General features: G+C 55.2%; 40 protein-coding genes, 1 pseudogene and 2 riboswitches (1 of these 43 cut by a window edge). Of the genes and pseudogenes, 11 read left to right on the forward strand and 30 right to left on the reverse strand.

Translation table 11 applies throughout. The features are described 5' to 3' along the window. From SACSAC_RS08040 to SACSAC_RS08065, 6 genes are all read right to left on the reverse strand, one after another. Positions 1 to 4,510: RHS repeat domain-containing protein (locus SACSAC_RS08040; RefSeq protein WP_245608605.1), on the reverse strand; the 4,510-nt coding region annotated here is incomplete at its 3' end. Positions 4,511 to 5,050: 540 nt separating this feature from the next. After that, positions 5,051 to 5,581: a hypothetical protein gene (locus SACSAC_RS08045; RefSeq protein ID WP_037285185.1), complete on the reverse strand. Its 531-nt coding sequence runs from the start codon at positions 5,579 to 5,581 to the stop codon at positions 5,051 to 5,053. Further along, positions 5,578 to 6,414 carry a hypothetical protein gene (locus SACSAC_RS08050; protein ID WP_169833759.1) on the reverse strand — a complete coding sequence of 279 codons (837 nt, stop codon included), beginning with the start codon at positions 6,412 to 6,414 and terminating at the stop codon, positions 5,578 to 5,580. Before SACSAC_RS08050 ends, SACSAC_RS08045 begins: the two co-directional genes overlap by 4 nt. A gap of 355 nt (positions 6,415 to 6,769) precedes the next feature. Next, positions 6,770 to 7,582, reverse strand: a complete 813-nt coding sequence (locus SACSAC_RS08055) for an undecaprenyl-diphosphate phosphatase (protein ID WP_037285189.1) — start codon at positions 7,580 to 7,582, stop codon at positions 6,770 to 6,772. A 235-nt stretch (positions 7,583 to 7,817) separates the two neighbouring features. Beyond that, positions 7,818 to 8,864, reverse strand: a complete 1,047-nt coding sequence (locus SACSAC_RS08060; protein WP_037285191.1) for an EAL domain-containing protein — start codon at positions 8,862 to 8,864, stop codon at positions 7,818 to 7,820. A gap of 256 nt (positions 8,865 to 9,120) precedes the next feature. Then, positions 9,121 to 9,537: a pyridoxamine 5'-phosphate oxidase family protein gene (locus SACSAC_RS08065; RefSeq protein WP_037285194.1), complete on the reverse strand. Its 417-nt coding sequence runs from the start codon at positions 9,535 to 9,537 to the stop codon at positions 9,121 to 9,123. Positions 9,538 to 9,696: 159 nt separating this feature from the next. Beyond that, positions 9,697 to 9,809, forward strand: a riboswitch (TPP riboswitch). A 162-nt stretch (positions 9,810 to 9,971) separates the two neighbouring features. Between SACSAC_RS08065 and SACSAC_RS08070 the strand changes: the two genes are divergently transcribed. From SACSAC_RS08070 to SACSAC_RS08090, 5 genes are all read left to right on the forward strand, one after another. After that, positions 9,972 to 11,012: an ABC transporter substrate-binding protein gene (locus SACSAC_RS08070; RefSeq protein WP_245608606.1), complete on the forward strand. Its 1,041-nt coding sequence runs from the start codon at positions 9,972 to 9,974 to the stop codon at positions 11,010 to 11,012. Between the two features lie 76 nt (positions 11,013 to 11,088). Next, positions 11,089 to 11,388: a thiamine-binding protein gene (locus SACSAC_RS08075; protein ID WP_037285198.1), complete on the forward strand. Its 300-nt coding sequence runs from the start codon at positions 11,089 to 11,091 to the stop codon at positions 11,386 to 11,388. Then, a complete protein-coding gene (locus SACSAC_RS08080; RefSeq protein WP_037285200.1) occupies positions 11,385 to 12,182 on the forward strand; it encodes an ABC transporter permease in 798 nt (265 codons plus the stop codon). The genes SACSAC_RS08075 and SACSAC_RS08080 overlap by 4 nt, the downstream gene beginning before the upstream one ends. Further along, positions 12,179 to 12,985 (forward strand): ABC transporter ATP-binding protein, encoded by an 807-nt coding sequence (locus SACSAC_RS08085; RefSeq protein WP_037285202.1) that lies wholly within the window; start codon positions 12,179 to 12,181, stop codon positions 12,983 to 12,985. The genes SACSAC_RS08080 and SACSAC_RS08085 overlap by 4 nt, the downstream gene beginning before the upstream one ends. A gap of 29 nt (positions 12,986 to 13,014) precedes the next feature. After that, entirely contained in the window at positions 13,015 to 13,887 is an 873-nt protein-coding gene (locus tag SACSAC_RS08090; RefSeq protein ID WP_037285204.1) for a TatD family hydrolase, read from the forward strand. Between the two features lie 567 nt (positions 13,888 to 14,454). Here SACSAC_RS08090 and SACSAC_RS08095 read toward each other — a convergent pair. The 8 genes from SACSAC_RS08095 to SACSAC_RS08135 all read right to left on the reverse strand — a co-directional run bounded on the left by SACSAC_RS08095 (position 14,455) and on the right by SACSAC_RS08135 (position 23,477). Next, positions 14,455 to 15,273, reverse strand: a complete 819-nt coding sequence (locus SACSAC_RS08095; protein ID WP_037285206.1) for a purine-nucleoside phosphorylase — start codon at positions 15,271 to 15,273, stop codon at positions 14,455 to 14,457. A gap of 709 nt (positions 15,274 to 15,982) precedes the next feature. Continuing rightward, on the reverse strand, positions 15,983 to 16,909 hold the full coding sequence (locus SACSAC_RS08105) for a serine/threonine protein kinase (protein WP_051506965.1): 927 nt from the start codon (positions 16,907 to 16,909) through the stop codon (positions 15,983 to 15,985). A gap of 65 nt (positions 16,910 to 16,974) precedes the next feature. Then, complete coding sequence (gene nfsA / locus SACSAC_RS08110; protein ID WP_037285210.1) at positions 16,975 to 17,724, reverse strand: oxygen-insensitive NADPH nitroreductase; 750 nt, start codon at positions 17,722 to 17,724, stop codon at positions 16,975 to 16,977. Positions 17,725 to 17,951: 227 nt separating this feature from the next. Continuing rightward, positions 17,952 to 18,206 carry a hypothetical protein gene (locus tag SACSAC_RS08115; protein ID WP_037285212.1) on the reverse strand — a complete coding sequence of 85 codons (255 nt, stop codon included), beginning with the start codon at positions 18,204 to 18,206 and terminating at the stop codon, positions 17,952 to 17,954. 187 nt (positions 18,207 to 18,393) lie between these two features. Then, positions 18,394 to 19,290: a hypothetical protein gene (locus tag SACSAC_RS08120; RefSeq protein WP_037285214.1), complete on the reverse strand. Its 897-nt coding sequence runs from the start codon at positions 19,288 to 19,290 to the stop codon at positions 18,394 to 18,396. Positions 19,291 to 19,629: 339 nt separating this feature from the next. Further along, positions 19,630 to 22,134 carry a heavy metal translocating P-type ATPase gene (locus SACSAC_RS08125; RefSeq protein WP_051506966.1) on the reverse strand — a complete coding sequence of 835 codons (2,505 nt, stop codon included), beginning with the start codon at positions 22,132 to 22,134 and terminating at the stop codon, positions 19,630 to 19,632. Between the two features lie 486 nt (positions 22,135 to 22,620). Further along, positions 22,621 to 22,821: a copper ion binding protein gene (locus SACSAC_RS08130; RefSeq protein WP_037285216.1), complete on the reverse strand. Its 201-nt coding sequence runs from the start codon at positions 22,819 to 22,821 to the stop codon at positions 22,621 to 22,623. A gap of 302 nt (positions 22,822 to 23,123) precedes the next feature. Beyond that, positions 23,124 to 23,477 (reverse strand): metal-sensitive transcriptional regulator, encoded by a 354-nt coding sequence (locus SACSAC_RS08135; protein WP_037285218.1) that lies wholly within the window; start codon positions 23,475 to 23,477, stop codon positions 23,124 to 23,126. Positions 23,478 to 23,894: 417 nt separating this feature from the next. Here SACSAC_RS08135 and SACSAC_RS08140 point away from each other — a divergent pair, with 417 nt between their 5' ends. Beyond that, positions 23,895 to 24,470, forward strand: a complete 576-nt coding sequence (locus tag SACSAC_RS08140; protein WP_037285220.1) for a thymidine kinase — start codon at positions 23,895 to 23,897, stop codon at positions 24,468 to 24,470. Positions 24,471 to 24,650: 180 nt separating this feature from the next. Here SACSAC_RS08140 and SACSAC_RS08145 read toward each other — a convergent pair whose 3' ends face one another. After that, positions 24,651 to 25,901 carry a hypothetical protein gene (locus SACSAC_RS08145; RefSeq protein WP_156950972.1) on the reverse strand — a complete coding sequence of 417 codons (1,251 nt, stop codon included), beginning with the start codon at positions 25,899 to 25,901 and terminating at the stop codon, positions 24,651 to 24,653. Positions 25,902 to 26,146: 245 nt separating this feature from the next. Between SACSAC_RS08145 and SACSAC_RS08150 the strand changes: the two genes are divergently transcribed. After that, positions 26,147 to 26,989 (forward strand): MBL fold metallo-hydrolase, encoded by an 843-nt coding sequence (locus SACSAC_RS08150; RefSeq protein WP_037285221.1) that lies wholly within the window; start codon positions 26,147 to 26,149, stop codon positions 26,987 to 26,989. A gap of 359 nt (positions 26,990 to 27,348) precedes the next feature. After that, entirely contained in the window at positions 27,349 to 29,052 is a 1,704-nt protein-coding gene (locus SACSAC_RS08155) for a methyl-accepting chemotaxis protein (RefSeq protein WP_037285223.1), read from the forward strand. A gap of 449 nt (positions 29,053 to 29,501) precedes the next feature. On the opposite strand, the gene SACSAC_RS08160 is transcribed toward SACSAC_RS08155, so the two are convergent. The 4 genes from SACSAC_RS08160 to SACSAC_RS08175 all read right to left on the reverse strand — a co-directional run bounded on the left by SACSAC_RS08160 (position 29,502) and on the right by SACSAC_RS08175 (position 35,137). Beyond that, entirely contained in the window at positions 29,502 to 30,029 is a 528-nt protein-coding gene (locus SACSAC_RS08160) for a GNAT family N-acetyltransferase (RefSeq protein ID WP_051506968.1), read from the reverse strand. Positions 30,030 to 30,191: 162 nt separating this feature from the next. Then, positions 30,192 to 32,054, reverse strand: coding sequence for an ABC transporter substrate-binding protein (locus SACSAC_RS08165; RefSeq protein WP_037285225.1), 1,863 nt, complete (start codon positions 32,052 to 32,054; stop codon positions 30,192 to 30,194). A 74-nt stretch (positions 32,055 to 32,128) separates the two neighbouring features. Beyond that, positions 32,129 to 33,673: an ABC transporter permease gene (locus SACSAC_RS08170; RefSeq protein WP_084777969.1), complete on the reverse strand. Its 1,545-nt coding sequence runs from the start codon at positions 33,671 to 33,673 to the stop codon at positions 32,129 to 32,131. A gap of 21 nt (positions 33,674 to 33,694) precedes the next feature. Further along, positions 33,695 to 35,137: an ABC transporter permease gene (locus SACSAC_RS08175; protein ID WP_037285227.1), complete on the reverse strand. Its 1,443-nt coding sequence runs from the start codon at positions 35,135 to 35,137 to the stop codon at positions 33,695 to 33,697. Positions 35,138 to 35,316: 179 nt separating this feature from the next. Here SACSAC_RS08175 and SACSAC_RS08180 point away from each other — a divergent pair, with 179 nt between their 5' ends. Both SACSAC_RS08180 and SACSAC_RS27950 read left to right on the forward strand, forming a co-directional pair. Then, positions 35,317 to 37,101 carry an ABC transporter ATP-binding protein gene (locus SACSAC_RS08180; protein WP_037285229.1) on the forward strand — a complete coding sequence of 595 codons (1,785 nt, stop codon included), beginning with the start codon at positions 35,317 to 35,319 and terminating at the stop codon, positions 37,099 to 37,101. 99 nt (positions 37,102 to 37,200) lie between these two features. Continuing rightward, positions 37,201 to 37,374: a hypothetical protein gene (locus SACSAC_RS27950; RefSeq protein ID WP_156950973.1), complete on the forward strand. Its 174-nt coding sequence runs from the start codon at positions 37,201 to 37,203 to the stop codon at positions 37,372 to 37,374. A gap of 114 nt (positions 37,375 to 37,488) precedes the next feature. Here the strand turns inward: SACSAC_RS27950 and SACSAC_RS08185 are convergent, their stop codons facing one another. The 3 genes from SACSAC_RS08185 to SACSAC_RS08195 form a co-directional block, all read right to left on the reverse strand. Then, the gene (locus tag SACSAC_RS08185; protein WP_051506969.1) at positions 37,489 to 39,003 is read right to left on the reverse strand and encodes an NAD(P)/FAD-dependent oxidoreductase; all 1,515 of its coding nucleotides are present in this window, start codon (positions 39,001 to 39,003) and stop codon (positions 37,489 to 37,491) included. 89 nt (positions 39,004 to 39,092) lie between these two features. Then, a riboswitch (purine riboswitch) is annotated at positions 39,093 to 39,193 on the reverse strand. 192 nt (positions 39,194 to 39,385) lie between these two features. Beyond that, entirely contained in the window at positions 39,386 to 40,345 is a 960-nt protein-coding gene (locus tag SACSAC_RS08190; protein WP_037285230.1) for a hypothetical protein, read from the reverse strand. After that, positions 40,332 to 40,964 carry an RNA polymerase sigma factor gene (locus SACSAC_RS08195; RefSeq protein WP_051506970.1) on the reverse strand — a complete coding sequence of 211 codons (633 nt, stop codon included), beginning with the start codon at positions 40,962 to 40,964 and terminating at the stop codon, positions 40,332 to 40,334. Before SACSAC_RS08195 ends, SACSAC_RS08190 begins: the two co-directional genes overlap by 14 nt. 133 nt (positions 40,965 to 41,097) lie before the next feature. Between SACSAC_RS08195 and SACSAC_RS08200 the strand changes: the two genes are divergently transcribed. After that, positions 41,098 to 41,622, forward strand: a complete 525-nt coding sequence (locus tag SACSAC_RS08200) for a GrpB family protein (RefSeq protein WP_037285232.1) — start codon at positions 41,098 to 41,100, stop codon at positions 41,620 to 41,622. A gap of 94 nt (positions 41,623 to 41,716) precedes the next feature. On the opposite strand, the gene SACSAC_RS08205 is transcribed toward SACSAC_RS08200, so the two are convergent. The 8 genes and pseudogenes from SACSAC_RS08205 to SACSAC_RS08240 all read right to left on the reverse strand — a co-directional run. After that, positions 41,717 to 42,334, reverse strand: coding sequence for a DUF3221 domain-containing protein (locus SACSAC_RS08205; RefSeq protein WP_037285233.1), 618 nt, complete (start codon positions 42,332 to 42,334; stop codon positions 41,717 to 41,719). 19 nt (positions 42,335 to 42,353) lie between these two features. Then, a complete protein-coding gene (locus SACSAC_RS08210; protein WP_037285235.1) occupies positions 42,354 to 43,082 on the reverse strand; it encodes a DUF3221 domain-containing protein in 729 nt (242 codons plus the stop codon). Between the two features lie 171 nt (positions 43,083 to 43,253). Next, positions 43,254 to 45,446 (reverse strand): DEAD/DEAH box helicase, encoded by a 2,193-nt coding sequence (locus SACSAC_RS08215; protein ID WP_037285237.1) that lies wholly within the window; start codon positions 45,444 to 45,446, stop codon positions 43,254 to 43,256. 812 nt (positions 45,447 to 46,258) lie between these two features. Then, positions 46,259 to 47,506 (reverse strand): annotated as a pseudogene (locus tag SACSAC_RS28390) (ATP-binding protein); the annotation flags it as partial. Positions 47,507 to 47,618: 112 nt separating this feature from the next. Then, the gene (locus SACSAC_RS08225) at positions 47,619 to 51,521 is read right to left on the reverse strand and encodes a TerB N-terminal domain-containing protein (protein ID WP_037285239.1); all 3,903 of its coding nucleotides are present in this window, start codon (positions 51,519 to 51,521) and stop codon (positions 47,619 to 47,621) included. 217 nt (positions 51,522 to 51,738) lie between these two features. Then, on the reverse strand, positions 51,739 to 53,787 hold the full coding sequence (locus tag SACSAC_RS08230; protein WP_245608607.1) for a methyl-accepting chemotaxis protein: 2,049 nt from the start codon (positions 53,785 to 53,787) through the stop codon (positions 51,739 to 51,741). Between the two features lie 296 nt (positions 53,788 to 54,083). Next, positions 54,084 to 56,135, reverse strand: coding sequence for a methyl-accepting chemotaxis protein (locus SACSAC_RS08235; protein WP_245608608.1), 2,052 nt, complete (start codon positions 56,133 to 56,135; stop codon positions 54,084 to 54,086). A 308-nt stretch (positions 56,136 to 56,443) separates the two neighbouring features. Then, positions 56,444 to 57,671, reverse strand: the 3' end of a protein-coding gene (locus SACSAC_RS08240) for an immunoglobulin-like domain-containing protein (RefSeq protein WP_084777972.1). 2,006 nt of this gene lie beyond the right edge of the window; 1,228 of the gene's 3,234 nt are visible here — the last part of the coding sequence; its start codon lies off the right edge, out of view; its stop codon occupies positions 56,444 to 56,446.

Consider the following 57,671-nt stretch of genomic DNA (forward strand, 5'->3'; position numbering starts at 1 on the left):
CGCGAGCATCGTAGGTCATGGTGATCGATTCGCCAGACGGATCGGTCGCTTTCGTCACATTGCCTTTGGCATCGTGCTCGAATGTGGTCGTTTGGCCCAGCGCGTTGGTGATGCGAGTCCGGTTGCCTTTTTCGTCATACGTGTACGTCGTTTGGCCTGCCAACGCATCCTGGACTTCGACCAACTGGTGGTTGGCGTCATGGATGCGTTTTTGCACATGGCCGTTGCGGTCGGTAATCGTCGTCGTGAACAGACCTGCGACTTCGCTGTAAGCAAAGGCTGTGGAGTTGCCCGCCAAACCGTCGGTTTGCTTCGTCACTCGACCTTCGGCGTCATAGGTGTTGGCGAAACGTTCTTTGCCAGCCAACGCACCTGTGACGATCCGGTCGTCCTCGTTGTACGTGTATTCCGTTTGTTGCCCCGCAGGGTCGGTGAGCGTGATCAAGCGTCCGGCTGCATCGTAGGCGAAGCTCGCCGTGCGATCCGCCTGATCGCTGACGGAAGCTACCAGACCCGCAGCGTTGTACGCAAACAGCAGTTTCGCACCCGTTGTCGGTTCGGTCACGGAAGACAGTTTGCCGTCCGTGCCGTATTGCAGGGTCAGCTCGATGCCGCCTGAAGTGTTCATCGCTTGCAAGGCGCCTGCGGCGGTGAATTGATACGTCGTGCCTTCTTCCCGGCTGAGCGTATAGCTGCCGTCGGCATTTTTTTGCAGTCGGTCGTCGCGCGCCGCTTTATCGGTCGACGTGTACGTGCCGTCCGCATTGCGATTGAACGTATTGTAACGGAATGCGCTCCAGTGAACGCGAACCGCATTCTCTTCTGCAAGTTCCTTCAGGCTGATCTCGTAGTTATGGCTCCAGCCTTTGCCTAAGTCCCCGTCGCCTTGCAGCAAGGAATAATACTGGGCTTGGAAAGGAATCTCGACGCTGCCGTATGCGGCAAGCATCGTGTTCGTGATGATCTGCGCGCCCGTCGACGTGTCGATCGGATCGGCGTAGAAGGTCTGCTCGTCGTAATCCGACGGGCTGAGCGAAGCGACTGGTGTTCCCGAAGTCGGCGGAACGGTCGGCTTGGTCGTTTCTTCCCAGCGGAACAATCCGTAAGGGCTGTATACTTCCACGGTTCTGCCGCTTTGGTTTTGAATGATCGCCGTGTTGCCGCCCCCGATCGACAACGGACCGTTGCCGATCTGTTCAGCCTGCTTTTCGATCCAATAGGTGAAAGCGCCGCTGACGTTCAACGTATGGCTCTTATCCGTCACGTTGAACGATTTCAGCAATTTGTCTTTCGCCAGACTATAGATCGACAACGCGTCGCGTTCATGGTCGGCAAAAGTAAAGTTGTCTTTGTTGGCATTTACGATCGTGTTCGCGGTCTGGCGTCCGGTCAGGATCGCATGTCCGCCAGCCGGAACGGCTACGGATGCGCCGGTGCCCAGTCGCTCGTAGTTCGCGGTCGGCTGACCGGAAGCGTCGTAGACAGCCACGTCATACTTGCCGTTAATGCTCAAACGCGCCGCACCGCCCGAGGTGTTGACGGCTTTCATGCTTTCGCCATTCGCCAGCGACTTGACCAGCAGGTCGTCGCCTTGCGTGACGCGGAACGCTTCTGTCGGTGCGAGTACCGTGATCGGAATCGAGTTCGAATTCGTGATCACGAGGCGTTCGGAAGGATTGAAGCCCCGATTTTGATTCACTATACCGCCACTGGAAGAACCAATCAGCGTACCCGATGCGTCATATCGTTCGTAGGAGTGTTTATCGCTGATTTTGACCGAGAAATAACCCGGCGAAATATTGCGCAACGAGTAGCTTTCGCCGACTGCAAGTACTTTAGCGGTAACCGCTTTGCCTTTTGCCGCATCCGCGATATACGCGTCGTAAGAACCGGAAATCGTAACCGGACCGGTCGATGTCGCGGTAAAGACGATACGATCTCCTTTATAGGTCATACGGGTCGAATCCATGTTTACGTTGTATTCTTTGACTTTGCCTTCGTCATCGAACAATGCGTAATCATAGATGCCTTCCGCCTGCAAACGCATATTCGAACGGCCGTCTTGAATGTAAGCCGCTGCCTCGCCCGGATTTAACACTTTCTTAAAGGTTACAGGCGCAGCACGATTCGTGATCTTGAACGCCTCGTACGGACCGTATACCATGTACGGTTGCGTATCGGTGTTCTGTACAGCTATTTTTCCGCCTGTAGGAATGCTCTGGCTCGATGTGAAACCTCTTGAATAATGATCAAAGCTTCCGTCCGCTTCGAACTTGACCATATCGTATGTTCCGCCCATGCGAAGCGAAGACGTAACCGATTCCTGATTGACCGCTTCTACCGTATCGCCAACTTGCAGCGTGCGCTTAATCAACGCCGGATTGGTTCTTGCCGTAATACGGAACGCATCGAACGAACCTTCAATGACCGTAGGCGTAGACGATACGCCGGTTATGGCGATCTTCTCATTCGCTTGCTGCACCTTCGTAGACGGATTCGCATCCAGTCCAATCTGGTCAACCAGACCGGTTGCTAATCGACCGACGTAATCGAAGTTCCCTCCGACAGAATACAGGCTATACGCTTTGCCCTGCGTATTGAGCATATCGACGCTTTGATCCTGATTCAGCGTCTGGCGGAATGTGACCGGATTTGCTCTTGAAGCCACGTTGAACACATCGTAGGCTCCGTAAGCCATTGCCAGATCATTGCTGCGGTTCATGACGGCAAGACGTTCCGTCGAATCGATGGATTGTTTGCTCGCCGCACTGAAATCCCGGCCATATTGAGCCAGCGCTTGATCCGAGAAACGGGCGTAATCGTATGCGGCGGTCATGCTCACATAACCCGAACCGCTGCCGGTATAGGTTACCTCAGCACTTTGGCGCGGAGCCAAGGCATGCTTGAACAAAGCCGGATTGCTTCGAGCTTTCGGCTGGAATACGTCGTAAGGCCCTTCGATGACCAGCGATGTTGCCGCCGTATTGGTGATCGCCATTCGGTTTTGTGCAGGAACCGATTTGGTACTTACCGTAGTGTCCCTCTGCACTTCTACAGGCTGATTGCCTTTGTATTCGGCTAAGTCGTACTGACCTTGAGGCGAAATCGAGAACAGTTTGGTTGCCGTATTCGTAAAGTCGAAACTTTGTCCTTGAGTCAACGTTTGGGTAAACGTGACGGGATTCGAGCGATGCTCAGCCGTATACAACTCGTAAGCTCCGTATACTTCGATCGGCGCTTCATCCGTATTCATGACCGCTACTTTTTGCGCCGCAGTCACGCTGCGGTAGCCGGTAATCGTTTTTCTCGCATAGCTGTCCGGTTTGCCTGCGGAATCGTAGTCCATAAGGTCATGACGACCCGTGAAGTAGATCGATTCCGTAGTGGCAGCTTTGCTGGTGAACTCCGTACTCTGATTGATCGCAAGCTGCTTGATCAGAAGTGCCGGATTCGGACTCGGCTGCACGGTTGTCACGTCGTACGGCGTCAGCAGCACGAACTGCGACGCTCCAGCGTTCGTGATCGTCGTACGTTCGCCGCTGTACAGGATCAACGAACTTAGTCCGCGATCGTGATCCAGCGAACGAAGCGAGCTGTCCGCTTTGTAACTTGCATGATCATAGACGCCGTCCGTATACATATTGAAATTCGACGGACTGGTATTAAATAAATTACTGCTTTGACCCGGATTCAAATAACCCTTGTAAAGGGCTGGTTCCGAACGGTCGGTTATGCTGAACGCATCGATCGGACCCGAGACGGTCATTGCGCTCGTACCACTGTTGGTAACGATCAGCTTTTCGTCTTTGGTCACCGAGTGGGTATCGGCTTTGACCGGATTGTTGAAGCTGTCGACCTTGTTGTCCGCTTGATTGTAAAGGACGTAATGGTGCGCGTTGTCCGCCGCGATGCCGAACGAATAACGCGAAGTGTTAACCGCTCGGAGTGTTTGTCCCGGTCCGAGCGTACGCTTGAACGTGATTGGCTGGGTGCGGTTGGAGAAACGGAAAGCTTCGTAAGGAGCGTAGATCTCGTCGGTAGTGTCGCCAACATTTGTGAAAGCGATCCTTTCTCCGACGCTCAAACGGAAGCTCGTATTCGATTGATAGGTATTGTATTTGGAAATTCCGGTGCCGTCATAAAAAGCATAATCATAACGGCCGTTTGTTCTGAAAGTGGCATAACTATTGGTTAGGTTGTTCGCTTCCAGAGATCCGCCCGGTGCCAAATTATAACGATACAAAGCCGGATTGGCCGAATCGGAGTACTGAGCGAGTTCTTTAGGAACTCTAATCGTAATCGAAGTTGCATTCCGATTGGTGAAAACAGCCAAATGACCGGCGGGTAGGTAATAAGTAGATGCCGAACTATAATCATCATAAGCGTCAACCTCGCCTGTCGTATCGTACTCTGCAAATTCGTACGATCCACCCATTAACAGTTTGATTTGATCACTCGATACATTTTTTGCTTTGAAGCTGGCTCCGGGAGCCAAGATCTTGGTGATCATCGGGGGCTCGACTTGTGTGGTCGCCTCAAAAGCATGATTAGCACCCGATACGGTGATAGGTGTGGACGAGACGTTCGTCATGATGAGTCTCTGCCCAGGTTTCACAAGTTTGCTTGTCAGTTTGCTCGATCCGGAAGAAGCAAGCGAACCGTCTTCGTCATATATAGAGAAATCGTACGTAACTCCGCCATCCATATATACGGAGTAGTTTTTGTCCGATTTATTGGTCGCTTGTAGAGATCCGTTATTGGAAACGGTATATCGAAAATCAACGGGTCCGTAATAATGTTGAAAATAGAAATGTCTAGCAGGTCCAATCACATCAAATGTATAGGTATCCCGATTCGTCATGTAAAACCAGGCATCTTTATCTACTGATTCCGATCCCCCTGAAGAATTTCGAGAAAAACTGCTAGGGCGTGTACGCAAACTCAACGCCATGCATCTTGACCTGCCTTTTCGCCCTCTGCGGCGTCATTTTCCCTTGACGTGCCCCGGCACGCCTTCAGAAAAATTCCTTGCCGAGAACGAAAATTCAGCTCAATCTGCTCCTGGCGGAGTTTGCGTACACGCCCTAGGAACATAACTTCCATTTTTTATTGCTATATTCGAATTCCTTCCGCCCGTACGAATATTATGACTGCGAGTCAAATCGCCATTATGAGTTCTCATGCTATCGCCAGGTTGCAACGTATATCGAGCAAGAGCATCACTGTTTCTCCACGACACATCGAATTCTTTACTCGTGGTCTCAATAGTCATGTCGGTATTGGAGCGATTGGTTACGTCAAGAATATAATCTTTATAAACTTGTTGAGACTTTCTGCCGGAATCTTCGCCATACGAGGATACAGCCTCACTGGCTGTATAACGGGCATATTCATAATTCGCTCCGTCCATATAAACGTAAATCATTGATGTATGCGGATGAGTAACCGTCACGCTTTGTCCGGGACCCAGCGTATACGAAGTCACCCCCGCAGATTCCGCCAACGGAGCTTTCAGTACAAAAAGAGGCAGCAGCAAAATCGCGGCCAGCAAAAATATGCGAATATTCTTCTGAAATCTCATGATTGGCCTCCTTGCGAAACAACTTGCTCAAATGTTCGATCCGCAAATTCTGCTGTCGCCTGACCGTTTGCTTGAAGCAGAACGATCTGCAAATGGACCCGAGCCGTTACTGCACCGGAAGGCGCAATCAAATTCGTGTTATAGGTTTTCCAGTCACTGTCTTGCTTCACATTAATGACGTTATCGTGTCGGATCAAGCGCTGTTGGATATCATAATAATTGACGACAACCTGAACAACGGCATCTCGCATCTGATCTGATTTTAATTGCCCGCGGTAGGTATAGCTGATCCCCTCTTGAACAGGCATATCCCGATAAATATTCGCTCCTCCGGTACGATCCGCATTCAAACTGAGTCGTTGGACCACTACCTCCAACTGAGTATCGCTAACCGCAGGAGTGTCTTCTTCGACTACCGGAGCCTCTTTCGCCGGGGCTGCTTCCTCGACCGCCGGAGCCTCTTCCGCCGGGGCTGCTTCCTCGACTGCCGGAGTCTCTTCCGCCGGGACTTCTTCCTCGACTGCCGGAGTCTCTTCCGCCGGGACTTCTTCCTCGACCGCCGGAGTCTCTTCCGCCGGGGCTGCTTCCTCGACCGCCGGAGTCTCTTCCGCCGGTAATGTGCCCTCTTTTACATCGATGGTGGTTGTCTCGTAGCGAGCAGACATCCCTGTAGTCTGATAAGCCGTCCAACCTTCAATGATATCCTCGCTTTGTACTAAAGACGTTTGTGCAGAAGATGTGTTCGCATTTTCAGAGGACGTAGCGCTTAACAGATTTCCTGCTGAATCGTAGACGTAGTTTGTTGTTTTCCCTTCTTTTTCTGCCGAAGTCACGCGATTAAGATCGTCGTACCGATATTCCGCTGCATATATGGATGAACCTGCTATCGTTATCATAGACAAAGCTAATATAGACGCTGTCGATTTTTTGAGTTTAAAACGCATTTGCTGATTTCCGGCCCTTTTGGTTGATTTTTACACCCACATGTAAGGTTATAATCTCTCGACTAGGGCCACAATAGTTTATTTGTAACTTTTAACCATGTAAAAATACCTAAATTTTCTGTATATCCAGAAATAAGAGCAGTTAAATTCAAATAATAAAGAAGTAAACATACAAAAGCCCTAAATTTACAACAAAAAAGCGCCCTTCTCCCAACTCCCGAGAGAAGCACGCTTTCCTTCTGTCCTACAAAAAGATCAACAACAAAATCCCTACCACGAAACAATAATAAGCAAAATACTTCAAATTCCCTTTCGCCATGATGCCCATGAACCATTTCATCGCGAAATACGTCACGATCAGCGTCGCGACGAAGGCCAGGACGTAAGGCAGCAGCATGCCCGGCGCTTCCGACGTGCTGATGATGTCAGGAAGGCCCAGCACGATCGCGCCGAGGCTGACCGGGATGTACAGCATGAACGAAAATCTCAGCGCCGTATCCTGCTTCATGCCCGTCGCGATCGACGTGATGACCGTCGAGCCGGAACGGCTGACGCCCGGAATCAGCGCGACGGCTTGAGCCAGTCCGACCAGCAGCGCGTCGCGAAACTTCAAGTCGCCGTCCTGCTTGCGTCCGCGCATGTTGCGGATCAGCCACAACGCCACGCCCGTGACCAGCAGCGCGACCGCGACCGTTTTGACCGAGGAAAAGACTTCTTCGATCTGGTCTTTGAACAACAAGCCCACGATAACCGCCGGAATCGTGCCGATCACCACGTACATCGCGAACATGAAGTCGGATTTGTATTTCGCGTCCCGCGTCCGGATATACTGCCAGGTACCGACGATCAATCTGCCGATATCATGCCGGTAAATGAACATGATCGCGATCAGCGATGCCGTATTCGTTAAAATCTCGAACGTGAGTCCCGCTTGATCGACCCCGAGCAGCCGCTGGGCGATAATCAGGTGACCGCTGGACGATACGGGGATCGGCTCGGTCGCGCCTTGAACGATGCCCAAGATCAGATACTTGAGCCACAGCCAGGTTTCTTCCATTGTTCTCCCACTTTCTTCTATGTATGGTTTTGCGTTCTGCGGAATGCCGGATGTCCGGCTTCCGTACACATCTTTTTAATTTACCACGAACGCGCCTGCGTGTGAAATTTGCCTACCGTTCGGCTGTTCGCTTCACGTTTTGGGCGATAGATATCTTATGTAAAAAAGCGGCTTCGCTTGATTGCGCAGCCGCTTTCGGTAAGATTCGGGTCTTGATTACATTCTCTCCAACCCGTTACGCCGTTTCGGACGCGACGGGCTTCGCTTCCGGTCGTCCGAACAGATATCCTTGCGCCAACGAAATGCCCCGGCTGCGGCAGAATTCGTATTCTTCGCGCCGTTCCACGCCTTCCGCAAGCACGACGCCTCCGAACGAAGACGAAATGCTGACGATCTCCTCGATGCGACGCTGCTTATCGGCAGATTCGTCGCAGCGGTCGATCAGGCCTCGGTCGATTTTGACGAAATCCGGACGCAGGTTGGACAGCACTTCCGGCGTCGAAAAGCCCGAACCCACGTCGTCCAGTGCAACGGAGACGCCGCGCGAACGGTAGACGTTGAAGATCCGCTGCAAATGCGGCATATCCATGATCCTTTCGGTCTCCACCACTTCGAACACGAAATCCTGCGGGTCCTGGTCGTAGCGCTGAATCGCCGCGAACGTATGCTTCAGGCAGTAGTCGGGATTGTAAATGGAAGAAGGCAAAAAGTTGATAAAACGTTTTACGCCGCGGGGCAGCACTTCCGCGCTTCGGCGTATGGCCGCGATGCGCGCCGCCCGGTCAAGAAAAGAATGCATGCCGGTTCTGCGCGCCACGTCGAACAATTCGAACGGGTTAAAAGGAGCTTCGCCCGGAGCCGCGCGCAGCAAGAATTCGTAGGCGACGACGTCTTCTTCCTCGTTGACGATCGGCTGAAGGAAACTCGTGAACTTTTCCTGCGTGATGATGTCGACCATGCCCATATTTTGAAACCTTGCGGCGATCTGCGAAAACGGAAGCCAAGGCAGCATCTCCGGCGTATCGCTTTCCCCGCAAATTTTGACTTGAAGCGGATCGGTCCATTCGACGGGCAGGCTGTTCAGCCATTCCGCCATTTCCAAAAATTGTTCTTTGCTCGTATATGAGAAAAAGAGAACGCCGCTTTCGTACCCGTTCCGCCCGGCTTTCCAATTCCGGTCTTCGACCAAACGGTTGAGCATCTCGGTGACGGGACGCAAATAAATGGTTCCCCAATCTTCGATCGGTTTGACCGGCTGACAGCTGCTGCATATATGCTCCATGAAGGAACCCCCTAAAACTTATGATTAACGATTTTCCACTCCGACAAAAACAGTTCGTTTAACCTAGGCAGCAAGCTGTACAATCCTTTCCTATTACCCAGCTACCTCTTTTTAGAATCGGTTCTTTCGACTTAATTTTTAATGATTTTCCTGAATTTAAAAATAATTTTGCACAATCTTCATGAAAAAAAGCTCCGACTCGCCGGTTTGCGGCGGTTCGGAGCTCTTATCGAAACAACATAGGCGAAGCCGGGACTTAACCTTCCCAAACTTCCACTTCATGCTTGCTTTTCGCATATTCGGCGCGCGTAGGCGTAATCTCGATCACCACGTAGTTCGGGTCGTCCGGCCCTTCCAGCCACTGCTCGAACGTATCGTGCCACAGCTTTTTGCGCAGCTCTTCGTCACGCGTGATTTTCGCCGTGCCTTCGATCTGCACTTCGTCCTGCGTGCCGCCTTGTTCGAAGCCGAGCAGCAGCGCCACGTTCGGGTTTGCTTCCAGTTCTTCGACCTTATGCGTTTTGGCGCTGGTGACCAGGTAGACGGTCATTCCTTCATTAAATACCGTCATGTAACGAACCTTCGGACGGCCGCCTTCGACCGTAGCGAAAGATCCGAAGCGGTTGCGTTCCAGCGTTTCCGTGATTTTGCTTTCGAGTTGTTGTTGGTCCATGATGTAAAGCCTCCCGTGTCGTAAAGTTGGAATCCCGTTGTGCATAATAGTAAGTACCCGAATAGATGAAAGTGAACCTTCGAGCGCGGCGAAACCTCTCTTTTCTGGACAGTCTTCTTTTTAAAAGCTATAATGACACCGAAGCAACCCGAAAATTTCATAACCCCCGGGGGGTGTCGGAAGAACGGCCGGCTGAGAGTGTATCCCAACAGATACTGACCCTTATACCTGATCTGGGTAATGCCAGCGTAGGAACGTTTAGCGGAAACGCCTTTTCGACCATATCCCGAGAAGCAGCCGCAGTTGGTATCGACGTTACGCGTCCCGGAATCCGGGACGCTTTTTTGCGTTCCGGCGGGCTTGAAGCAACGGGCAATACGGTTTGAAGGAGACATGAAAGCATGATGGGCACACAAAAGGGGAACAGAAAAAGAATGAAGTGGCTGGCTCCGATCGCGGCGCTGATGCTGGCGGTTACGGCCTGCTCGGGCGGAAACGGCGGAGGCGGGGCAACGTCCGGAACCGGCGGCGAGTCGACGGCGGAGGAAACGGGCAATACGGCGGAACTGCGCGACGTCAGCGTCGTGCTGGACTGGACGCCGAACACCAACCATACCGGCCTTTACGCGGCGGTCGATCAAGGCTTTTACGAAAAAGAAGGCTTGAACGTCAGTATCTTGCAGCCGGGCGCGGGCGGCGCGGATCAGATGGTCGCTTCCGGCGAAGTGCCGTTCGGCATCAGCTATCAGGAAAGCATCACGCAGGCGCGGGTGCAAGGCGTTCCGCTCGTCTCGCTGGCTGCGGTCATTCAACATAATACGTCCGGCTTTGCCGCTCCGACGGATCGCAACATCAAATCGCCGAAAGACTTCGAAGGCAAGCGTTACGGCGGCTGGGGCTCTCCGGTCGAGGAAGCCGTGATGAAGTCGATCATGGATCAGGAAGGCGCGGACGTGTCCAAGGTGGAAAATATCAATATGGGCGACGCCGACTTCTTCACTGCCGTGAAGCGCGATATCGACTTTGCCTGGATCTTCTACGCGTGGACGGGCATCGAAGCGGAACTGCGGAACGAGCCGATCGATATGCTATACGTCAAAGACTATTCCGACAGCCTCGACTACTATACGCCCGTGATCGCCACGAACGAAAAGCAGATCGCGGACGATCCGGAGCTGGTCAGATCCTTCATGAAAGCAACGGCCGAAGGCTACCAATACGCGATCGACCACCCTGCCGAAGCAGCCGATATCCTGATCAAAGCCGTGCCGGATCTCGATCCGGAGCTCGTCAAAGCCAGCCAGGAATGGCTCAGCCCGAAATATCAGGACGACGCGGCGCAGTGGGGCCGGCAAAAGCCCGAAGTGTGGAAAAACTACGGCGAGTGGATGAGTTCGCAGAACCTGCTGGAAGGCGACTTCGACTCTGCGAAAGCTTTCACCAACGACTACTTGCCTGCCGCAGACGGTAAATAAGAGTTTGCGGCGGACGGAGGTCAGTGGATTTTCTCCAGCATTAGACTATCTCTTATAAAAGGAAGGTTGATCATTCATGGCTACGACTCTGCTCAGCATTCAAGTGATTCCGAAAACGCCCAACGGCGAGGATTCGATTCCTTACGTCGACAAAGCGATCGAGGTCATTCAACGCTCCGGCGTCAAATACGAAGTGCATGCGCTGGAAACAACGCTCGAAGGCGAACTGCCCGAACTGCTGGAGATCGTGCGGCAGATGCATGAAGCGTTGACGGAAGCCGGCGCGCCGAGCGTCATTTCCCAGATCAAAATCGCGCATTACCCGAGTCCGGACGGCATCAGCATGGAGCGTCTGACGGCCAAATACCGTCCATGACGCGCTCGACGCTCAATCAATGGTTCCGCTCCGCGTGGCCGCCCTTTGTGGCGGTCCTCTTGTTTTTAACGGCCTGGGAGGCGGCGGTGCGCTTCTTCGGGATCGAGGCATGGATCTTGCCTTCGCCGTCCGTGATCGCGCAGGAAGCGTCCAACAGCGCGTCGTCGCTATGGATGCACACGCTGTCCACGCTTCAATTGACGCTGATCGGCTTCGCGATCGGTTCGACGTTCGGGCTGCTGGTCGCGTGCGCGCTGCATCTGGTCCCGCTGCTCAAGTCGGCCCTCTATCCCCTGCTGATCTTGAGTCAAAACGTTCCGACCATCGCGCTCGCGCCGCTGCTGATGATCTGGTTCGGGTTCGGCCTGCTGCCGAAAATCATCGTGATCACGCTCGTCTGCTTTTTCCCCGTGGCCGTATCGACGATGGACGGCTTCGCGCAAACGGACCGCACCATGCTGAACTATATGCGCATGATCGGAGCGAAACGCACGCAGATTTTCCGCAAATTGGAGTTCCCGCATGCCCTGCCTTCGATGTTCTCCGGCCTGCGCATCGCCGCTACGTACAGCGTCATGGGCGCCGTGATCGCGGAATGGATCGGCGCGCAAAAAGGCATCGGCTACTATATGATTCTGCAAAAATCGGCTTTCCGCACCGATCGGATCTTCGCGGCCATCGTCATTATCGTCGTGCTCAGCCTGCTGCTGTTCCTGCTGGTGACGCTGATTGAGCGGCTGGTCGTTCGGGGAGGACGGCGCGGCGAAAGCTCGGAAGGAGGAGAAAGCAGATGAACGATACCCCCGTTAAGTTGGAACTATCCGACCTGCGCAAATCGTTCGGCAGCAAACGCAAACCGCTGCCGGTGATCGGCGGCGTCTCGCTTCAAGTACGCAAAGGCGAGTTCGTCAGCCTGATCGGACCTTCCGGCTCGGGGAAAAGCACGCTTTTCCACCTGATCGGCGGTCTGCTGAAGCCCGACTCCGGCGAGATCCGGCTGGACGGTCGCGTCATCAACGGCGAGCGCGGCCATATCGGCTATATGCCGCAGCAGCCTGCGCTGTTCCCGTGGCGCAGTATTGAAGACAACGTCGTGCTCGACCGCGAGGTGAACGGCGCTCCGCGCCGCGAATCGCTCGAAGAAGCCAGACGTTGGATGGAACGTGCCGGACTGGCCGGATTCGAAAAAGCGTACCCGCACACGCTGTCCGGCGGCATGCAGCAAAGAGCCGCGTTCGTGCGCTCCCTGCTCAGCCCGCATGAACTGATGTGCCTGGACGAGCCGTTCAGCGCTTTGGATGCTTTTACCCGCAGCGAGATGCAGGCTTGGTTGTTGGACATCTGGGAAGAAACGCGCCGCTCCGTCCTGTTCGTCACGCATCATATCGAAGAAGCTTTGCTGCTGTCCGATACGATCTACGTGCTGTCCGGCCGGCCTTCCGAAGTGATGCGTCGCATCGAGGTTCCTTTCCCGAGACCAAGGCGCGAAGAGATTACGGAAACGCCGGAGTTTCTGTCGCTGCGCCGCGAGCTGACGAATCTAATGAAAGAAGAACAGCGCAAAAGCACCGGAATGCCGAGCGCACGCCAAAACTGAATTTCGCCTAAGGAGGAAAACCGTCCGCCATGCCTGCCGCCGATACGAAATCCGGGAACTACGGATTAGCCGATACCCATATTCATTTGGAAAAATACGAACCGGAACAAATCGCCGCTATGCTTGAAGAGTTCCGGGCTGCCGACGGCGAGTTCGTCGTCGCCGTCTCGATGGACCTCGAATCCGCCCGTCGAACCCGGCAGCTGGCCGAACAATATCCGCATCTTGTTCGCCCGGCCTACGGGTTTCATCCCGAACAGCCGCTACCGTCCGCCGAAGACGAAGACGCACTGTTTGGCTGGATGGAAAAGCAAGCCGCGTTATCCGTCGCATCGCCCGAGTCCAAGCTGTCCTTCTCCCGCATGACCGCCGTCGGCGAAGTCGGACTGCCTTACTACGCCCGGCTCGAAGCTAAAGAACGCGGCGAGACGTTGGACGAAGCCGGATATATCCGTCTACTTGAACGCTTCATCATCTTCGCAGCCAAGCATAACCTTCCCGTCATTCTGCACGCCGTCTACGAAGACGCCGACACCGCTTGCGATCTGCTGGAACGCCATCGCGTCAAGCGCGCCCATTTCCACTGGTTCAAAGGTTCGGAATCGACGGTCAACCGAATGATCGCAAACGGCTATTGCATCTCGTTCACGCCGGATCTCCTTTACGAAGAAGAAATCCGCACGCTGGCCCGCCTTTATCCGACCCATTTGGTCATGACCGAAACCGACGGCCCTTGGCCCTTCGAAGGTCCTTTTGAAGGCCGAACCACCCATCCGTCCATGACCGAAGCGGTATGTCGCGAGTGGGCGAAGCTGCATGGTTTGACGCAACAAGATGCCCGACGCCAATTGATCCAGAACGCTCGGCGGTTTTATGGTCGTCATTCTTTGAAGATTGACTAGAATCCTGTTCGCGAAAGAGCCGAAGTGCGGAGGGAGAAATTCATAGCATATGCTTCCGAAGTGCATTTCTTCGAAATGCTTCACAAGTCGCTGTCTCACCCGGAAAGTTGAATTGGATTTGAATAAGGATATTTCCGGGTTCAAAGGCCAACACTCCAAGTGTGTTACCGTAGGTTTTCTTTGAAAACCTATATTTCACTGAATTTCTCCCTCCGCTTACCATTCTTTCGGAACACAACTACAAATTCGTACAAAAAAGACGATTCCGTCTACAAAACGGAATCGTCTTTTTTACAAGCTAACAGCAGGCACTCCCTGCTAGGCTTTTAAGAAAAATGCACGTGCAAAAACAAACCTGCATTTTAAATTGCTATTTGCAGCCTGTCCTTAACCTTGCCCTTTCCTACCTACCCCCAAGCAGAAAGTGACGTAGGGGCGGAGGGAGGTGTCGTGTAGAAACGAAGTGTTCGCCTTTGAAATTGGAAAATCAACCTTTTAATAAGATGATAAAAATTTTCCAATTTCAACACGCGATCGAAACGACACCTCCCGCAGCCCCCGCTCCTACTAAACTTTCTCCAATACCCCTTTAACCAGTCCAACGAAGTTCTCGCGAACGCGCGCCGCGACTTCGATAACTTCTTCGTGGTTGAGCGGTTGGTCAAGAATGCCGCAGGCCATGTTGGTCAGGCAGGAAATGCCCAGCACCTTCATGCCGCCGTGTACGGCTACGATAGCTTCCGGAACGGTCGACATGCCCACCGCGTCGCCGCCGAGCGTTCGAATCATGCGGATTTCCGCAGGCGTCTCGTAAGCGGGACCCGTCCACCACGTGTATACGCCTTGTTGAAGGCCGATGCCTTGTTCTTTTGCGACTTCTTGCGCCAGTGCGCGCAGTTCGGGATTGTACACCTGCGACATGTCCGGGAAACGAACGCCCAGTTCGTCGTTGTTCGGTCCGATCAGCGGGTTGTTGGCAACCAGGTTGATGTGATCGGTAATGAGCATCAGATCGCCCGGATTGAAGCTTGTATTGACCGCGCCGCAAGCGTTGGTCACGATCACAGTCTCCACGCCGAGGGCCTTCATCACGCGAACCGGGAACGTAACTTCCGGCAGCGTATAGCCTTCGTAGTAGTGGAAACGGCCTTTCATCGCGACAACGGTTTTGCCTTTCAATTGTCCGATCACCAGCTCGTTGGCGTGGCCGACCGCTTCCGACTTGGCAAAGTACGGGATTTCGGCATATGGAATCACGACCGCGTTTTCGATCTCGTCCGCAAGCGTACCCAGACCCGATCCCAGAATCAGGCCGATGGTCGGTTGGTGCTGCGTTTTACCCGTGATAAAGTCGCGGGCTTCCAAAATTTCTTGTGTTTTTTGCATGATGAATCCTCCTTGGATGGTGACTTCACGAACGACGTGCCGCTGCAAGGCTTCGACGAATACGAATCCCGCCAAGCGGCTCGCCCAGGGCGTGTACGCAAACCTCTGAAAACCGAAAAGATTTTTAGCGGGTTTGCGTACACGCCCTCAACCAGTTTACCGGGAGAAGCGTTGCGTGTAAACTGCGGCTTCTCCCGCTTGCTCCATACTTGTCTTCAATGAAATTTTTCTAATCAAGATTTCATATTCTGCCTGCTGGAGATCGGGTAAAATTCAAGCAAGGATATACGTGCAAGCCGCACCCGAGACGAAACGCGGCAGCCCGACGCCCCGTATACCTTTCATCGCCGGAGCATCTATCGGATGCGGCGCTCACACCCAAGGAGGAAAATGATATGTTCAAAAAAATTGTAGATAAAATTGTCCATTCCGCGTCAAGTTCCAGCCACAAACGAGGGTCGAGCAGCCATCGAAGCCGCCGTTACCGCGGCTCCAGCAGCGATCGCCCCAGATACTCGCGCTCCTCGTCTTCCAACCATAAACACGGCGGATACGGACGTCACGGTCATTCCTACTATAAAAGAAAATCCGGAAGCTCCAGTTGATCCGCAGCAGCAGCGGCAGCTTGTACGCCGGCAGCGCAAACAGGCCGTTCTCCTCGTCGCAATGACGAAGGGAACGGCCTGTTCGTGCGTGCAAACATGAACGATCAATCGTTACGAAGGACATCTAGGCTCTCACTAATCGCCTTCTGCGCTTCGTCCGTGTCCGCAAAAGGCGTATCCAAGCGCAGCAAACGGCGCAGCAGCCCTTTCGTCCGTGCCGATAAATCCAATTCGTCCTCCCATGAAGGCTCGCCCGATTCCGGCAGCGGCACAGGCATGCTTTTACCTGCCGCAAAAGCCGCTCCCCGACCACGCGGATACGAGACCGAATGCGAGCTCGGCGAGTGTTGCAGGAGCTTTGAAGCAGGAGAAATCCCTTCGCCCGGCGGCGCATACCCGGAGTACAGCATATAAAGCAGCAAATGCCCCGCGTCCTCCAGATCCGAGTAGATTCGGGCCGGCATCCGTCCTTCAATCAAAGAACCGTCAGGCGCCTTGACCTCATCTTCGCCGATTCGACGCGCCAGTCCGAAATCGATCAGATGAATGCCCTTTTCGTCCATCATCACATTAGGGATGCGGATATCGAGGTGAACGTAGCCGCGGGCATGCACATAGCCGATCAAATCCAGCAGTTCCAGCGCCCAACGCAAGCAATCCGCTTCGTCGAACACTCGCTTTTCCTCGAAAATCAGATCTTCCAGCGTTCGCCCCCGTATATAATCCGCCGCCAGCCAGTCTCTTTTTCGATATGTAAAAAAGTCTTTGCAGCGCGGAATGGACGGATGTTCCATCGCCAGCAGCGCATCGCGTTCCCGCCTCAGCAGCAGCCCCGCCAAGCGGCGCCGACTCGGCTTGGCCTGCTTCAGCGCTACCTCCTGGCCGTCCTGCCGATCGATGCAGCGATAGCTCAGACCGTAACTGCCCATGCCGAGCAGCTCGGCTACTTCGTAACGCTCGCCGATCCGTTGACCGGGTTGCACCGGATAATCGCGCCAGGCGCGGATGAATTCTTTGATGGATTGAAGCATCCTGCACTCCTTCATGCGGCTGTGCCGATTGTGATCGAACCCGGCACCTCCGCTTCATATGCTGCTTATTGTTTATTAAAGCCTTTGTTCTCCAAAAACGAACGCAGTTGCAAGCGCGACGGGTTCGTTAATTTGGCGGCCATTTGCTCCGACCATGAAGATGTTCGCTGGCCGTTCGTGCGCGCCGTGATATAACGGACCGACGTCTCGTCGTAAGCCTGTACGCCGCGCTCGTTTTGTTCAACATGGTAACCGTTCATATGCAATACGGCTTCCTGCGGAAGGCGCGGGCGCAGGCCGGCACCATGGTTCGGGTCCGGATAGCCCACGCACATCCCGAAGACCGGATAGACGTAGTCCGGCAGGCCGAGCAGATCCGAGACCGTTTCGATCTGACTGCGAATGCCGCCGATATACACGATGCCCAGTCCCAGCGATTCCGCAGCCACGGCCGCGTTTTGTGACGCCAGCGCCACATCGACCGTTGCGACGACAAAGTTTTCGACGGCTCCCTCGTAGGAAGCTGCGACCGGTTGATGCGTCTCGGCTGCTTTTTTCAATCGGGAGAGGTCTGCGCACCACACCAGGAATACCGGACACTCCTGAATATAGGCCTGATTTCCCGCGCATTCGGACAGCTTATTTTTCAAGTCGGGATCGGTAACCGCCACAACGCTGTACGCCTGAACGTTGCTGGAGCTGGACGCCATTTGCCCGGCAGCCACAATCGCTTCAAGCTGCTCCTGCGAAACGGGCTGATCCGTATATTTGCGAACGGAGCGGTGATTCATCAACAGGGAGATCGTATCGTTCATCGAAATGCCTTCTTTCCGTATGGAATCTGCAAAACCTCGGTACGAACTTTTGCTTGGCGCATGTTCGCGTCGTTTCTATTATGAAACCCCGATGCGGTCCTTGCAAGAGATGCCAGATCGCATATCTGTCCCTCTGCTTCCGAAACGCAAAAAAGGCTCCGACTTCAAGCATGAATCCCGTTTCGGATCGATGCTTGCGACGGAACCTTTTCTGCCTTCTCCGATTCTTATTCGCCATACCCAAAGTAAATGCCACGCTCCTTCTTCTCCGATAACGGCTTATTAGAAAGCGCATTCATAAAATCAGGCCTGAATGAATCATGGCTGGGGTCGTAGTCTAACGGTTCAAGCGACGCATGTTCACTGCTTGGCTCATCCGTTTCCCGAACGAGCATTCCCGAAGGATCGCGCAATGCCTGAATGAGCGCGAAAGCGGCGGTAAACGGCAAATGTTGCTGGACTGCCCGGCGGCTTCTGCTCATTCCTTTTCCTCCTCACGTGATCTTAAGCGACATCATGGTTGAGCTTTTTGTATATTTAACGTTTGTTGCAGGCTTTGACTCACGCTTTATGGAAATTACAGGGTAAAAATTTAAAAACGCTGACACATGTTCGTCAAAAAGAGATTCGGTATTACGGTTAAGGAAGTAGGCATCACCTTGTGAAAGCCTATCCCTCTACCCACGGATTGCGCACCTCGCGGAAAGCTTCGACCGACTTGGTGAGTGTGCCGCCGTTTTGTTCAAGCACCCTTGTATAATTGCGTAGCAGCTTGGTGAATGGAGACTGGCTGTTGGTTCGGATTTGCTTCTGATACGCCGCTTTCGCTTCAGGATCGATCTTGCGCGTCTCGTAATCGAACAGAGGCACGTTATCCGTACCGTACAGCACGATATACAGCGATTGATCGTACATCTGCTGCACGACGGCCGTTTCCGGCGTCTTCGGGTAGCTTGCCAAATAGAGGCTTTGGCGTTCGGCTCTCTCCGTCAGTTCTTCCCAGCTTACGATCAGTCCCGCATCCTTGGTCAGTTCGCTGATCGTTTCGTCCGAACGAATCTTGAGATAATCGGCGTAACGGTCGGTCGTTCGCGAGGCTTGCTTCATGTAACGCAAATAATCGATTTTCGGGAAAAAGTAGCCTTCGGTCGAGTCGAGCACGTAGCCGTTGTTCTCGATCTCCGCCAGCAGCTTATCCGCTTGAGCGTTGCCCGTGCGCGTTCCTTTTTTCCAATCGCCGTAAATGCCGTCCGTGTTCATGAGCGCATCCTGAATCGGCTCTCGGCTCAATGCTTCTTCCAAGCCCGGCAAACGCTTATTCTGTACCGCCTCCAGACGGCGCAGCCAGACGGTCACGGATGTCGGGGATGAAGATGTCGCGTTTTTTTCGATATAATTCCACATTCCGGACACGTCGCTTTTGGCGGATGCGGCATTGAAACCGGAAGGCGCAGCCGCAGCTTCAACGCGTTCTGCCGGCAGAATCGAACCGGTCAGAGCGGTCATCAGCGCCATGGCAGCCAAGGCCGGGATTTTTTTGCGGGTACGATTTTTCGCTTCGTTCATCAAAAGCCCTCCTCGGAATATGAACCACTGTGCAAACGAGTTTCATGTAAACGAATTCAAGATCTTTTGCCTATATACGCGCCAATTCGAAAATGGACTCGGAAATTCGAAAATTTTATGCGAAATACGAAAATAGAGATAACAAAAAGCGACGTTAGGAGCTAAAACTCTTCACGTCGCCCGCTTACTTGTATTCCCCTGTCAACACTAAAGGCAAGGTTACGCTCCCCTGAGATTTCGTACCCAAACCGTGTACGAAGTCTCCAACGGAATCGCACCTAAAGCGCGTGCGTTTCAGGAAACCGTAATCCTCTAATTAAGAGTTGACAAGCTTCTATTTTACCGATTCAGCTTCACTCGTTGCAAGCGCAGCGCGTTCAGCACAACCGAGACGGAGCTGAACGCCATCGCCGCTCCGGCCAGCCACGGCGCGAGGAAGCCCATGGCCGCAATCGGAATGCCGATCACGTTATAGCCGAGCGCCCAGAACAGGTTTTGGCGAATATTGTCCATGGTGCGGCGGCTCATCAGGATCGCATCGGCGACGCTGTTCAGATCGCCGCGCATCAATGTGATATCCGCGGCTTCCATCGCCACGTCGGTGCCTGTGCCGATCGCCATCCCGGTATCCGCTGTCGCCAGCGCCGGTGCATCGTTGATGCCGTCTCCGACCATGGCGACCTTGCGGCCGGCTTTTTGCAGTTTTTTCACTTCTTCGGCTTTGCCTTCCGGCAGTACTTCGGCCAGTACATCCTGCTCGCGAATACCGGCTTGGACCGCGATCGCGCGTGCGGTTGCCCGATTATCGCCAGTAATCATGATGACGCGCAGTCCCGTTTCATGCAGGCGGCGAATCGCTTCCGGCGACGATTCTTTGAGCGTATCCGCTACGGCCACCACGCCCGCCAATTGGCTGCCGATCGCGACCAACATCGCCGTTTTCCCTTCGTTTTCGAGGCGTTCCATATCCGCCAATGCGGAAGCCGCATCGACATTTCGCTCTTGCAGCAAACGGCGCGTACCGACCAGAAGCTCACGGCCGGATACGACAGCCGTAATTCCGTAACCGGGTAGCGATTCGAAACTTTCCGCTTGAGGCATCGCAATGCCGCGTTCGCCGATTCCGCGCACTAGTGCTTCAGCCAAAGGATGTTCGGACGCATTTTCCGCCGCTCCGACGAGTGCCAGTAGCTCGTTTTCCTCTGTGCGATACGCAATGACATCGGTCAGTTCGGGTTTGCCCTTCGTCACCGTGCCCGTTTTGTCCAAAACGATCGTATCCACGCTGCGCGCGGTTTCGAGATGTTCGCCGCCTTTGAACAGAATGCCGAACTCGGCCGCGCGGCCGGAGCCTGCCATGATCGAAGTGGGCGTAGCCAAGCCAAGCGCGCACGGACAAGCGATAACCAGCACCGCGATCGCTTTTTCCAAAGCACCCGAGAAATTGCCGGAATCGACCGCGAAATACCAGATCGCGAAGGTCACGATCGCAATCCCCACGACGATCGGCACGAAAATTCCGGAGATCACGTCGGCCATGCGTTGGATGGGAGCCTTCGACCCTTGAGCTTCTTCCACGACGCGCACGATCTGTGCCAGCGCGGTGTCGCGTCCGACCTTCGTCGCTTGAACGAGCAGCGATCCGTTTTTGTTGATCGTGGCTCCGGCAACCGACGAACCCGGCTCTTTGCCGACGGGAAGGCTTTCGCCGGTCAGCATCGATTCGTCGACGGAAGAGCGGCCTTCGGTCACGACGCCGTCCACCGGAATTTTCTCGCCCGGACGAACCCGCACGATATCGCCGACCGCGACTTCTTCGACCGGAATCTCCTTTTCCGCGCCGTCGCGAATCACGATGGCCGCCTTCGCTTGAAGCCCCATCAGGCTGCGAATAGCATCGGACGAGCGGCCTTTCGCTCTGGACTCGAACCATTTGCCGACCAGTACCAACGTGATCAGCACCGCGCTCGTTTCGAAGTACAACTCCGGCATGCCGTGACCCGCCATGTTCATCGCGCCGTGTCCGGCAGCATCGCTCGGGGTACCGCCGCCGATTGCCCACTGAACAGATAGGTACAGACTGTAAAAGTAAGCGGCAGACGTTCCCAGCGCGACCAGCACGTCCATGTTGGCACTGCCGTTACGCAGCGCTTTATAAGCGCCGACGTAGAACTGCCAACCGATAATGAGCTGAACCGGCGTGGCGAGGGCGAGCTGGAACCAAGGATTCATGAAAATCTCCGGTACGTAAATGAACGAAGTGAACGAGAAATGTCCGGCCATCGCCCAGAGCAGAGGCAGCGAAAGCAGCGCGGAGATGATCAGCTTGGTCAAGCGTTTACGATCTTCGCCGCCGCGATCGCGTTCTTCGCCCTCCTGCTTCAGCTTCGCCCCGTAGCCGAGCTGCTGGACTTTGCGCATGATATCCCCGGAATCGAGCGCACCCGGCGAGTATTCCACGTGCGCAGTCTCCAGGGCAAGATTGACGCTGGCGTTCAGGACGCCGGGCATCCGGTTCAAGCCTTTTTCGATCCGGGCCGAACAAGCGGCGCAGGTCATTCCGGTGATATCGAAGTCCGAGGCGTCCTTGACCGTGCCGTAACCGAGCGATTCGATCTTGCGTTCGATCTCGGCGATGTCCGTTTCTTTCGGATTATAATCGACGGATGCTTTTTCCAGCGCCAGATTGACGTTGGCTGCGGCGATGCCTGGCATCCGGTTCAAGCCTTTCTCGATGCGGTTCGAGCAGGCTGCACAGGTCATGCCGCTGATTTGCAGAGTAGCTTGTTGGGTGCGGGCATTAGGCGGCGTTGGTGAATCCGGTGCCTGTGTTCGGGTAGACATGGGGGCGACCTCCTTTTTGATTTATAATATACCCCATAGGGGTATGTTTCACAGCTGAGAAAAGGCCGATTTCGGCCTTGAGCAATCTTGAAAAGCGTTCGGAAGGTGCCGGCCGGGATTACTCCCGCTGCTCGCCTTGATTGGATGCCGATCCGCGATGTCGCAGGATTTTACTTTTAACGGATCGATATAACGCTTAAAAGCAAAAATCGGCTGTTTGCAAATTCTAACGGAACGAGGCGACGCTTAGCCGAGAAAATCGTTCCTTTTTGTTGGATTTGAGCCTTATTTGGACGTCTAAGCGTTTCTACGATCCGTTACGTTTGAAAGCTGATGCAAATCAGGCGTTTAACGGACATGCGATCCTTTAAAATTCGGACGCCGGAACGGCAGTTTGTTGAATCGAAAAAAGCTGCCGGCAAACAGAAAAGTCCGACGAGTTGACAAAGTGCTGGGATTGGCTCGACGGACTTGATGCGGCACGGATTAAACGATGTCGTAGCCTTGGTCTTCGATTGCCGCTTTGACCGCGTCGAGGCTGACCGTAGCTTCATCGTAGGAGACGTCTACGGTTTTCGCGCCGAGATCGACCGTGCCTTGCGCTCCGGCTTCTTTTACCGCGCCTTCGACGGCTTTGACGCAGTGGTTGCAGGACATGCCTTCGACGTTAAGGGTTGTAGTTTGCATGGATGGTTCCTCCTTGGGGAATGGGATTTTAAAAGCTTTCATCTAAAGTTGCTGATGAAAAATTGCGAACATTTTAAATCTTCGTAACCCTGATTGAAATCGCTCCTCAGATACCTTTTGTTGCAAGTTGAACCGTCTTGCAACAAAAGCTTTGATCAAAGTCGCTAAGTGGAAGGTTACGAATATTTTAGAATGTTTATAATCCTTATCGGAATCGCTCCTTGGATACCTTTTGTTACAAGCTAAACCGTCTTGCAACAAAAGCCTTCGTCAAAGTCGCTAATTGATGATTATAAACATTTTCACTTCAATAATTTATTCACCGTAATCAACAATTCGTCAATCACTTCAGTCTCTCCTGCCTCGATCCGTTCGACTACGCAGCTTTTCATATGGCCTTCGAGCAAAAGGCGACCGACGCTGTTGAGGGCGGATTGGGCGGCGGCGATCTGGTTGAGAACGTCGTCGCAATACGTATCCTTTTCGATCATGCCTTTGATGCCGCGGATTTGGCCTTCGACGCGGTTCAGCCGGGAAACGAGATTGCTTTTCGTCGCTTCGGAATGATGACTTTTACGCGGCAGCTTACCATCTTCTCCAGGCGTATGACAGTGCTCGCCTTCCGAAACCGGCTCCACCTTCTTCTGAATCGTCATAGGTCCACTCCCTTCTTGGATGTATGAGTCCACCTTATATCTGCCACCATTCTAATATACCCCCATAGGGTATGTAAAGAGCTTTTAGATATTTCTTTGGCTACAGCACATAATTGTGATCAGAATATGAAATTTTTAATCTTCTTTCCCTTACCTACTCCCCCTCAAAAAGAAATCTTGCGAGGGACGACCTAGCGGAGGGAGAAATTCAGTGAGACAGAGGCTTTCATGGAAAGCCTCCGGTAACACCGGCTGAAGTGTTGGCCTTTGAGCGCGGAAAGCCGTAGGCTTTCTGCGCGAGACAGCGTTCTGAACGAATTTCTCCCGCAGCGCCTCCCTCGCCAATTTCTCTTTGTCCCCCTCTTTTTTCCTGCTACAATGAAGGTCGGACTTCACAGCTAAGGAGCGAATACGATAATGGCGCAACTTTTTTTCAAATACGGGGCAATGAACAGCGGGAAATCGATCGAGATCCTGAAGGTCGCCCATAACTACGAGGAACAAAACAAAAACGTGCTGATCTTCACCTCCGGCATCGACGATCGCGACGAGGTCGGCCATGTCTCTTCCCGAATCGGGATGAAGCGCGAAGCGATTCCGGTGTACGCGAACACGAACCTGTACAACGAAGTGAAAAACTATCAAGGCCAAAAGATCAGCTGCGTGCTGTTCGACGAAGTGCAATTTGTCACCAAGGAGCAAGTGCTGCAAATGACGCAAATCGTGGACGAGCTGAACATCCCGGTCATGGGCTTCGGTCTCAAAAACGACTTCCGCAACGAATTGTTCGAAGGCAGCCAGTACATGCTTTTATATGCGGACAAAATCGAGGAAATGAAAACGATTTGCTGGTTCTGCGAGCGCAAAGCCACGATGGCGCTGCGCGTCGACGAGAACCGCAAACCGCTTTACGACGGCGAACAGATCCAGATCGGCGGCAACGACCGTTACTTCCCCGTTTGCCGCAAATGCCACGCCAACCCGCCGCTTTAAGCCGATCCATCCCGAAAAATAGATAGGCCAGCGTTCTTCTTCCGAAGAGAATGCTGGCCTTTTGCCGTAAAATGAACTTTTTGCCCGATACCCCCTACCCGTACCTCTTTCTTTTTTTCCAAGACATATAAGGCACAGATCAATCGATCCCCGCGGTTCCAGCTTTTCCGTGTCCGGAGCTTATTGAGTCGTCGGCTGTACGTCTGTCACGCGATTCTGCCGAAGCTCCCGATACAACGAACCGACCATCCATAACAGCAGCCCCACATTCGCATAAACGACCGCCAATCCCGTATATGTTCCGATTGCTCCCGCCTGCACCATCCACAGATTGGCGGTTACGCTCAGGCTAAGCAAGATCGCCGGAACTCTCCATTTGCGATCATAAAGACAGACGAAGATCGACAGGACCAGTGCAGGAACGCTATAACGTTCGTGAATCTCGGTCGGCAGCATGAAAAAGGCGAAATTGACGAGTGCGGCGCTTTTGAGCAGCGACGGAGCATTCAGACGACTTTTCCATAAATAAACAGCCGTGAACGCGACGAACAGCGCAAGCAGCAGAAAACCGGCCGAGCGCAGCGTAAGAAAGCCGAGAACACGTGTCGTATCCGGCGTGGTCGGCGACGTGCCGATGAAGTAATACCAGATGTTCATCGCGTTCATCGTCACCTGCGGATACATGCCGACGGCGCTGAGATAAGCTCCTTTTACCATCGCCCGAAGACCGCCTGACATCGCGAAAAATACCGTTGTTGCGCCCGCGATGCCTGCAAAACCTGCTGCGAACAGCGCCAGCGAACGAACGCCTTGCCGATCGGCCAAGCGTCGCAGGAAATAAATGCCCAGCACGGCCAGCAGCGTCACGGCCTGAAACTTGCTCAGCAGCGCCAGCGCAAACAATACGCCCGCAAGCAAAGGGAGATTCGGCAGCACCAGCAGCGTCGCGGCCATCAGCATGCCGTGCAGCATATCGACCTGCCCCCAAGACGCGCTGCCGAAGATCAAGGCCGGATTCAAAGCCAGCAGCGCCAGTACGAATAATCGGCTGCGCGTGCGTCCCAGGGAGCGGGTCAAAGGCAGAGCGGCGGCGAGCAGAATCAGATCAAGCATGATCAGCACGCCTTTAAAAGAAAGTTCCCCCGCCGTCGGCACGATCCCGAACCATCCGACCGCTTCGCGATAAAGATCCATCAGCAGCAGGAAAATCGGCGGATAGTTGATGTTGCTTCCTTCGATATATACGCTTGCCAATCCGCGCTGCCGCACCTGCTCCATCCAGTCGACGAAAAGCTGCTGGTCGCTCATGAAGCCTCCGTGCGGTAAAGCGACAATGAAGCGGATTCCCGCGGCAGCGACGCCTAGCAGCACGATCCAGATCATGAATGCCCGGTCGGATAAAACCTTTCGTCGCTCCTCCTGTTTTCGCATCGTTCGCTTCCTCCCTGCTTCTGTCGAACCGCGCTTTATCGCGGCATTCGAATCGACGGCGATGCCGCGAATCCCGGCAGCGTTCGAATTCGGTTGATTTGCGCTCATCATAGCATGCCGCCATCGGCCGCTCAACTTCACGTTCGTTGCCGCGAAATTGTGGGAATTGACCGCTATGCTGCTGTGTCAGCCCTCCCCGTTACGGGTAAAACAGGGCAACTCATCCATGTGGAGGTGCAACGTTCATGCAAGGATACCCCAACTCCGGCGCGCCGAATGCAAGCCGTCCCGAAGACCGGTTGCCCGAAGACGTCACTTATCTGCGCACCAAAATCGTCAATGTCGTCATGATCGGCAGGCCGGGAGGCGAATGGGTACTCGTCGATACCGGAATGCCCGGTTCCGCGTCCAAGATCGTAAAGGCGGCTCGCGAACGCTTCGGGCGGGAACGACCCGAGGCGATCCTGCTTACCCACGGACACTTCGACCATACCGGTTCGCTTGATGATCTGCTGGATCTGTTCCCTGACGTCCCTTTATATGCTCACGAACAAGAACTTCCGTTCCTGACGGGAAAAGCGGATTATCCGCCCGGCGATCCCACCGTCGGCGGAGGGCTGATGGCGGCGTCGGCTCCGTTTTACCCGAACAAAGGCATCGATCTCGGAGAGCGCGTTCAGCCGCTGCCTGCGGATGGGAGCGTTCCCTTCCTTCCCGAATGGCGCTGGCTGCATACCCCGGGCCATTCGGAAGGGCATATCTCGCTGTTTCGCAGCTCGGACGGTACGCTGGTGGCCGGGGATGCTTTTATCACGGTGAAGCAGGAGTCCGCACTCGCGGTACTCACTCAGCGCCGAGAGATTCACGGACCGCCCACCTACTTCACGCCGAATTGGGAAGCAGCGCGTACCTCGGTCGCCCGATTGGCCGCTTTACGGCCCGCTTCGGCCATCACCGGCCACGGCGAGCCGATGGCGGGAGCCGAGCTTTCGGAAGGACTCGAGCAGCTAAGCAGCAATTTCGATACAGTAGCGGTTCCCGCGGCAGGCCGTTACGTGGATTCGGCGCATATCGACCCGCCGTCCTGAACCCGTATCTTGCCTGCAACTGCTCGAATCGTTCTTTAAGCAGGCAGTCCGTTATCTTTTATCGAATTTTCAGCTTTGCCTCATTCCCTACTCACTTGCCTTTCATAGACTGGGAGTTAAGAATCGACAAATTCTTAACTTCTGGTCTTTTTCGCATGTTTTTGTCGAATTAAATCGAACAATAAACAATAAAACTCTTTCTTTCGACAAAATAAAATCCAATAAATTCAAAAAAAGCATTAAAAACTCTTTTTAAACGACCGATATACTTATTAACAGAGTTTATTCGACAAAATAAGACCTTTGATACAGGGACGGATTTTTCCGCTCTCTGTCGAGAAGCACGGGAGGCCCACACCATGAAAAATTTGAATGTCCGTTGGAAAATTTTGATCCTCACCTTTGTTTCTGCTCTCCTGCTTGCTGCCGTCGGTTATAGCGGCTACGACGCAACCAAGAAAGTATCCGACGCTTCCGAACGCATGTATAACGAGAACGTCAAAGCGATGGCCATTCTCGACGAAGTACGGGCCAACAATCTATCGATGCAGTCGATTGTCCTTGAAATGATCGTCTCGACGGACGAAAACCAACTGACCATGCTCAAAGACGCCTTGGCCAAGAACGAGGAAGCCAACAATGCTTTCTATGCGCAGTTGGAACAACTGCGTATGTCTGCGGAAATGAAGACGCAATATGACACGTTCCGCACGGTCGTTCCGAACTATCGCTCGGCTCTCGAAGAAGTGGTCGCTTTGGCCGAGAAAAACGACAATGTTCAGGCTTACGCGGTGTTCACCGACAAAGTTCAATCGCTTCGCGAAGAAACGAATCAACTGTTGCAAGGCATCACTACGCTGCAAGCCAACGAAGCCCAAAACAGCAGCGAACAAACCGTCGCTCTCAAAAACGGTTCCCTGCTCCTGATCCTCTCCTTGCTTGCAGGCGGCATCGTGCTTTCCCTGGTCGTCGGTTATCTGATTGCCCGCGCGGTCTCCACTCCGCTTCGCAATATCCAGCAGCTGATGCAAAATGCGGCAAACGGCGATCTCACGGTCCGAGCCGACTATCAATCCCGCGACGAGATCGGGCAGCTGTCGGATTCCTTCAACGGCATGATCGCGGGACTTCGCGGCATCATTCAAAAAGTAGACGAGAGCGCCATGACCTTGTCCGCGTCTTCCGAGCAGCTCACGGCAAGCGCCGAACAGACAGCCGTCGCTTCCGGTCATATCGCTTCTTCTTCCAGCGTTCTGGCTGACGGCTTCGAAACGCAAACTCAAACGGTATCCAGCGTCGCGCACTCGGCCGATCAACTCGCCGACAATATGACCAGCATCCGCGGAGGGAGCGAATCGATTGCCGAACTGGCTGCACGGACAGAGCACTCTGCCAATGCCGGCTTGAGCGAAGTCAACGACGTGCTGCAACAAATCCGGGATATCGACACAAGCGTCGGACATACCGGGGCCGTCATTACCTCTCTGGAACGCCGCATCGAAGATATCGATATGCTCGTCTCCGCGATCCAGCAAGTCGCCAAACAAACGAATCTGCTGGCGCTGAACGCTTCGATCGAAGCCGCGCGTGCCGGTGAAGCGGGAAGAGGTTTCGACGTCGTGGCCCAAGAAATCCGCAAGCTGGCCGAGTCGGCTGCCGAATCGGCTTCGCAAATCACGGAAACGGTTCGTTCCGTGCAAGACGAAAGCCGCAAAGCCGTCGTTTCCATGAACGAAGCTGCAGGTCGCGTGAAGCAAGGCGTCGAAGGCGCCGGACGCGTCTCCGAGTCCTTCTCTTCGATCCAACGCTCGGTCGCGGACGTCTCCGGCCGAATCGGCGAAATCTCCCGCTCCATCGCTTCCGCTTCCGGCCAATCCGTCGAAATCGGCCGCGCGATGCAAAGCATCGGCCGCGTCACCGAACAAGGCGCAGCGGGTCTTCAAGAAGTCAGCGCCGCGAGCGAGGAACAACTGTCCACGATGGAAGAAGTGAACGGCTCCGCCCGTTACCTCTCCCAACTCGCCGAAGACCTTCAGCAAGAAATGACGAAGTTCAAGCTGTAAGCAGACATGGGTCGGCTCCGCGAAACTCCGGCGGAATCGCACCTTTGTCGGACAACCGGCCGAAGCCCGAACCTCAAACTTTAAGCATGTTTCTCGGCCGCGGGCGGAACGCCACCGCCTGCGGGAAAGAGTTCCTTCCCTTTCCCGCGGCCGTTTACCATACACCAAAAACCCCGGCAGATTATATGCCGGGGTTTTGTGCGGTGGAGGAAGTTTGGTTTCGATTGTAAACAGCCGATGGCAGAGGGAAGGTTTGGTGCAGGAGTGACAGATCTTCATCGCAATTTCACCCTGGAATAGTCAGTCACGCTCGCCTTTGAAATCGGGAAGCTTCCTCCATTGCATCTATCCTGCTTCCCGATTGAGACAGCGACCGAAACGAAATCTTCCCGCCGCCCCCAAGGCACTTTACAGCGAACAGGACTTCCCTCAATGCCGCACCCACGGCATCAGAACTCCTGTCTCAGAATCGAATAGAGTTCGGAGTCGTGGAATTCTCCTTTGAAATACATATGCTCCCGCAGCCGACCTTCCCGCTTCATGCCGAGCCGTTTCATCACATTCGACGAAGCTTCGTTCTCGGGGCGGCAGGTGGCCGATATCCGGTGAATGTCCAGCTCGCCGAAGCCCATGCGCAGCATAGCGAAAGCCGACTCCGTCGCATAGCCTTTTCCCCAAAAACGAGGATTGAACGCATAGCCGATTTCCGCGTTAAAGCCCGCCTTATGAATGCCGCAGCCGCCGATCAGCTCTCCGGTTTCTTTTAGCGTCACGACCAATTCGTAACTTCTGCGCGGAATCTCGCGGCTCATCTCGATCATCTGCTCGACGAATTCCTTCGTTTCCTCCTCCGTGTTCGGACCCCACATGGAATAGCGAACCACGACCGGATCGGAGGAATAGGCGTGAACGGCCTCCCAGTCACTTGGAACGGCATCGCGCAAAATCAGGCGTTCCGTCTCCATGGAAATTTTCATGTTCATTCCTCCTTTTTTCATATCGATTATGAACCGACTCGCTCATTCTGACAAGATACGATCCGGGAATAACTCTTGTTTCCATACGAAAACGGACGACGCTTTCCTCTTCCGAGAAAAGCATCGTCCGTGATCAGGCAGGTCGTTTGCTGAAATTTCTGCTTATTTCGAAGCTTCGTAAGCAGCCAGGAATTCTTTCACTTTCGCAGGGTCCGCAGTCAGTACGTTGCCTGTGTCAACAAGCGGGCTAACCGTCGAAGCGGCTTTGATCTTGTTGCCTTCGTAGAATTGCAGGATTTCGTCTTGGTTGATCGAGTACAGAACCGCTTTACGCAAATCCGCGCTTGTGCCGACCGGACGATTTTCCGCCGTGTTGAACAGCAGGTACGTTACGCCGTTGCTTTCCAGCGTTTGCAGCTGCAGCTTGGAATCACCTTCGACGACGGAGAATTTCGTTTCCGGTACGCCGTAGTAGGAGTAGATTTCTCCGCTGCGCAGAGCCGCCAGAGCGCTATCCGCATCGGCGATGAATCGTACGTCGATGCTGGAGATGTTCGGTTCGTTTTCCGTGCCCGGCATGTAAGCAGGGTTCTTGACGAACTTCGCGTCGTAGTCGTTTTTCTTCGTCAGGATGTAAGGACCGCTGGCGTACAGCGTGTTGTCGTAAGCCGCGCCTTCCGTTACCGTGTTCTGGTCGCCGTAAGGAATGTCTTTCGTCACGTCGAATTTGGCTACGTCGTACGTGTTGATGTTTTCGACTTGTTTCTTCGACACGATGCCCGCCGATTGGTGACCCAGGTAGTTCAGGACTTGCGGGAAAGGCTCGGTCGTCGTCAATTTCACGACTTGGTATTTACCGGCTGCATTGTCGGCTTGCGTTTTGTCTTCGACAAGTTCCGAGATCGGAGCTTCCAAGCCGGCTTCCAGCGCTTCGCGAATCGTTCCGCCGCTTGCCGCTTGCGCGGAATCCAGCGAAGCCAGATCCTTTACCGCTTCGACGGTGCCAATGTGTTCATGCAGCGAGTAGGTGCGGTGATCCGGTACCGAATCTTTGTTTTTCGCGCGGTCGAGCGAGAAGATAACGTCGTCCGCGCCTACGCGTTCGCCCGTATCCACAGCTTTGTCGCCTTCGACTTTAGCGAAGTTGATGTCGTCGCGCAGGATGAAGTAGTAATCGGAGTTGCCGTCGGCGATGCTGAAGTTGCGGGACAGCGAACCGTCGGACGTAATTTTATCGTCGTCCGTCAGGTTGATCAGACGCACGTACATGTTGGTGTTGATCGTATTGATCGAACCGTCGTTGCCTTTGATCGGGTCAAGCGAAGTCAGCGTGGACATCGCCTGCGTGATCAGGAGCGGATCGGTTGCATTTTTAGCCGTGTCGTTGAACGAGATGTCTTCCCAAGCCAGAGCGCGGGATTTGGACAAGCGAACGGATTCCGGATTCAGAATCTCTTTGTTGATCGCCTGGCTTTTCAGCGAGATGTACAGCGGCGCGATGTAGGCGTTGTCGAACACGAGCTTTTGCTCCAGTTCTTTGTAGGTCGCCACATAGTCTTCCGGGGATTCCATAGCCGCTTTGTCGATCAGCGAATCGATTTCGGAATCGGCCAGAATGCTGTAGTCGCCGCCTGTCTTGAACAGGGAACGTACCGCGTAGTCCGGGTTGCCCGTTACGGTCGTCCAGCTGGACAGGGCAATATCGTAGTTGCCCGCATCTTGCTGCGACTTGAAGCTGCCGTAGTCCGGTTGCAGGTTCAACTTCACGTTGAAGCCGTTTTTCGTCAGTTGGTCGCGGATGATGTTAACGTCGGATTCTTGCGACGTCATCGCCAGCAGCTCGATATCCACCGGAGTGCCGGTTGTTGTCGGTTCCGCCGTTGTCTCGCCTTCCGTCTCGGTCGTCGTTGCCGCCGGAGCAGCCGTATCCGACTTCGTCGTTACCGACGAGCAGCCTGCCAGTACCAGCAATAAGGACAGCAGCAGGACGGTCAGCGTTTTGGTGAACTTGTAAGATTGACGCATGTTTTTCTCCCCCTTTATATGTGTAACGCTATATATTTGGTCCAAAGCCTTTCAGACGCATGCGGCGCGAATTCTTAATCCAGCTTCGGATCGAGCGCATCCCGCAGTCCGTCGCCCAAAAAGTTGAACGATAGAACCAGGGCGATGATCGCCAGACCCGGATAAACGGCCAGATAAGAGTTTGTTTCCAGATACGCGCTGCCAAGCTTCAGAATGTTGCCCCATTCCGGAATATGCGGCTCGACGCCGAGTCCCAGGTAACTGAGACTGCTTGTCGAGATCACGGCCGTGCCGATGGTCAAGGTCGCCTTGACGATCATCGGAGCCATCGAGTTCGGCACGATATGCTTGAAAATGATCGACAGGTTGCCGGAGCCGAACGCTCTTGCCGCATCGACGAATTCGTACGTGGATACCATCAGGACGTTGGCTCTCATCGTCCGGGCGTAAGTCGGGATCGCCCCGACGCTCAGCGCGAGAATCAGGTTGACCGTGCTCGCGCCGAACGCCGCGATGATCGCGATCGCCAGCAGAATGCCGGGAATCGAATACAGAATATCGAGCGCCCGCATAATGATGTTATCCGTGCGCCGCCCGTAATAACCGGACACTGCGCCCAGAATGCCGCCGACCACAAAAGGAATAATCGTGGATACGGCGCCGACGATCAGCGAGATCCGGGCACCGAACACGATGCGCGAGAACAAGTCGCGACCGAAATTGTCGGTACCGAGCGGATAAGCCAGACTCGGCGTCTGAAGAATCGCGCCATAGTTGTTTTCTACCGCCATGCTGTAGTCGAAGGTGAACAGGCTACAGACGGATAAGGAGAACAGGAAGAAGATGAAGAACATCCCCAGCATCGACGTGGTACCTCTCGACAACCGATCAATCGCGTCTTCCCATCTTGGCGAAGCCGGCGATTTCTGGCTGCGAATCTTCGCCAGCAGTACGATGCCCAGCAGCAGGGCGAACAGATTGCCGGTTGCCGTGGTCAAGATCAGCGCGAAGGCCAGCCACATCATTTTCGGCGGGACATGACCCCTTTTCACGAAAATGGCAATCAGGAGTAGCGAGACGAACTGGAAGCCCGCCACGATCATCAGCACCAGCATGCCCAGCGGGAATGTGTCGGCCACATAAGGCTTGAACAGGTTGAGCGCCGAAATTCCAATGACACCGATCTGCGTCATGACCATATATCCGGCGAATACGTATTCCGGCGTCTTGACCTTCTTCACAAGTTGGAAGGCCGCTGCCGTCGCGAATACGTTCCCCGTCGCCAAGCTGAGCAATTGCACCCAGCCAAGCGTTCTTGTCCGGCCGCGAATGTAACCGATCGTGGCCAGATCATGCCGAATCAATAAGGAGATCACGATCTGTACTAATGTAAAAAATGCGTAGGCCGCCGCGACCGTCAGCACGCCGGATTTGATCGCGCCCGTGCCGTAGTCGAACGAATTCGCCAGCAGGACCAGCGTCAGCAGCAGCGAAGCGATCCAGGCGAAGCCAGATTGCGCGTATTCCGACGAAGAGCGCGTGCCTCCGCCGAGGCCGGCATCCAGCCCCGACGGGGAAGAACCTGCGGCCGAAGGTTCGGTAACCGATAACTCGGACATTTCGCATGTCCCCCTTTTTCTCTAATATTGCTTCATCTTGGTACGAATTCTCGGATCGATAAATGCGTACAGCACGTCAATGATCACATTGACGAGCGAGATCGCGATCGCCGTGTAGACGACGCCGCCCATCACGGCCGGAATATCCGGAACGAACTGCTTATCGACGATATAGCTGCCGAGACCGCTAATATTGAAGACTTTCTCCGTGATCGCCGCTCCACCCAGCATCGCGCCGAACTGAAGGCCTACCACGGTAACGATCGGAATCAGCGCGTTGCGAACCGTATGCTTCATTAATACGGTGCGGCGTCCAAGCCCTTTGGCTTTGGCCGTCAGGATGTAATCTTCGTTCATGACTTCCAGTGTCGAAGAGCGGGTCATCCGCGCTACCGCCGCCGTCAGTCCCGTGCCGAGCACGATTACCGGCATGATGAACGACAACACATTCCCCGGCGTGTACGTGGCGGGCAGCCAACCCAACTTAATCGAGAAGCCGAGGATGAACACCAGACCTTGCCAGAAGTTCGGGATGGACAAACCGATCAGCGCGATGAACATGAAGCTGTAATCGAGCCAGGAGTTGCGACGCGCCGCCGACAGGATGCCGATCGGCAAGGCAACCAGCAAGGCCAGCACCAGCGAGAAGGATGCCAGCATCAACGTCACCGGGAATTTTCGCATAATGGTGGACGCGACATCTTCGTTACCCGCGAATGATTTGCCCAGATCCAACGTCATCACGCCGCGAATATTGTCCCAAAGCTGAACGAGGTAAGGACGATCCAGACCGTAGATTTGGTTGAACCGATCAATCTGTTCCGCGGTGGCCGTCTCCCCGAGGATGTTCGCCGCCGGGTTCATGGGCGAAAGGTTCAAAATCGTGAACACCAGTGCCGAGACGCCGACCACCACGAATAGAGTCATCAGCAATCGTTCGAATATGTACTTCGAATAGGCATTGCTATACAGCAGCATCAGAACGACCATCGGAAGACCGATCACGAAGGCAATAGCCGCAAAGACCGGATTGGCGATCAGCGATTCGAACGTCGCCGCGTAGTCGTTTCTCGGGATGTTTCCGCCGCGCGCACGTTCAGCCGTGATCTCGTCCGCCTTGGCCCGAAGCCGTTCCTCCACTCGCTGGTCAACCTCGCGCTTGGTCTCCGCCTCGCTCGGCTGCTGTTTGAAAAATCGCTGTTTATCCGCCAGTTGCCGGGCAAATTCCGTTCGCAGTTCCTTTTCAACGCCGGATGCTTTCAGTTCCTGAAGGACCGTAGCGCGCAATTGCGCGTATCCCCCGCTGCCGCGACGAGCAAGCCATACAGCAAGCACAATCAGATTGACTGGGGCTCCGAGCAGCAATAACCAGAAGCGGTAGCCGGGAATGCCCAACATTTTACGATATAAACGTCCAATCGGCGTATGCCAGGACGAGCGTTGTTTTTTTTCAGCCGCCTCCATAAAAAACTTGCCTCCTAAAACGTTGCAAATGTATAATTCGTTCATAGCGATTTAATTCCGATTAATATACTCGTATTTATATGTCGTATTTTAGGGGGCAACCTCCTATAAAGTCAAGACGTACCGAAAACATTTTTGGAGATGGAATATAATGGATGAGATAACGGGGGCCGACGGGGATGGAAAAACTGTTGCAAGTCAGCAATTTACGCGTATCGTTCGTGGCGCGCGAGACCGAAACGGAAGCGGTTCGCGGCGTCAGCTTTGAATTGAACAAAGGGGAAACGCTCGGCATCGTCGGCGAATCGGGAAGTGGCAAAAGCGTGACGGCTCGCGCGATCATGCGGTTGCTGCCGGAAGCTTCTTCCCGCGTCAAAAGCGGAGAAGTCATGTTCCTCGGGCAAAATCTGGCGCAAAAAAGCAGAAAAGAAATGGAAGCAATTCGGGGTCGGGATATCGGAATGATTTTCCAAGATCCGATGACTTCGCTGAATCCGACGCTGCGCATCGGCGAGCAGATCGCCGAGACGCTGCGCAAGCACCGCAAAATATCCAAACGCGAAGCGAAAACGGAAGCCGTCGAAATGCTCAAATTGGTCGGCATCCGCGATCCGGAAACGCGCTTCAATCAATATCCGCACGAATTTTCCGGCGGGATGCGCCAACGCGCGATGATCGCGATCGCGCTCGCTTGCCGCCCGTCGCTGCTGATCGCCGACGAGCCGACGACCGCGCTCGACGTGACGATTCAGGCGCAGATCCTGAACGTGATGAAGCAGATGCAGGAAAAACTCGGCACGGCGATTGTGCTTATCACGCATGATCTCGGCGTCGTGGCCGGAATGTGCGATCGCGTCGTCGTCATGAAAAGCGGCGAGATCGTCGAGGAAGGCCGGACAGCGGATATTTTCGCCAATCCGCAGCATCCGTACACGAAAAAGCTGCTGAACGCGCTCCCGCGTCTGGACGAACCGAAAAAGCGTAAGCCGGGACGCATCGTTGGGACGACCGACACTTCGACGATTGTTTCGACCGAAGACACGCCTGCTCCCCGCCCGCTGCTCGAAGTCCGCTCGCTCCAGCAGCATTTCAACCTGGGCAAAGGACGCACCCTCAAAGCCGTCAACGATATCAGCTTCTTTATCCGCGAAGGGGAAACGCTGGGCATGGTCGGCGAATCCGGCAGCGGCAAATCGACGACGGGCCGCGCGATTTTGCGGTTGCACGAACCGACCAGCGGCGACGTGTTATACCGGGGCATGGCCGTCAACCGGCTGTCCGCCAAAGAAATGAAACTGATGCGCCGCGAGATGCAGATGATTTTCCAAGACCCGTACGCTTCGCTCAACCCGAGACTGAAAGTGCTGGACATTATCGGCGAAGCGATGGACGTGCACGGACTGACGAAGGACGCTAACCAACGCCGCGCGCGCGTGGAGGAACTGCTGGAGATGGTCGGTCTGGATCCGGCGTTCGCGCTGCGTTACCCGCACGAATTTTCCGGCGGCCAGCGTCAGCGGATCGGCATCGCCCGGGCGCTGGCGGTCGAGCCGAAGTTTATCGTCTGCGACGAACCGCTGTCCGCGCTGGACGTGTCGATCCAGTCGCAGATCGTGACGCTGCTGGAAGACCTTCAGCAGAAGCTGGGTCTGACTTATCTGTTCATCGCGCACGACCTGTCGATGGTGAAGCATATCAGCGACCGCGTCGCGGTCATGTATGCGGGCAAGATCGTGGAACTGGCGGAGAGCGAAGAGTTGTATAACAACCCGCAGCATCCGTACACCCAGTCGCTGCTGGCGGCGATTCCGGTTCCCGATCCGACGATCGAAGCGAAAAAGAAACGCACATTGCTGGAAGAAGATCACGGCGAGGACAAGTACGGGCTGGAAGGTTCGGAGCTGGTGGAGGTGTCGCCGGGGCATTGGGTGGCGGTGCAAGCGAAAGAATTGGCGGGAGATTGAGCTTTGCTCGGCGTTTCGCGTCCTCGGCGTTCGTAACGACTCCTGGTTACGAGGCGTTCTATAAAAAGACGCATACACCGTAACGAAGGGGGAATCGTAATGAGAAAGTTCAAGCTTCTAATGATCGGGCTGTTGTTGTTCATGATGATCGCCTATATCGCGCAAAGTTTAATATACCAAACTTTTAATCCCACGATGTCGGCATTTCTGCTTGCCGGCTGTATCATCGTTCTTGTGCAAATTCGAAAAAGATCGCCGAACACGCATGATTGAAAATGGGTGCATGCTAACCCGAATTCCAAAAAAAGAACTCCTTCGTCGAATCGGTGTGCTCACCGATCCAACGAAGGAGTTTTCTTTTTCGAATATTTTGAGAAGTGTTAACGTTTAAACCAACGTCCGCTCGACCGCCGTTTTCCCGGCCGCAGCCTTCTTCACCATCCCGCGCGCGATATGCACGCCGGCCGCTCCGGCTTGCGCCAGGCCGCGGGTGATGCCCGCGCCGTCGCCGCCGCAGTACAAGCCGCGGATTTCCGTTTCCAGCGTCTCGTCCAGCTTCGGACGGGCGGAGTAGAATTTCGCTTCCACGCCGTAGAACAGCGTATGCTCGGAAGCGATACCCGGCGTTACTTTTTCCAAAGCTTCGACCATCTCGATCAGGCTTTTCATCGTGTTGTACGGCAGCACCAGTCCCAAGTCGCCCGGCACGGCTTCTTTCAGCGTTGGCTCCAAGAACCCTTCACGGATACGTTCCGGCGTGGAACGGCGTCCGCGCAGGATATCGCCGTACTTCTGCACGATCACGCCGCCGCTCGACAGATCGTTGGCGCGTTCGCAGATCTCGCGGGCATATTCGTTCGGCTTGTCGAACGGCTCGGTGAATTTGTGCGAGACGAGCAGCGCGAAGTTGGTGTTCCGCGAACCGAGCGCCGGGTCTTTGTACGAGTGGCCGTTGGCCGCCATGACGCCGCTGTGATTCTCGACAACGACGTGGCCTGAAGGGTTACTACAGAACGTTCTCACCCGAGTACCGACCGACGTGTTGAACACGAATTTGCCTTCGTACAGATGCTCGTTGATCTGGCGCATCACGACATCGGACGTCTCGACGCGCACGCCGACGTCCACCTGGTTGTTGGTCAGCTTCAGGCGGCGCTTTTTGAACACGTCCGACAGCCAGGCCGAACCGTCGCGGCCCGGAGCGATCATGACGCGCGGCGATTCGAACTCTTCCCCGTTTTTCAGGCGAATGCCCGTAACGGTGTGCTCTCCGCCTTCTTTTACCGTAATCAGGTCTTCGACTTCCGCTTTATATTTCATTTCGACGCGAGGCTTCAAGTATTCGAAGATAGACTTCAAAATCTCCAGATTCTGTTCGGTGCCCAAGTGACGGACTTCGGCGCGCAGCAGCTTCAATCCCGCCGCGTACGCATTTTGCTCGATATCGCGGATCACGTCGGTCGTCGGATCGGTAATCGACTCCGTCGCGCCGTGTTCGAGGTTGATCGAATCGACGTATTGGATCAGCTCCAACACCTGCGAAGGCGCCAGATAATCAGTCATCCAGCCGCCGAACTCTGTCGTAATATTGAACTTGCCGTCGCTGTACGCGCCCGCGCCGCCGAAGCCTGCCGTGATCGAGCAGGCCGGCAGGCAGCCCGCGAACTCTTTGCGTCCGGCTGCCGGAGGGCAGAATTGGACTTTGTTTTCCAGGATCGGGCAGCGGCGCTTGTAGATATCGTGGCCTTTGTCGACCAGCAGCACTTTCCAGTCCGGCGCTTGGCGGGTCAGTTCGTAGCTGGCGAAAATGCCCGCAGGACCCGCGCCTACGATGATGCAGTCGTATTTATTGGATTTTTCGGCGTTTTGTTCGTTGAGTTCGAGCGTGATGGAATCGGTCATGATCGGTCGTATCCTCCTCTGATGGGCGCATACCGTGCTTCGGATTTTCGGCAGCCAAACGCGCAAAAAAGCCCGGCTCCCGGCAGGTATGCGAAAAGCATCCTATCCGTAGCCGGGACTTTACGGTTCCCTGGTAGAGACTCCTGAACCTTATCTTCAGGAATATACGAATGATTATATGGTCAATGATAATATTGTTCGCGTTTCAACAAAACTTATCATAACCAATCATTCGTATCGAGTCAAGTTTATTATTCGTTATTTTAATCAATTTTGTATTTTTGACTTCAAAATAAACATCAAAAACATCCATTTCCGAACATTATAAATAATATCGCATCTTACTGTTTGTTTCCCTCTTCTTTCCCGCCTTAATACCCTCTTAGCCCCGTACAATATCTAAAAGCGAATCCTGCCATTTCCCCAACGCATCCGGCTGATCCTCTGCTCGCATGAACTGTACGATCAAACGCTGCTTGTCCTCATTCCGGTCCAACGTGTACACCAACCCTCCGCTTTCGGCAATACGCGAACCGCCTTTGGCTTCAAAATCCCGAAACCGCAGCTGATCCAACAACGCTTCCCGCTCCGTTTCCGGCAAGCCTGGTTGAAGGACAGTCGTCACGTAACGAACGACCTCGCTGTCAGCCGGATTCTCCGCGACACCTTCCGACAAATCCCCCAGTTGGAATACAAGCTCCCGCAACTTCCCGTCCTCGTTACTGCTCCAGGCCGTATATCCGTAACCGGACGAAGCTTCACCGAAGTTCTGCCGAGTTTCATTCAGACGGGGCAGCGCGTTTTGCAGCGTTTGCCCGTCTTTGTCCGCTGCCGAGATCGCGACCCGTTCGCTGCTTGCGTTCGCTTCCCAGCGGCTGCGGAACTCCTCATACGTTAGCGGCAGCAGCGGCTCAGCGATTCCTTCCGGCATGTCGTTCGTATCAATCCCGGCAATCGACAGCTCGTGCGCATAGGGAGAACTATCCTTGCCAGGTGACGCATCCGTCGGGTTCCGCCCCGTCTCGCCCGTAACGCCCGCCGTATGACCCGATCCCGCAGCGCCCCAGTTCGTAAACGTATCATTCTGCACCAGCAGCACCGCCGCCACGGCAACCGCCACAAAACCTGCTCCGATCCCTCCGCCTGTCCATAAACGCCGCCGTCTTTTATTCACTCTCGCTCGCTTGGGCTCTTCTTCCGGTTCTTTGGTCCAAGAGCGAATCCCCGTCAAAATCTCGCTGCGAATTTCTTCCTTCCGCTGCGCGCTCAGCTTCGGAATATCCACTAATCCTTTCCCCGGCTCGCGTCCGTTCCCTCCCGTCGGTCCGTTAGTCCCCGTCACTTGCTTCTCCCCCGATCCATTGTTGAAATTCGCCGTTTTTGCGCAGGACGCGCAGCGCCCGGTGGCTGACCGTTCGTACCCTTCCTTCGCTGCAATCCAGCAAAGCCGCCGTCTCTTTCACGCTCAGTTCTTTTTGGTACAGGAAAAAAATCACTTCCCGATGCTCCGGCTTCAACGCGTCCAGCAGTCCCCACACCTTTTCCCGACGTTCTTCCGTAAGCGCGGCGCGTTCGGGCTGGTCGGAAGCAGGCGCTTCTTCTTCCTTATGCGACAAAAAACCCGTCAACGCCCACCGTTTGCGGCGCACCGCGTCCAACGCCGCATTGCGCGCGATCGCCGTCATCCACGTTTTCGGCGACGATTGCCCTTTGAAGCTGTGCAGATTCCGGTACGCCTTGATGAACACCTCCTGCAAAATATCTTCCGCCTCGCTCCCCCTCTGCCCTAACATAAAGTACAAATACTGATGAATGTCTTCATAGTACAGCTCGAACCATTCGGCGATCAGGCGCTCCCCTTCCGACTCGTAAGCCTCGCCTGCCTGCCGGTAACCCGAATGTTCGTCCGGCTTCGGTACAAGAAACGGTTTCCCGTCTCCACCCCGTTCCCGCTCAGCCAAGACAACTCCCCCTCTCTGCTTTCTTTTCCTATTAGACGTATCTGTTGCGGAAAGTATGTCACAATCGGTCCGATGCGGCAGGAACTTTTTTCAACCGCGTCGAATCCCTCTAGCTTTGAAAGGACGGTGTTCCATGCAAGTTCGTTTATCCGATTATACCCCCGACTGGGCGCAGCGATTCGAGGAGGAAGCCCGGTTTCTGCGCAGCGTGTTCGGACCCGAGATTGTAGGTTTCGAGCATTTCGGCAGCACGTCCGTTCCCGGCATGAAAGCCAAGCCCGTCATCGACATGATGGTCATCGTGCGCGATATCGAGGCAGTCGATGCGCGTAACGAACAGATGGCCGAACTCGGCTACGACGTCGCGGGCGATTGGGGCATTCCGGGCCGGCGTCTGCTCCGCAAAGGCGGCGAGGAACGCACGCACCATATCCATTTTTACGAATCGAACAACCCGCAGATCGCGCGTCACCTGATCCTGCGCGATTATCTACGGGAAAATCCGGACGAGGTACGTGCTTACAGCGATCTGAAAGAAAGGTTGGCGTCGCAGTTCTCGGAAACGAACGGCTACAGTCCGGCGAAAAAAGAATTTGTCGGCGAATTGGAAAAGCGTGCGTTGGCGTGGTCGGCAGTGCCCGGAAGATACGGCGAGTAAGCAGCGCGCATGCGCGAACAGCCCGGACCGAGGTCCGGGCTGTCGGCTTTGCAGGCGACGGGATGCGTGGAACCTTTTCAAAAATCGTCCGACTTCACATGCCGGATCGTTCGTCTTTGATTTCGACCATGACCGGCTCACGTTCATGGTCCAACAGCTTCACGGTCCAAAGACGCTGCTGCGCATCGTAGTCGGCTCCTGACACGACCGGAAAAGCATATTCTCCAGTATTGGTCTTTTTGAGCGCTCGGCGCACGGCTTCGGACCGCGTCAGTTCCGCGCCTTCCGGCCGCACTTCGTCTTCGATCTCGATCCGTGCCGCTTTGGCTTGTCCCGGGTCAGAAGTCATGACGGTCGAACCTTTTGCCATCCAAACATTAACGTACATCCCGACCTTTACTTCGTTTGCCTCGGGCACATCGGAATAATACGTCGCTTCATAGTAAGCATCGTCTCCTCCGGTCGCGCTGTAGTCTTCCTTTTCCGGCGAAACGACCAGCACGCCTTGCTCTCCTATATCGACCACGTATCCGCCGCCGACCGGGAACAGCTCTTCTCCAGCGTTTTGACCGGCCTGAGGATCAGCGTCGGGGGCAGTTTGACGCTGGGGCTCGCCAAACGCGCAGCCTGCTGCAAACAGCAATGTCAACGCAGCTATGCCGAGTCCCGAAATCCGCGAACCGCTATTGCGTGTTACCGAATGTCTATTCATAGGATAAGCCTCCTGTTCATTACGCCGCTCGATCTTCGATCTTGATCCGTACAGGTTCCCGCTGCTCGTCCAACAGTTCGACCGTCCATGCATCTTCGTCCGGATGATATTCCGCAGCCCGCAAGATAAAGAACGAATAATCGCTCGGTTCAAGCTGCTCGATCGCTTCTCGAACGACTTCCGCTTCCGAAAGGTTCGCACCGTGAAGAATGTCCCCGTTTTGCACCTCGACCTTTTCCGCGCCGGCTTGTCCGGGATACGATTCTTCTACCTGGCCGCGGACTGCCCAAGCCTCTACTTTCATACCGACCTGAATTTCTTCCGGAGCTGCGCCGAACCAGGTCGCCTCATAATAGTCGCCTTCCCCCGTGCCTGAACCGAGCTTCCTCCCTTCCGGAGAAACGACCAGAATATTCGAACCTTCCTTTTTCACGACGTAACCGATGGTGCCTGGATACGACGGAGTATCCGACGGCTGCGGTTTTTCCGTTTTGTCTATTGCGCCGTCAGGCTCCGAATCATCTGGATTCGGATCGGGCGGGAGATTGCAGTCTGCGATCAGCGGCTCCGCAGTTTTTGCAGGTTCTTCGGCATCGGCGGCTCCTGTTTGCGTATCGACCGGCTTTTGTCCGCATCCGCTTAACACAAGGCCGACAACGAGTACCCACGAACATAGCGTTGCTGCTTTTCCTTTTTGCGTACCGTTTGTCGTCAACGTTTTGGCATCAGCAAATTTAGTGTTCGGCATTTTTTGTCCCTCCTTCTTTCGGAAAATCCCGGCATCTTTTAAACCCTTTTCCCTCCTAACGCTTCGAAAGAGTTGAAAGTTGCATGTCCGGCAAGCACGAAAAAAGCCTTCCCGGCATCATTCAGATGCAGAAAAGGCTTTTTGGTATCGTTAAACGGTCTTGGCCGCGGCCTAGAACACGCCCCGCAATCCCCGGCGAAGTCCTTCCAAGTCCAGCCCGTCAGCCGCAAACGCGGCGCGGATCAGACTCTGCGGCGTAAACTCGTCGTACTTGCCGAGGTAAGGCGCTTCGAACTCGTCCAGCAAATTGAGCGGGTCTTCCATGCGCTCGCTTTCGGACAAGATCAGATGCTCCAGCTCGTTCGCATCGGTGCGTCCGGCGACGACCATGTAATGCGGCTCCATCGGAACGATCGAGCGAAGCGACAGCTGCTGCGACAGATTGTTTTTGAGCAAACGTTCCAGCGTCCGGTATTCCCGGCTGCCGATCCACGGCATGACGAACATCGAATCGCCGCCCGCGGGCAGCACGAGGCGTTCGGTCAAGCCGGTCTCGCGAGACAGTCGGCGCGCGCGTTCGAGGCGCGCAACCGCGTTCGGAGCGAGATACGGATACAGCGTGCTTTCCCGCAAAATATCCCGCATTTTGCGGACGACCCGAGTATGGATATCGCCGCCCGCGCCGAGCCAGAGCGTATCCGCCTTGCCTTTCGCGTTTTTCACGTAGACGGCTTTATGGCGGTTATCGACTTCTTCGACTTTCCACAACCGCCCGGCAAGCGAAAAGCAGTAACCCGCGGGCGGCACGGTCGTGATCGAACCGATCTCTTCCGAGCCGTCGTATACGGCATGCTCTTCTTCGTCCTGGAACACGGCGTAGAAACGGTAATGCCCGGACACCCGATCGCCCATCAGGCCGACGATCAGCATGCCGTCTTCGGTCTGCTCGATATGATCGGTCGCCAGCAGATACTCCAGCAGTTCGCGGTATTGGTCGGTCGTAAAGTTGGCAAAAGGCGGCAGAGTCAGCACGGCGCGAGCCAATTCGCCCGGATCGGCTTCGCCGAAGCTGCGCAGCACGCTCATCGTCTGGTGATACAGCAGGCCGAGCGGAAGCTTGCGCACGACCTGCGGCTCGATCCATTTTTCTTTCACGTACAGTTCGCAGACCGCGATCGCCCGCAGCAGCGTCCACGGCATGCGCGCCGGAAGCTGGGCTTCTTCGTCGTCTTCCTCGGCGCACACGAACATCATCTCCGCGACCGCGCCTTCGCGGCGTCCCGAACGTCCGAGCCGCTGCACGAAGCTGGCGCAGGAATACGGCGCGCCGAGCTGCATCACCCGTTCGAGGCTGCCGAGGTCGATGCCGAGTTCAAGCGTCAGCGTCGCCGCCGCAACCGCCGGACCGTAACCTTCCCGCAGAGCCGCTTCGGCTTCTTCGCGCAGCATCGAAGAGATGCTGCCGTGATGTACGTGGAACACGTCCGGCTGCTCTCGAATGGCGGCGATGCGGCGCATTTCCAGTATGGTCGTCTCGGCGGTGGTGCGGCTGTTGGTGAAGACCAAAGCTTTTTTCAAATGCGTATGGTCATAGATAAAGTTATTGTAAGCCTTTTTGGCGTTTTCCAACGCTTCGGTTTGTCGTTCGTCGCGCGCGTCCGGCATGGCGAAGTTCTCGATCGACAGCCGCAGCTTGCGACCGCCCGGAGGGGAAACCAGCTCGACCGGGATATGCGTGCCGCCGGCCAGCCAATTTTTGACGGAATCGTAGTCGCCGAGCGTCGCGGACAACCCGATCCGGCGCGGCGAGCAGCCTGCCATCCGGGACAATCGTTCGAGCTGGCTCAGCACCTGCGAACCGCGGTCCGCGCCCATAAACGCATGCACTTCGTCGATGACGATAAAGCGCAGATCGCCGAACAGCGCCGGGATCGCGTTGGGACGGTTCATGAGCAGGCCTTCCAGCGACTCCGGCGTAATCTGAAGCACCCCGGACGGATTGCGCATGACCTTCGTTTTCTCGGACTGCGGAACGTCGCCGTGCCAGTGCCAGACCGGGATATGCGCGTCGCGCATCAGTCCTTCGAGCCGCTGGAACTGGTCGTTGATCAGCGCTTTGAGCGGCCCGATGTACAGAATGCCGACCGAACGCGAAGGCTCTTGGTCAAGCAGCGTCAGCGCCGGGAAAAAGGCGGCTTCCGTCTTGCCCGAAGCCGTCCCAGACGCAATCAGCATATGATGGTTACTATCCAAAATGACGCGGCTCGCTTCCACCTGCACTTCGCGCAGTTCTTCCCAGCCGCTGCGGTAAATATATTCCTGGATAAAAGGCGCCAAACGATAAAACGGATGTTCCGCGCTCACAGGTCAAGCTCCGCCAGGATATCGTCGGGCTCGCCGTTATTCGAGTCCGAGCCTCGCGTAGACGCATCATTCGCATCTGTCCAGTCCGACTTCGCAGTCTGCGTTTCCGACGGGTCGTCCGCATATCTAGGATCGGAAAAGTCGACATCATCTTCGTGCGGAGCTTCATCGGGAATGCCATGGCTCTCAAGGTATGAAGCGTCATCTTCAGGCTGTCGCACGCCGGAACGATCGTCCCGATCGGAATAATACGTACCCGAACGAGCAGCGTCCGATGCAGTGCCGTAAGCCGAACGCGTATCCGCAGCGCCTCGGAAACTGTAGCCTGCGGCTTCATAAGAATTCCCGCCATAAAAGTCGGGTTCGGTTCTCAAACTCTCGACGTTCTCGCCGCTTTGAAACCCGCTTCCGCGTGGACGGAAAGATGCGGGAGCGGCAGATTCGCTGATCCGGCCTCCGCGCAGCGAATCGTCAGACGGACGTTGTTCGCGCAGCACCGATCCGCCGTCGTTCGGCTTTGCCGGGTTTGCAGCGGGCGTTGCGGTTTTGTCATCAGCGTAACCGCCGCTTCCCCGGCCGACTCCGTACGGATCGGAGCGCAGATTTTCGTTGCCGTCCGTTTTTTTCGGGTTGGATGGCGATGTGCCGGAACCTTGGTTCGAAGCCGAAGAAGGCGACGCGGGAGCGCTGCTCGGTGCAGACACGCTTCGTTCCCTGCTCGGAGCTTCCGTAACGGGGATGCCGTCGACGGCCGAGCGGCCCAGACCGTCGAACGCTCCGCCGCTTTGCGACGCGCGCCCCATCATGTCCGGCAGCAGCTCGTCGAAGCTGCGATCCGGGTACTGATGCAGCGTGTTGAGCAGGTCCATGAAGTCGCGCACAACCTCTCGGGTAGTCAGCAGCGCATCAGCGCCCATCCGTCCCAGCTCGGACTCCATGAACCGGGTCAACTGCTGCTGGTCCAGGGTCGATTCATACCCGTAATGCGACGCGTGCAGACCGCGCAGCTTTTCCAGCAGGACGAGAATTTCGGCATGCGACAGCATCTCCAAACGCAAGATCGGCCCCGCGTAATGCAGCATGCCAGCGCCTTCGCCGAAGCGTCCCGCTACAAGCCGTGAACGTAGGGCGTCGTAACTGAACAGGCCTCTGCGCGTATCTTCCACGAACTGCGGCGTGCCGCCGAGGAAGATGCCCAGATGCTGCGCTTTGCCCTGCATGGTGTCGTTGAAGATCGTCAGTAGCTTTTCATAATTGCTTTGCCGCGAGACGGTATTCGTAATTTTGTACAGATTGACGCCTTCGTCGATAAACAGCAGCAATCCTTTGTAGCCGATCTTCGACATGAACTCCGCCCACAGCTTCATGTAATCGTACCAATTGTCGTCGTCGATAATGACGCCTACGCCGAGCGTTTTGCGCGCTTCCGTTTTGGTCGGGAACTCGCCTCGCAGCCAGCGCAGCGCATTTTGCTTCAACTCGTCGTCGGACATTTTGTAGCCGTTCCAATAAGCGGCAAGCACGCGCGCGAAGTCGAAGCCGTGCACCATATGCTCCATATTGCCCGTCACTTCGAAAATGCGGCGCTCTACCTCGACCGGAAGTTTTTCATCGTCCGGCCGCAGTCCCAGTTCCGCCATCGCCTGCTGCTGCAAAGACGCGAACCATTTTTGCAGCACCGCTTCCAGCGCGCCGCCGTCGGGACGGGTGCGCGTGGACAGATGCGTCATCAACTCGCGGTACGTGCCGAGTCCCTGCCCTTTCGTGCCGACCAACCGGCGTTCCGGCGACAGATCGGCGTCGGCTACCACAAAATCGCGATCCATCGCGTAATTGCGCAAAATCTGGATCAGAAAACTTTTCCCGCTGCCGTATCGGCCCGTAATCAGTTTGAACGCCGCGCCGCCTTCGGCCACGTTGCCCAGCTCCCGCAATACCGATTCGATCTCGAGCTTGCGCCCGACCGCTATATATTCAAGCCCGATCCGCGGAACCACGCCTGCGCTCAAAGAGTTCACCAGCGCCGACGAGATCCGCTTGGGGATCTTCGTTTGATTCACGTTCAGTCACCTCCGAATGTTGCCATGCCTAGCTCCGCACCACTATACCATACTCTTTCCCCATGTTCCGATTCAAAAACAAGCTTTCGCGAATTTTCGGAATTTCGTCGGATCATCGTTCATATAACCTCTCCAAGATCGGGACATATTCTTCCAGCACTTCGCCCGCGTCGATCAACAAATCCCCGATCGTCTCCATCGCGGCTTCGTTGATTCGGTCGATTACCGTCTCCGGCAGCTCGCCCGTCGCCCCGGCAATGCTCATTCGCTCGGCGTCGCTTGCATGCAGCAGCACCGCGCGCAGCATCTGCCGATCTGCCGAAGTCAGGAGCGCGGCCAGCGACTGCCAATCTTCATCCAGAGCTTCAGCGTCCCAGTCGTCTTCGCTTACGCTTGAAGGCTCAACAAGGTTTGTATCGGCTTCCAGGCTTTCGCGGTCAGACGGTTGCGGTTCGGAAAACGGAACATCCGAGGCCGGCGTCCCTGCGTTCGAGAGTTGAATAGCCGGATCATTTTCCCATGCGTTTGAGTGATCCTGTCCAGCTTCGGAAGATCGAACCGGATCGCTCGCTTTCCCTTCGATCTTCGAACCGCCAGCGACAGGATCAAACGAGAGAGCTCCCGGCACAGCGTCAACGGACCAGCCCTCTTCCGCGTCTTCCGGCAGCTCCATCGTTTCGAAGCCTTCGTACTCGGCGGTCTCGCCTTGCGCTTCCGTCTTCGGCTCCGCTATCGACTTCGCCGCATCCCCCGCGCTCATCAATTCTCCGGTCAACATGCGCAGCACTTCATCCGAATCACGGCGAAGCTTATCCAGCTCTTCAAGATTGAACCGCACCTCGGGCCGCTTGGGCGGTTCGGGCAATACGCGTTCTTCCGGCGGAACGAACTCGCGCTCTACCGCCGCCGCGATCGTCTCGGAAATCTCGGGGTCCAGCTTGATTCCGCGCAAGCGGCCGCCGAATTTAAACCGGGCACGAAGCTCATTTTCCGTCTGCCGCGTTACCTGTGTCATAAAGTCGCGAAGCTGCGCGTGCAGACTCAGCTTCGGCGCACGCACCAGGAACGTTCGCCCGTACGTTTCCGGATCGTAAACGGCGCTGCGGAACAAGTAGCGCTCCGTAATCCGTATATCGGCTGCGCGGAACAATCCCGTCAGCCGAATGCCGCGCGTGGTAATCAGATGTTCGTCGATGGCGCGAACCACGTGAGGCAAGACGCGAGGCAAAGCCTTTTTACCCGCATCCTTATAAAAGCGACTGGTCGTCATATCGTAATCCGACAGCCTCGCAATCAATTCCCATGTCAGCTCCGCAGGACTCTCCTCCAAACGGCGGGACAATTCGAGATCCAGCAATTCGCCTTTTAACTGTCCCGCCGTCTGTTCCAAAGCGGTCGAATCCGGCAAATCGAGCGAATTCACCAACGCAAATTCCCGGACCCAATCGGCCATGTAACCGTCCAGGCGACGGAAGCGGGCGCGGTAATTCTCCCATACCCGGATCATCGCGGAAAGTCCGTCCTGCGGATTGTCCCAACCTACGCCGTTGATCAATTCGTAGACATAGATGAACAGATAGGACAGGTCCGTCTCGACCTTTTCGCCTCGGCGGAATTGGGTTCTCCAGTAGAAGTACCATTGCTCCTGCTCCGGCTTCATTGCGGCATAGGTCGGCCAGTAGCTCGAAAAAGAAACGAACGGCACTTCCGATTCGGTACGGTCCGCATGCTCGCGCGCCCGCTCGATGAACTCTCGCTCCGCCGATTGCTGCTGCACGGGACGGATCGGACGGGCTTCGCCGCCGTACGCGGGTTGGCGACGCTTGGGCGGGATGTACGACGGGGTACGTTCCGGTTCGGGGCGCGACGTCTGAATGTCTCGCGGGTCCGGTTCGCGTTCCGAACCCGACGCTCCCGATCGGCCGCGCGAAGCATCGAAGCTTCTTCCGCCGCCTCCGTCAACGCGTGGCGGAATCGCCATCCCCCGACTCGGCGGCGTCTGCGATTGAACCTTGGCCTCGTCCACGAACATCTCGGCCATCCCGTCTTCTTTTCGCCAAGAAGGCAACTGAAAAGAAGGAACGTCCCTTAAAGGCGGTCTGGCTCCCGCGGCAGGCTTGCCTTTATTCGGGTCGATCAATAAATAGCTGCGAGTCAGCGAATCGTACAGTTTCAGCAAACGCACCTGCACGGCGCGCACCCGGGCATCGTTCATCTGCCCTTCGTCCGAATAAATCGCCAGACGAACCCTTGCCTCGGCGGCATCGATCCGGCTGAACAGCCGCGTCTCGTCCGAACGCACGGATGTATCCGGTTCAAGCAGCAGCAAAATATCCGCGCGCAGCGGGGCTTCAAAATCGGCCCGTTGCAGCGACGATACCGGGACCAGAATCAATCCGGCCTGCTTCGTATCCTCTTCTTCGTTCGGAGACGATTCGAGAAAACGCACGGGCAGACCGGCTTTCGGCGGCGGATCGACCGGGTCGCTGTGTTCCGCCAACGCCGCCAACAGCTCGCGCCGCCCGACGACCAGCATCCGGCAATCCGGCGATGCAGACAAAGTCTCCGCGATCCAAGTCCTCAATTCTTGCAACCTGTGCTCGACGCCGCCATACAGCCCTCCGTTCATGCCCCAGCCTGTCAAATAACGCAGGTGAACCAAAGCAGGGCTTGTTTCTTCGCTCTCTACCGGCTTGGGACCTTCCAGTTCGATCGGCAGCTCTCCGGCTATTGATTCGCCCGGCAATCCGATCCGCTGCCTGTACGAAAAGCCTGCGGAGATCAGGCCAGCCGATCCTCCGCCCGCCCCATGCTCGCGCAAACTGCGGGCAAACTCGGGGGCCTCCAAATCGATCCACCCGTCCTCCAAACGCAGATAGCGCCGTCCTTCGCTCCAAGCGTCCGTCAATTCGGCTGCCGTGAACTTTTGCTCCCCTACGCTCAATACGGGCTCGGCATGGACGACGCCTACCCCGCGATCCGGCACAGGTCCGCCGCGAAGCGACCAACTCCAATCCGATGCGTCATAGAGGCGATGCATATCGCGGAAACGAACCAGAGCGTCTCCCGTTACCATCGCTCCCCATTCGCGTTCGACCAAACGGGCGAATTCCGCAAGTTCGTCGCCCCGCACGGTTCCGCCGGATTCGCTGCCGAACAGGCGGCGCATCTGCTCCCGGTCCATGGCAGGCCGCATGAAGAAGGTTCCTCTCGCATCGGGCTCCGGCGAATCGGGCAAAGATTCCAAAAGAATCTGCGCCTCCGAATAATCGGCTTGTCCGCCTTCTTGCTTATCCGCCTTCGCATCCGTCCAAGCGGCTTGCAGGACATAGCCGTCCAGCCCCTGTAATCTCAATGTTTCATTCCCGCTCGCGACCTCGACTGCCGCGTAATCTTCGCCGCAATCCGTAATGTCGATATGTCCGACCGGCTCCGGCGAATATTCGATTTCGCTATGCACGCGCAATGAACGGTCGCGCATGGCCGGAATCGCCTGCACCAGCAGTTCTTCCCACTCGTCCGTTCCGATCCGCCGACCGATCCAGTCCAGATCGTCTTCTTCGAAGCCCGGCAGATCGATCAACTCATACCCGTTGTCCCCGAAGCGCCCCAACCAACCGGATTCCAGATAAGTCGAGCCTTCCGGCAGGCGTCCGATTAACGAGGAACGTTCATGATCAAGGAAAAAGGTCACGCCGTAATCGCCGTCCGGGTCTGCCATCATGGCAAGTTCGACCTCGTCGCCCAGATGCAGATGCAGCCCCGGCGCGTCGCCGCGCCCGATCGCCTTAAGCAGCGTATCGCGAACGACAAGCAGCCGGGAAGCGCGGATCGGCGTCTCTTCCCGGTTCAGCCGATACTCCGGCAGCATATAGCGCGGCAGCGGCGTCAGCGCATCGCGAAGCAGGACGGGACCTTCCCCGTCCGTCGCGCTCAGCCAGAATTTGCCCCCGCCGTCCGCGCTCAAATATAGATGATAGGAATAAGCTGCGGTTCTTGCGAAAAAGTCGCTCATTTTACTCCCCTAACGCTCTTGTCCGACAGATTGAACCTGTCTTCGAATCAAGAGATTGCCTGAATTTTCGATTCGTTCATTATACCACCGTTTATCCGCGGATAAATGCTTTTCGACAAGAAAAGGGGAACCTGTTTTCGCTTTTCTCAAAAAAAGCCGCCTTCCGTTAGGTAACGGAGGACGGCTGAATCGATCACGGATATGGCTTTATCGAAGACTAAAATTTAAACTGCCGGATCATCCGGTTGAGTCGGTCGGCGCTGTCGTTCGTTTTTCGGGCTTCTTCGGCGATTTGGTTGGCTTGGCTTACGGCGGCGGCCGTTTTATCGGCGATTTCTTCCGTGCCTTGCGCCGATTCGTTGTTGGAGCCGGAGATTTCGTTGATCGCTTGCGTCAAATTCTGAACCGAAGCGCTCAGCTGCTCGCTGGTGGAACTGAATTCGGCGACCATGCGGTCGATATACGTCGCGTCGTTCAGATAAGACTCGCTCGTTTTGTTCATCATCGCGTAATCATCGGCGATATTGCCCGTCAGCAGAGCGACCAGGCGCTGCGTGAACTGCTGCAGGTTGCCGACGGATTCCGTGACGCCGACCGTGATATTTTGGATCTGTCCGACCGTGTTTTTGGAAGCGTCGGCCAGTTTGCGGATTTCATCGGCAACGACCGCGAACCCTTTGCCCGCTTCGCCCGCGCGCGCCGCTTCGATCGAAGCATTCAAGGCAAGCAAATTCGTTTGTTGGGTGATTTGCAGGATCGCTTCGCTGAGCGCTTTGATCTCGTCGACCGATTTGGACTTTTCGAGCGCTTCGTCGAGACCGCTTTTGACTTCTGCGTACACGACCGACGTCTCGGCGATCGACCGCTCCAACGCCGTTTTGAGGTCGCCGGCCCGCCGGCTGATGACCGCCGCTTCGCCCGCCCCTTCCTGCGCGCCTTTGGCGATCGATTCGATCGCTTTTTCGAATTCGTCCGCGGACGCGTTGATCTGCTGCGCCGAAGCCGCCGTTTCTTCCATTCCCGCCGACATGTTTTGCGTCGTCGCCGATACGTCCTGCAAATCCCGGTCCATATCGGTAAACAGGACGTTCGCGGCTCCCGCCGCTTCTTTGAGGTACACGGCTTCCTGGTTGACGGAACTGATGATTTGCTTGGTATTATCGTGCATTTTGTTCATCGAGCGTATCAACACGCCTGTCTCGTCCTTGTTGTTCTCGTAATTGCGCGGCAGTTCCCGGGAAAAGTCGCCTTGAGCCATGAGTTCCAGTTGTTCGGAAGCCGCGCGGATCGGACGCACGATGCCCCGTACCGCGAAGAACAGAACGGTCAAAGCGATCAATAGGGCGACGATCGCGATGACAGCCATCGTCGCCAGCATGCCGTACAATTCGTTCATGTAAAAACTGACCGGCAAAAAAGTCACGACGTTCATGTTCAGCACGTCGTTTTTGATAAAGGAAGCCAGGTACTTCACGCCGTCGATCGTGACGTAACCCGTGCCTTTTTCGGCGGTCGCAAGCTGCTGCATCCCTTGTTCGTTGTCCAGTTCGTTAAAATCGGTTTTGAGGATTTGATCGGCGTTTTGCGACGCGATGACCAAGCCTTTATCGTCGGTGACCACGGTCGTGATGACCTGGTCGTCCTGCTTGTTCGTGATTCCTTTGAGCAAAACGTCGATATCGATCGGAAGGCCGAAAACGCTCAGCACTTGATCGGCGGTATTTTTGACGGGCGAAGCGATCGCGATGACGGGACGTCCCGTTACCGGCGACGTTTGCAAATCGCCCACGACCGGACCGCCGCTGTCGAGTACCGGTTTGTACCACGGAGAAGTCGACAGCATGTCGGTTCCTTGGGAAGCGCCGGACAAACCGTCCAGATACAAAATGTCTTCGTATGTGAAAAAGATGTTTTCGTACAGCCCGTTCGAATTCGCCAACTTTCGATTGAGGCTGTTTTGAATACGATCGAAACCGGCCCGGTCGGTCACGCCCGTGTCGTTCAATTTTTCGAAGTAGTCGACAGTGAATAATTCTTCCGAAATCGAATTCGCCATATTCTGCTGCGAAGCGATGATCCGTTCGAGCTCGGTCGCTTTTTCGTTCGCCACCCGCGTCAACGAGTCCGAGTTCAGTTTTTCGTAAGAACGGGTCGTCATGTAGCCGATGGCGGCAACGGACACGATCATGGATAACGCGATTCCCAAGGCCGTGATGGACATAATGCGCGAAAACAAACTTTTGTTCAGGCTTCGAAAAGATTTCATTGTTGAAAAAGGCTCCTCTATCGTATAATTTTATACAATTTGATCACTTGGAATTAGAGAGTGTGCGATCTAGTTCCATTCGACTATTAACCTCTTTTTGCTTGGTTGATTCACCTTTTAGTCGGATAAAGAAAATATTTAAATTTTTATTTCTCAAGAAAGTCGGTCGATCGCTAAAACCGTTGGTACGAAAAGCTTTTGGACTTACCTGCAAAATAAAAAGATCCATTTCTTATAAAGAAAAGAAATGGATCTAAAGACCTATCAATCTATGCAATTAACAATGAAGAATTCGATCAGAATTTAAATTGGCGCATGATGGCGTTCAAGCGATCGGCGCTGTCGTTCGTTTTTTGCGCTTCTCCGGCGATTCCGTTCGCTTTGTCCACGACCGAAGCCGTTTTGTCCGCGATTTCTTCCGTGCCTTCCGCCGCTTCGTTGTTGGAACCGGAGATTTCCTGGATCGCCTGCGCCAGGTTCTGCACGGACGCGCTCAGCCGCTCGCTGGTGGAACTGAATTCGGACACCATGCGGTCCATGTAATTGGCGTCGTTCAAGTAAGCTTCGCCGGTTCGGTTCATCATGGCGTAATCTTCCATCACTTTGCCGGTCAACAGTTCGACGAGCCGCTGCGTAAATTGCTGAAGATTCCCTACCGATTCCGTGACGTTTCCGGTAATCGTCTGAATCTGTCCGACCGTGTTTTTCGAAGCGTCGGCCAGTTTGCGGATTTCGTCCGCCACGACCGCGAATCCTTTGCCCGCTTCGCCCGCTCTCGCGGCTTCGATCGACGCATTGAGCGCAAGCAGGTTGGTCTGCTGGGTGATTTGCAGGATCGCTTCGCTGAGCGCTTTGATCTCGTCGACGGATTTAGAGTTTTCGAGCGCTTCGTCCAAGCCGGATTTCACTTCGTCGTACGCGCCCTTCGTTTCCGTGATCGATCGTTCCAACGCGCTTTTCAAATCTTCCGCGCGCTTGCTGATGACGGCCGCTTCTTCCGCGCCTTCGTGGGCCCCCGCCGCGATCGAGCCGATCGCTTTTTCGAATTCGTTCGTGGACGCGTTGATCTGCTGCGCCGAAGCCGCCGTTTCTTCCATCCCCGCCGACATATTTTGCGTCGTCGCCGACACGTCCTGCAATTCCCGATCGATCTCGGCAAACATCGCGCTCGCGGCGGCTGCCGATTCTTTGAGGTAAGCCGATTCTTGATTGACCGACCGGATGATTTGCTTGGTGTTTTCCTGCATGTTGTTCATCGAACGGATCAACATGCCCGTTTCGTCCGATTTTTTCCCGTAGCTTTCCGGCATTTCCCGGGAAAAGTCGCCCTGCGCCATCGCTTCCAATTGACCGGACGCCGCGCGGATCGGACGCACGATGTTGCGAACGACTATGAACATCACCGTTAAAGCAATCAGCAAGGCGCCGACGGCGATCAAGATCATCGCGGCCAACATGCCGTACAGTGTATCCATATAACTGCTGACGGGCAAAAAAGTCACGACGTTCATATTCAACACATCGTTTTTGATGAAAGCTGCCAAATACCGCTCGCCGTCGATCGTAATGTAACCCGTGCCGTTCGACGCCGTCGAAAGCTGCGTCATGCCTTTTTGATTGTTTAATTGGTTAAAGTCGGTTTGCAGGACTTGATCGGCATCCTGCGAAGCAATGACCAGGCCGCTCGGGTCGGTCACCACGGTCGAAATAATCTGCTGCTCTTCTTTATGGGTTACCCCGCTCAACAGAACGTTGAGATCGATAGGCAGCGCGAACACGCTCAATACCTTGTTCGTCTCCGGGCCTTTGACCGGCGAAGCGATCGCGATGGCGGGACGTCCCGTCACCGGGGAAGTCTGCACATCGCCGACCAACGAATTCCCGCTGTCGAGCACCGGCTTGTACCACGGCGAAGTCGACAGCATATCCGTGCCCTCGGACACGCCCGATAAGCCGTCCGCGTAAACTTTGTCGGCATAGGTGAAAAATATGTTTTCGTACAATCCGTTCGAACCGTTCAATTTCCGGTTCAAGGATTCTCGAATACGCGCAGAATCCGCCGGATCGGCCGTTCCCGTCCGATCCAACTTTTCAAAAAAATCGACATTGAAAATCTCGCTCGCGATCGAATCGGCCGCGTTACGCTGCGCGGTGATGGTCCGCTCCAGCTCGGTCGTTTTTTCGTTTGCCGTCCGGTTCAAGGAATCGCTGTTCAGCGTTTCGTACGAACGCGTTGTCATGTAGCCGATCGCGGCTACAGAAGCGGCCAAGGCCAGAGCCATGCTTAAAGCGATCACGAACATAATACGTAAAAATAAACTTTGAGTCATTCCTCGAAATCTGTTCATAACAGTTCCTTTCCTGTTTCCACGCAAAAACCCTATAGATAAGGCATGCATAAAATTCGATATTTTTCGACTTCTTAAAATGTTTTTTGTCGCCTTGCATTCTTTTATTTATTCGACATTCCTGTTCGCAATATGTATAGCTTGCTCCGACTATTGGACAAAATCATTCTGCCGGATAAACAAAAAATCCCGCCCTCCCCTTCACGGCGGATTGCGAGATTGTTCGATCATGCGATTCGAATATCTTCCATTTTCGTACAAACCTTGTCGGGCAGCCGTGCAAAGAAACTGCCCGATCAAATGTATGCTTACTTATTCGTCGTCATCAGTACCTGCACCGCTTCCGCTCTCGTCGAAGGGGCATTAGGCGCGAACCGCCCGTCCGGACGGCCTTGAAGCAGACCGGCTTCGGCCAAAGCCGCAGTCGCTTCCTCGGCCCATGCCGGAATATCCGCCGAATCCCGGAAGATCGGAGCCGCTTCCGCGCTTCCTTTCAGGTTCAACGCCCGGACCAGCATAACGGCCATTTCCGCCCGCGTGATCGGCTCGTCAGGACGGAAATTCCCGTCCGTGTCGCCCTGAATCCAACCCAGCGCATAGGCCTGTGCTGCCGACTCCCTCGACCAGGCGCGAATCGCCGCACGATCCGCGAATGCCGTAAGCTCCGGCCGATCGTCGTTATCTGCTTCGGGCAGGGCTGCATCCGCCGCGCTTCCCGTCGGCAGCAACGTCCGGACCAGCATCGCCGTGAATTCGGCTCGCGTTACCGCCTCCGCGGGACGAAACGTGCCGTCGGCATAACCTTTGACGATGCCGCTCGATACCGCTTCGCGAATCAGGTTCGCAGCCCAATGGCCGGACAGGTCCGCGAAGTCCGCCGAAGGCATCTCTGCGCCTCCGCCGGAAGCTCCTTCATTTCCGGCTTCGGCTTTTTTCGCCGCCAATACCGCAAATTGGCCCGCACCGCTCACTTCTACCGTAATCCGCGACCGATCCGGCAGGTCTTGGCCGATCGCGTCTTTGCCGGATTCGATCGTTCCGCCTTCGATTTCACTCCAAGGGTCGGACGAATCTTTTCGATAAAAGACGGCAGCACGCTCCCCGTTCGACAGTTTGGCTGGATCGAACGTCAAGGTCAGGTTTGCCGGGCGCAGGAAATCGGAAAGGTCGCTTTTGGTCAGCTTGTACGTCGGACCCAGCGATTCGACTCCGTCCGGCAATCCGCTTTCCGAAGACGGCAGTACGCGAATTTCGATATCCGCTTGCCGGTCTGTCGCGCCTGTCGGAATTCGCAGCCAGATTCCCGATCCCAGGCTTTCTTCCCCCGCCTGACCGGCTGCCAGCGTGAGCTTTCCGTCTCCCGCGCGATCGCCGGCACTTCCAGAAACCGAAGAATCAAAATCGGAAGGCACAGGATCAACCGGAGACGGCACCGAAGGAGCCGGAATAACCGGAGGCTGTACCACCGAGGCCTTATTGACCGTGACTTTCCGTTCCGCTGCCGCCGTTTGGCCGATCGGGTTATCAACCGTATAG

It is taken from the genome of Saccharibacillus sacchari DSM 19268 (assembly GCF_000585395.1).
GTDB lineage: Bacteria > Bacillota > Bacilli > Paenibacillales > Paenibacillaceae > Saccharibacillus > Saccharibacillus sacchari.

Excerpts from the sequence above, each read along its gene's own strand:
- SACSAC_RS08090 (WP_037285204.1), top strand. The coding sequence starts at position 13,015 with ATGCCTGCCGCCGATACGAAATCCGGGAACTACGGATTAGCCGATACC.
- SACSAC_RS27950 (WP_156950973.1), top strand. The coding sequence starts at position 37,201 with ATGAGAAAGTTCAAGCTTCTAATGATCGGGCTGTTGTTGTTCATGATG.
- SACSAC_RS08075 (WP_037285198.1), top strand. The coding sequence starts at position 11,089 with ATGGCTACGACTCTGCTCAGCATTCAAGTGATTCCGAAAACGCCCAAC.
- SACSAC_RS08155 (WP_037285223.1), top strand. The coding sequence starts at position 27,349 with ATGAAAAATTTGAATGTCCGTTGGAAAATTTTGATCCTCACCTTTGTT.
- SACSAC_RS08055 (WP_037285189.1), bottom strand. The coding sequence starts at position 7,582 with ATGGAAGAAACCTGGCTGTGGCTCAAGTATCTGATCTTGGGCATCGTT.
- SACSAC_RS08200 (WP_037285232.1), top strand. The coding sequence starts at position 41,098 with ATGCAAGTTCGTTTATCCGATTATACCCCCGACTGGGCGCAGCGATTC.
- SACSAC_RS08130 (WP_037285216.1), bottom strand. The coding sequence starts at position 22,821 with ATGCAAACTACAACCCTTAACGTCGAAGGCATGTCCTGCAACCACTGC.
- SACSAC_RS08145 (WP_156950972.1), bottom strand. The coding sequence starts at position 25,901 with ATGCGAAAACAGGAGGAGCGACGAAAGGTTTTATCCGACCGGGCATTC.
- SACSAC_RS08175 (WP_037285227.1), bottom strand. The coding sequence starts at position 35,137 with ATGGAGGCGGCTGAAAAAAAACAACGCTCGTCCTGGCATACGCCGATT.
- SACSAC_RS08230 (WP_245608607.1), bottom strand. The coding sequence starts at position 53,787 with ATGAAATCTTTTCGAAGCCTGAACAAAAGTTTGTTTTCGCGCATTATG.
- SACSAC_RS08235 (WP_245608608.1), bottom strand. The coding sequence starts at position 56,135 with ATGAACAGATTTCGAGGAATGACTCAAAGTTTATTTTTACGTATTATG.
- SACSAC_RS08210 (WP_037285235.1), bottom strand. The coding sequence starts at position 43,082 with ATGCCGAACACTAAATTTGCTGATGCCAAAACGTTGACGACAAACGGT.
- SACSAC_RS08095 (WP_037285206.1), bottom strand. The coding sequence starts at position 15,273 with ATGCAAAAAACACAAGAAATTTTGGAAGCCCGCGACTTTATCACGGGT.
- SACSAC_RS08140 (WP_037285220.1), top strand. The coding sequence starts at position 23,895 with ATGGCGCAACTTTTTTTCAAATACGGGGCAATGAACAGCGGGAAATCG.
- SACSAC_RS08085 (WP_037285202.1), top strand. The coding sequence starts at position 12,179 with ATGAACGATACCCCCGTTAAGTTGGAACTATCCGACCTGCGCAAATCG.
- SACSAC_RS08070 (WP_245608606.1), top strand. The coding sequence starts at position 9,972 with ATGAAGTGGCTGGCTCCGATCGCGGCGCTGATGCTGGCGGTTACGGCC.
- SACSAC_RS08080 (WP_037285200.1), top strand. The coding sequence starts at position 11,385 with ATGACGCGCTCGACGCTCAATCAATGGTTCCGCTCCGCGTGGCCGCCC.
- SACSAC_RS08180 (WP_037285229.1), top strand. The coding sequence starts at position 35,317 with ATGGAAAAACTGTTGCAAGTCAGCAATTTACGCGTATCGTTCGTGGCG.
- SACSAC_RS08160 (WP_051506968.1), bottom strand. The coding sequence starts at position 30,029 with ATGAAAATTTCCATGGAGACGGAACGCCTGATTTTGCGCGATGCCGTT.
- nfsA (WP_037285210.1), bottom strand. The coding sequence starts at position 17,724 with ATGAACGATACGATCTCCCTGTTGATGAATCACCGCTCCGTTCGCAAA.
- SACSAC_RS08170 (WP_084777969.1), bottom strand. The coding sequence starts at position 33,673 with ATGTCCGAGTTATCGGTTACCGAACCTTCGGCCGCAGGTTCTTCCCCG.
- SACSAC_RS08185 (WP_051506969.1), bottom strand. The coding sequence starts at position 39,003 with ATGACCGATTCCATCACGCTCGAACTCAACGAACAAAACGCCGAAAAA.
- SACSAC_RS08115 (WP_037285212.1), bottom strand. The coding sequence starts at position 18,206 with ATGAGCAGAAGCCGCCGGGCAGTCCAGCAACATTTGCCGTTTACCGCC.
- SACSAC_RS08150 (WP_037285221.1), top strand. The coding sequence starts at position 26,147 with ATGCAAGGATACCCCAACTCCGGCGCGCCGAATGCAAGCCGTCCCGAA.
- SACSAC_RS08205 (WP_037285233.1), bottom strand. The coding sequence starts at position 42,334 with ATGAATAGACATTCGGTAACACGCAATAGCGGTTCGCGGATTTCGGGA.
- SACSAC_RS08125 (WP_051506966.1), bottom strand. The coding sequence starts at position 22,134 with ATGTCTACCCGAACACAGGCACCGGATTCACCAACGCCGCCTAATGCC.
- SACSAC_RS08060 (WP_037285191.1), bottom strand. The coding sequence starts at position 8,864 with ATGGAGCATATATGCAGCAGCTGTCAGCCGGTCAAACCGATCGAAGAT.
- SACSAC_RS08165 (WP_037285225.1), bottom strand. The coding sequence starts at position 32,054 with ATGCGTCAATCTTACAAGTTCACCAAAACGCTGACCGTCCTGCTGCTG.
- SACSAC_RS08225 (WP_037285239.1), bottom strand. The coding sequence starts at position 51,521 with ATGAGCGACTTTTTCGCAAGAACCGCAGCTTATTCCTATCATCTATAT.
- SACSAC_RS08105 (WP_051506965.1), bottom strand. The coding sequence starts at position 16,909 with ATGCTTCAATCCATCAAAGAATTCATCCGCGCCTGGCGCGATTATCCG.
- SACSAC_RS08065 (WP_037285194.1), bottom strand. The coding sequence starts at position 9,537 with ATGGACCAACAACAACTCGAAAGCAAAATCACGGAAACGCTGGAACGC.
- SACSAC_RS08120 (WP_037285214.1), bottom strand. The coding sequence starts at position 19,290 with ATGAACGAAGCGAAAAATCGTACCCGCAAAAAAATCCCGGCCTTGGCT.
- SACSAC_RS08045 (WP_037285185.1), bottom strand. The coding sequence starts at position 5,581 with ATGAGATTTCAGAAGAATATTCGCATATTTTTGCTGGCCGCGATTTTG.
- SACSAC_RS08135 (WP_037285218.1), bottom strand. The coding sequence starts at position 23,477 with ATGACGATTCAGAAGAAGGTGGAGCCGGTTTCGGAAGGCGAGCACTGT.